We start from the raw sequence: 43,479 nt of genomic DNA, 5'->3' as shown, positions 1-43,479 counted from the left end.
TCCGAAGGAAGTGGTGGATGAATTCGATCAGATGGACGAAGGGGATCTGTTGGATGCTCCTCGCTTCACTTGTGAGAATTGCGGTGGAGAAATGTATCCTGAGTACTATAAAAGTACCCACGGAGTGGAATACAAACTGTCAGATTATCAAAAAAAATAATACAACTACACAAAAAAAGGCATCGGGATGGTTTTTCCCCGATGCTTTTCTTACTGTTCTCCGGCGTGGGGGGGCTTGTCCGGAGTTGAGGACCGCATTCTGATGGTCTTCTCCTGTGGGCAGAAGCCTCCTCGGAGAAGAGACAAAATATTACCGATCTGCTCCGGTGAAAGAAGCCTCGCCGGAGTTGCGAGAAAAATATGTACAGCCATTAAAAACACAGCATGGCTCTAAACGATTTTGTTCAAGTGACAAAGGCGAAAAGGTCCGGTATAATCAAATTGTCGAATATTGCGTAGAATTCCACCAGAAAGGGGAATGACATGAGGAGGAAAATGGTAGTGACATCGATGGTAGTACTGGGTTTATGGGGGTGCGCGGATGAACCGGATACGGTTTCTGAAGTTGTATCTGGGGACGCCTCTTCCGAACAAAACGATGCAGTTTCCGAAAATGAAGAGGAAAAAGTGATTTCCTTCATCGGAGTCGGGGACAACCTGATCCATGATTCCATTTTCCAGGATGCGGAACTGGCGGACGGCACTTATGATTTCAAGTTCATCTACGAGAACGTGGCGGAGGATATTAAAGAAGCCGACATTGCTTTTCTGAACCAAGAAACGATCAGCGCAGGCGATGATTATCCCTATTCCGGCTATCCGGCATTCAATACACCGCCCGAAATCGCCCAGGACATGAACGATCTAGGCTTTGATTTGGTCAACGGCGCAACGAACCATGCACTGGATTATGATTATCCCGGAGCCCTCAATTCTCTGGCAGTCTGGAATGCACAGGAAAACGTTGTCTACGCAGGCATTTATGAGAGCCAAGCGGACCGTGATGAAATCCGGACGATCGAAAGGGAAGGCGTCACGTTCTCTTTCTTGACCTATACTTACGGGACGAACGGTATTCAGCCCGACACCTCCTATCGTGTTGCCTATTTTGATGAAGAGCAGATTCGTCAGGATGTGGCCAATGCCAAAAATGTCAGTGATGTCGTCATCGTTTCGGCTCACTGGGGTGATGAAAATACGCAGGAAGTCAATGAGATGCAGCGCACTTATGCACAATTGTTCGCTGACTTGGAGGTCGATGTAGTCATCGGTACCCATCCGCATATCCTGCAACCGATCGAGTGGTTGACAGGCGCGAATCAAAATCAAACACTTGTGGTCTATTCACTGGGGAATTTCATCGCGCATTCATTGACGGATTACAATACGCTCGGGGGCATGGTGACTTTTGATTTTATCGTGGCCGATGATGATAAAGTGACCGTCGAAAATGTCCAATTCGAGCCTACCGTTTCGCATTATGTGGCGGACCCGGGAAATGTAGAGAACACAAGGCGTGATTTCAAAATTTATAAATTGGAAGATTACTCGGAAGGGTTGGCTTCAGAGCACGGGTTGAATGGCTATGAAGGTTTGGAAATAACCCCGGATAATTATCTTTCCATCGCGAAGAACGTCATCCCTGCAGAAATGTTGGAGTGATCAAAGAATTACAGTAAACGGCACTTACTGATATATGTTGTCTATGTTGTTCAAATAAAATTTCTGGTGGTAATTTTTTTTCCGGGAATCATGTGGATGTTACAGAAGCTCTCGTAGTTCATTTTTTGTGGGGTTAGGAACTTTATTTTTACGAGAAGACGCTCTAGCATAGGGCGTCTTTTTTACTGATGCTATCCTTTGTGAAACGACCTGAATGATGTTAAGATGAGATTGAAAACGATAACAGTTTCTTTGTGATATTAGGGGGATGCACTATGGATAAAGAAGTTCATCAACTGATCGAAATCGCTGAAATTGCGATGCAGGCGAATGACTTTGCTCATGCTGAGAAAAAATACATCGATGCTTTATATTTGTTGGATGATCCTAAATCGGAAGAATATCAAAAAGTCGTAAATAAGCTGGCGAAGTGTTACGCTGCGCAGGAAAATTTTGCTGGAGCGAAAGAGTGCCTCGAGGAGCTTTTATTTTATGCGAAAAAAAACAAAGACCTGGAGAAGGAAGCCGAGTATCTGCATGCCTTGGCGGTGAATACCCGTTCCTTGGAAGAATATGATTTGGCGTCTCTGATGTGTGAGGAAGAAATCACTTTCCGGCTGACACATTTTCCAGACGATTATTGCGGGTTAGCGCGAAGTTATCATGAAGCAGCCGTGTTATCCTTGCTGCAACGGAATCCAATGAAGGGCAAAGTTAATCTGGACAAGGCAAAACAATATGCTGATAAATCCGAAGATGAGGAATGTCAGGCCGGCATCATGCGCGGGCTGGGTGATTATCATTTCACCTTGAATGAATTGGAAAGAGCCCGGGATTCCTATCTAGAAAGCCATGCCTTATACATGAAAAATAAAAATGAAGAAGCGGCAGATGAATTGCTGGCAAGGCTGAAGCGCGTTGAGGACGCAGGGTGAGAACAGTGATAGGCAGCTTTGGACCGCACAAATCCATTCTTATAACGAAAAAAAGCAACCCGTTTCCAGGTTGCCTACATTTTCTAAAGAATAGATAAAATATCTGAAGGTGTCTTGAAGATGTGATCGGCATCGAATCCTTCTGCCGTATGCGATCCCCATTCTGCCAATCCGAATGCAACAGCGGCATTGCGTGCGCATTGGTTGTCGTAAATGGAATCCCCGATGTAGATGGCTTCATTTTCGGCAACGCCTAATCTGCGCAGGCATTCCGTCAAAGGCTGCCCGGAAGGTTTGTGTTCCTCCGTATCGCTGGATGTGATGATGACATCAAAATAATCATCCAAACCGTAGGGTGTGATGTTCAGCTCGTAGCTCTCTTTTGTCTTTGAGGTGACAATGCCCAACAGATGATTGTTTTCCTTTAAATAGCGCAGCGTATCTTCCATTCCGGCAAAAATACTCACGCTGTCCGCATATGTTTTCGACTGCGCACTCCACTTCGGATGCAGATTCGCAGCTTGTTCGGGTGTGAAGCCCAAAGATTGCAAGCCTTCCATACCCGGAATGCCGAAAATCGTACGCATGTCTTCTGGTGTGGCAGGTCGGCCGGCGTGTTCCTGAAGGACATCATCCAGACCTCTGAAGATGGAATCTTCGGTATCCACAATCGTACCGTCGACGTCAAAAATAAATGTATGAATCATTTGAACAGCTCCCTTAAAATAGTTCCTGTCATTATAACACAGCTTTGAATGGTAATAAAACAACACTGAATGATGCAAAGGCATTAAAAAAAGGTTACAATGTGCCGTGTTCGTTTGGCAATAGCGTTCATTGGTTATATACTATACCTTTAGGAGCATGCAATGTTGCTAAAAGAATTAGGTCGGCGTTGCCGAGTTTTTATAGAGTAAGGGGAATTGAAACATGGCTTTAAATGACAAAGAATCAAGAATACTGAGCTACATAAAGGAAAATCCTTTCATTTCGCAGCAAGATTTAGCTACAAAGATTGGCCTGTCACGTCCCGCAGTGGCGAACATCATTTCCGGCTTAGTGAGACGGGGATACCTTTTGGGTAAAGCCTATGTCATCAATGACACACGACCGATTGTATGCATCGGTGCTGCCTGCATTGATCGCCGCTATTTTGTGGAAGGTGGTCTGATTCATGGACAATCGAACAATGTCACCTCTCAGACTTCAATCGGCGGGGTTGCTCTCAGTATCGCTGAGAATTTGGGGAGGCTGCAGGAAGACGTCGTGATGCTGTCTCTGGTCGGCGACGATGCAGAATGGCATACGATCGAAGAATCCATGCGCCCATTGATGAAGACGTCCGAAGTGGAAATGGTCCCTGGCTTTTCGACAGGCACTTTTATGGAAGTCATCGATGAAAGCGGAAAAATGATTATTGGATTAGCAGAGATGGATATTTATGAATACATGCAGCCAAAATGGTTGTTGAAACATCTGGCAACATTGAAGCGGGCGAAGACGATCATCATCGATTCGAATTGCCCGAAAGAAAGCGTGGAGCACTTGCTTGAAATCGGCGCGAAGTACAATATCCCGGTCGCCCTAGTCAGCGCATCCTTGCTGAAGCTGTATAATATCCCGGAAAATCTGAAGGGTTTGAAACTGCTCATCACGAAGCATGACGAAACCGAGAAACACTTCGGGATTGAAATCAAGGATGACGCCTCATTGCGGGAAGCTTTGCAGCTTTGGATGGACCAAGGGGTGCAGCATGTCATCATCACCAGAAACAGTCAGAGCGTCGGATATGCCAGCGAAAAATATGGCATGCACGTCTACGACCTGAAGAACAGCGAAAAAGACAGCGACACCTACATCTGGGGAACGAACGAGGCGCTTTGTGCCGGCATCGTTTATTCCTACTTGAGGACTGATGATATTACGGAAATGATCCAGACTGGTTTGGCGAATGCTGTCATGTCGTCAAAATCCGCCTACAAAGTTCGGCCCAATCTTTCCCAATCAGTGTTGCGTAAGGATGTCAAAGAAATCGGTAAGTTGGAAAGCAGAGAAATTTAAATAGACAAGAGCTTTCAAGTCTAGCGAAATGCAGCTATCCAACAAGGTGATATTTGTTGGAGTAATAAATAACCAAAAAGAGCCTGCCACCCGGGCTCTTTTTGGTTTGTAAATTTATCAACCGAAGTACGGCTAATCTTTTGTTTCTTCCGTAAGTATAGTAAAATAAGAGTAAGGAAAGCGTTTTCTGGTTGATTATTCCAAAGGAGTGAGTTTGAATGGTTCAGTATAAAAACATATTGATCCCAGTGGACGGATCGGAGGCTTCAATCAAGGCGTTCAAACAAGCGGTCCATATCGCTGAAAGGAACGATGCCGCGCTTTATCTTATTGCGATACTGGATAAAAAAGATAATGCTGAAGAAGCCGCACAACTGCAGAAGGATAAGGACTCTTTATTCGATGAATTGGACAGATACGCGCGGGCAAACGGGGTCGCGGTGCACAAGGAAATGCGCTCAGGAAATGCCAAGGAAATGATCGCGAAGACGCTTGTGGAGGAATGGAATTGTGATTTGATTGTAATGGGTGCGACCGGTAAGGGAACCATCGCAAAATTGGTGGTCGGTTCGGTGACGAATCATGTCATCAAACATGCGCCGTGTGATGTATTAATTGTAAGGAAAAATTGATCAGACGCTTTTGAACCAACGAATCAGGAGACGCAAAAAAAGTCCAGTTACGTAAACGTAGCTGGACTTTCCTTTTTTTGAGAAAGTATAAGGTATTTTCGAACCTAAGCGTGTATCAGCAGATTTGTTTTATAAATTGGTAAAATATTCCATGCATCCCAAAACATTTGCTAGCTTCACGGGTTAGCCCCTCGGTAATTAGATAAATCTGACCCATTGCGCTCTTCGATGCTCATTTGCATGGGAGTCTTAGGGATTCATCCCTTAGACTCCCAGTATAAGGTGACCGTAGGGAACGTTGCGAGGCCAGATTTCCTAAATTTCTTTCAGGGCTGATCGAACCCGTTCCGCTTTTCTTAGAGGATAATTTTTGCGGTACTGCCTTCCGCTGTGCGGTCGATTTCGATGTGGACTGGTATCCGCGTCTTTAGTTCCTCGACGTGTGAGATGATGCCGACCAGACGTCCGCTGCTGTTCAAGGAGAACAACGCTTCGATTGCGGAATCCAATGATTCGGGATCCAGAGAACCGAAGCCTTCATCGATGAACAGCGTATCTATCTGGATGCCCCCGCTGCGGCTCTGCATCACGTCGCTGAGTCCAAGGGCGAGCGCAAGGGATGCCTTGAAGCTTTCCCCTCCCGATAACGTTTTGACGCTGCGGGTTTGGCCGGTGTAATGATCGAATACATCGAGATCCAGACCCTTGGCTCCGGCACCTTTTCCTTTGTCTTCCTTGCGCAACAACAGATAGCGGTTGTTCGTCATTTGCTGGAAGCGCAGGTTGGCGGCTTCGATGATTTCTTCATAGTAGATTGCCAGCACATAGCGTTCGAAGGAAATGTAGTCGGTTTCTTTGGTACCGTTGGCGATGTCCGACAAGGTCCTGTATTTCTGGTAATCAGCAATGATCTGCTGCTGCTTTTTGTAGATTGCAGCGATTTCTTGGGCTGCTTTTCTGAGCATTTGGATGTCGCCTGCGAGCTGATCTTTTTGCTCTTCCGACTCGCGAATGGCATTGTCGAGAAGCACTTTTTGATCGGCACAGGCAGCGATTGTCTGATCTGGATCCAGTGCTGCTGCGGCTTTCCTTTGATCGCGCAAACGGGTCGCAGTGACATTCAGGTCGTCTTCATGACTGCGGATTCGTTTCTGGATGTCCAGAAACAGTGACTTATCCAATATCAGCTGGTTGAAAGGTTCTTCCAGACCGGCAGTAGCCAGCACCGTTGCGTATATCGTCTCAGCATCCAACAAAGCAGTTGTGGCTTCCTCTACCTGAGCTGAGTAGGTAGTCCGGTTGGCAAGGCAGACAGCAAGCTGTTTCTCGAGTTCGGTCAGCTCGCTTTTCAGTTTGTTGTAGTCGCCTGTGCAAGTATCAATCTTTTCGTTGAGCTGCAGGATTTCTTTTTGCACGGTTGCGAGGTCCTTGTCGCCCAAAACTTGTTTTTCCTGGTCGATATCGGCCAACAGGTCCCGGGAAAGGGTTTCGTTCAAGAGCAACGTTTGCTGAAGGGCAATACGGTTCTGGTCGATCGCCTGCAGCTTCGCTTCGATGTCGCTTTGCACCTTTACGAGGGCATCTTCTTCATCAAGCACCTTCTGCATATTTTTCATTTCCAAGAGGATTGCATTTTCCGACGCGATCTCCGTATCGCGTTTTTCTTGCTGCTCTTGTTTGTAGATTTCGAAAGTTTCAGCTGGGACGGCGAAATCATCGAAGAGATCAGTCAGCTGTTTTCGGATGCCGGTAAGTTCGGCAGTTGCCTGTTGGTACTCCGCATAGGCCTGATTCCGTTTTTTCTCCAGTAACTCCCGGTCCTGATCCGAAAGGGTGTCCGCCGTTTTTTTCGCGGGTGCGGGATGGTGTGTTGAACCGCAGACAAGGCAAGCCTCTCCGCCCACCAACTGCTCGGCTAAGATGCCGGCGATGTTGCGGTTGTAGAGGAGGGTTTCATCCTTGAACTGTTTATCGATCGCAATATATGCTTTTTCCAGAATCAGGAATCGCTCGCCTTTTTCAAGTTGTTCAGTCAACAATTTTTCGGTTTGGACGATCCTTTTGTGGAGCTGGTCGTATTGCTGCACGTTCATTCTGCACACGTTCAATTGCTCTTGAATGATGGAAAAATCCTTTTGGGCTTGTTGCACTTCCGCAAGCTTCTGCTGGCACTGCTCCTGTTTTCCTTTTTGTACATTCTTGAGTTCCGCATGTTTCTGCAGTTCTTTCGTGGCATCTTCGCACGCTTTCTGGCAACCCGTCAGTTCTTTTTCTTTCTTCGCCAATGCGACAAGCTGTTTTTCCTGTTCCTTCCCGGCGTCGACCTGCTCACGCAAGCCTGGAATCAGGGAAAAGGCAAGTTCAGCCGCTTCGAACGCTGGTTTTTTGTCGCATGAAGCCTGATTCAATTGGTCGAAAAGATCGTCATTTTGTTTGGCTTGATCCTGTTTTGCAGCCCTGTTTGTGGATGTTGCAACGCACAGCAATCTTTTTTCCTCGGCTTTGACGGCTTGTTCATGGCGTTCCAATTGCTGTTTCCATCCGAGGACAGACGATTCCTCTTCCTCAAGAATTTTGAGCCGTGCCTCCAGCTGTGCGATATCTTCCAGCAATTTGATGGTATCGGAAGCGGATTGGCTTTGTGACCGCAAATCTGTGAGCTGCAGTTCTTTGGCGTTGCGTTCTTCTTCGAGGGCCGCCAACAGTTCCGCGATCCGAACGAGGATGCGCTCGGTGTCCTGCAAGATGAGTACCTCCTGCAGGGCGTCATCGCTGATTCCGGAGGCAAACGAGTAGGCGGTCTGCAGCGAATCCTGGGCGGAAGTCGCTTGGCTCTGGAGCGATTTGGCTTTTTCCTTCAGCTCCTCCTGGAAGCTTTTCAAAATTTCGGTCCCGAAGATGTTCCGGAAGATGGTCTCTTTTTCATTGCTGTTCGATTCCAGCAGTTTCTTGAATTCCCCTTGCGGCAGCATGACGATCTGTTTGAACTGCTCGTAGTTCAAGGAAAGCAGTTGCTCTATCTCCGCATTGGCATCGCGCGCTTTCGTCGTCACGGTGTCGTCATGGTAGAAGGCCACATCAGCCAAAAGATTGATGATTTTCCCGCTCTTTCCGGGACCCAGCTGGGCAGGGGAGCGCCTGACTCGGTAAATCTTCCCGTTGTATTCGAACGTCAGATCGACGTAGCAGATTGCCTCTTCCGTGGCGAACTGGGACTTGAACGTGTCCTTTTCCCGACTGCTGCCGCTGGCGACGTCGTAAAGTGCATAGGCAATGGCATCGAAAATCGTGGTTTTGCCGGCACCCGTAGGCCCGCTCACCAGGAACAGCGTCTGGTTCTGGAATTGCGTGAAGTCCAATACGATTTTTTCTTTGTATGGCCCGAAGGCACTCACTTCTAATCTCAAGGGTCTCATCTAATCTTTCCTTCCCAGAGCGGCAAAGACATCCGCAACGATTTTTTGACCGGATTCATCCAATTCTATGGCGCGGTATTGCTCATAAAAATCCTTGAACAGATCCGGGTATGACAACTGTTGGAGATCCTCGCGGTTATGCTGTAGGGCCACCGATTCGGTTTCTCTACGGCTGACGTATTCGAGGCCCATCGCGTGTGGATAGCGACGGCGCAATTGATTCATCGCATCCAGTACATATTCCGTATCCTCCAGTTCAAAAAACAGGTAATCGTCGGATTGGCCGTTCATCAACTCGGAAAACGTGCTTCTGATCGTGCGCATATCGCGCAGTGGCTTGATGCGGAGGGGTTCGATCTCCAATTTACCTTTTTCTATCGTTACGATGCTCGTCTGCTTTTGATGCGGGGCTTCCGATTTTGAATACTTCAGAATCGAGCCGCTGTAGCGGACTTTGTCGTTTTTGACTTTCTGGGCTTTGTGCAGATGGCCCAGAGCGACGTAATCAAAGTCCTCGAACAGCGAAACGTCCACATATTCGGATGTGCCGATGCTGAGCGGACGTTCGGAATCGGATGGCTCGCTTGTGTCGTTTCCGGCTTGGATCACATAGCCGTGTGCGATGAGGATGTTCACTTCATCCGGGTTCATCGTTGCTTTGACGGTCGCCAATTGCGCACGAACGGCATCCTCCATATTTTTGATTGTGTCGTCCTGAAGCGTTTCGCGGACATAGACATGGTCAGCGAAGGGCAGCAGATAGAAATTGGTTTCCTCGAAAGCAACTTTTCGGATGGCCTCCTTCTTCAGGGTTCCTTCTATGTAAAGGCGACTTTCGGCCAGCAGATCGGCGGCATATTCGATCCGCTCGTTGCTGTCGTGGTTGCCGGCGATGACAAACACAGGCACGCCCAATTCCTTCACCATCCGGGTCAGTGTCCGGTTGGCCAGCGCCACCGCTTCTTTCGGGGGCAAAGCGCGGTCGTAAAGGTCTCCGGCCATGATGATCGCATCGATATCTTTTTCTTTGAGTGTTTCAATCAGCTTCATCAAGTAATGGCGCTGATCGTCCAGCATGGAAAAATCATTGACGATTTTGCCGAGATGCCAATCAGCTGTATGCAGTATTCTCATGGGAAAGTCTCCTGTCCATCGGTTAGTATTTTGTAATAAATAAGTTGGGCATACCTTATCGGTAAGGCAAATAAGTTCATCTACCATTATAACAGACTATTCTGGAGGCTAGCAGGGACAAATGCAGTGGAGTGAGTGAAATGCTAGTGATGTGGACGCTTTTGGTCTATAGTAGGGGTATGAGATCAGGATAGCAAAGCAGTTGAAGGAGGAGCCGAAATGGATCTGGGGTTAACGAACAAAGTGGCATTGGTCATCGCTTCGAGCCAAGGGTTGGGCAAAGCGGTGGCGAAGGAACTAGTCAAAGAAGGCGCGCACGTCATGCTCACAAGCAGAAGCGAAGACAAGTTGGCTGAGGTGAAAGAAGAACTGGAAGCCTTGCATGGCGGAAAGGTCGCTTATTTCCCTTGCGACATCACCAAAAATGAGGATATCCAGAAACTGGTGGTAAGAACGCATGAAGTGTTCGGGAAAATCGATATTTTGTTGAATAATGCAGGCGGTCCTCCAAGCGGGAAATTCGATTCCTTTTCCGATGAGGCGTGGCAACAGGCTTTCGAATTGAACCTGTTGAGCTATATCCGGATCATCCGCGCAGTATTGCCCGATTTGCGCAAAGAGGGCGGGCGCATCGTCAATATCGCTTCGATTTCGGTGAAGACGCCGTTGCCGAATCTGGTGCTTTCCAATACGTTCCGGAACGGCATCGTCGGCCTGAGCAAGACGCTTGCCGATGAATTGGCGCCCGACAACATCCTCGTGAACGTCGTTGCGCCAGGGAAAATCGCAACCGATCGCCTGAAATATCTGAATGAAGCGAATGCAAAGGCGAAAGAGCTGCCATTGGCGGAAGTCGACAAGAACGCAATCGCAGGCATTCCTTTGGGCCGCTACGGTACACCGGAAGAATTCGCGAAAGCCGTCGTTTTCCTTCTTTCCGATGCGAATACGTACATCACCGGCAGCACACTATATGTGGATGGTGGGGCAGTCAAAGCGATTTGAAGCCGAACCGCCATCCGAAACAGACAGGAGAATGAACTATGGGACAAGTAATCATCAACGCAGACGATTTTGGTCTCACAAATGGCGTGAACTACGGCATCATCGACAGTTTTTTATACGGCATCACCACCTCGACGACCTTGCTGGCGAACGGAGCCGCATTTGATCATGCAGTGGAATTGGCATCCGAACATCCGGATTTGGAAATCGGCGTCCATCTGAATTTGACGCTCGGGAAGCCTCTATTGCCTGATGCAGACAGCATCAGTGCCAATGGGCGTTTCCACACCAGGGAATACGTGCAGCAGCATGCGGCTTCGTTGGATTTGGATGAAGTCTATGCGGAGTGGCATGCGCAGATCGAAAAGGTGCGCAAGGCTGGCATCAAACCTTCGCATTTGGATTCGCACCACCATGTGCATATGCTGGAGCCGCTCAACAAAGTCATCCTGTCGTTGGCAATCCAGCACGATTTGCCGATTCGGGATCACTTTGAAGGCAGCCATGGGGTGTTGCACACGGATCGCCAATTTGACCTCGGCTTCGCTGCTGAAAAACCGCAGGCCGAATTGGGGATGAGCGTGATGGAAAAATTGGATGACATCATGGCCGTCCTGGAAAAAGCGGACACATCGGTTGAATTGATCGTCCATCCGGGCTATGTCGACGCAAGTCTGGAACGCGTGAGCAGCCTGCAGAAGGACCGGGCCTACATGGCGGAATTTTTGATGAATTCCGATTTTGCGGATCGGATTCGGGAAGATGAAGCAATCCAGTTGATTTCGTATGCTGAATTAAAAGAATAATGATTCTTGTGATAAAAGGCAGTCCCATTCAGGGATTGTCTTTTTATATTTATTACTAAATTATAATAATTATCATTAACAAAAATGCAGCAAACAGTGATAGAATATAGAAATGAAGCATAGCCGACCTGTGCAGCGATTTATTGGTGTTCGCAATGCCTTCGGCTGCAATTTGAATAATAAAGGAGCAATTTAAAAATGGCATTATTGGAAATGGAACATCTGAGTTTTGTGTCGGACGGCAAAGTCATTCTGGACGACATCACTTATTCGCTGGAGGAGGGTGAGTTCCTCTCGATAACCGGCCCATCCGGAAGCGGTAAAAGTACATTGCTGAAAATCATCGCGACAATCCTTTCGCGTACCGAAGGGGAAATACGCTACCAAGGCAAATCGCTTGATGCTTACGAGCCCACTGAATACCGCAAGGAGGTTTCCTACACGTTCCAGACACCCGTTTTGTTCGGAAAAACCGTCCGCGACAATTTGGCTTTCCCATATGAAATCCGCAAAAAAGAATTCGATGAAAAGAAAGCTGTCGCATATCTGGAGTCGCTCGGGCTGCCGAAGGAATATTTGGATAAAGAAATCAATACCTTGTCAGGCGGGGAAAAACAGCGTGTCGCTTTAATCCGCAACGTCCTGTTTCAACCAAAAATCCTCTTGCTCGATGAAGTGACGAGCGCCTTGGATGAAGCGAATCGCCAAATCATCTGGAAATGGCTTCAGGAAATGCGTGAGCATGCCGAGATGACGATCATCATGGTCAGCCATAACGAGGAAGAATCCAGCTTGGCGGATAAGAACATCCATATCGTTGCTGGGAAAATCGTAAAAGGGGAGGGTAACTAAGATGGATTTACAAGTCAGTCCAATCACGCTCATGTTGAGCTTTTCATTGGTAATGGTAGGAGTTTACATCTCTTACAAAGAAAAATTAGGCACGGCCAAAGACATTTTGTACAGCATCGCCAGAGCCGTTGTACAGCTGATTGCGGTAGGGTACGTTTTGACGTATCTGTTCAATGTGAACAATACAATCGTCACCTTGGCGATGGTTGCGGTCATCGTCTTCAATGCGTCATGGAATGCCCACAAACGCAGCAGCAGTATCCCTAATTCCTTGAAGATTTCATTGATCGCGATCTCTGCTTCAGCAATCTTGACATTATCTGTGCTTGTCCTGTCGGGGTCCGTCAAATTTATCCCTTCACAGATCGTTCCAATCACCGGAATGATAGCCGGGAATGCGATGACGACCATCGGCTTGTGTTACCGCAACCTGAATTCCTTGTTCCGCGATCAGCGCCAGCAGATTCTGGAAAAACTGTCCCTCGGAGCGACTCCGAATCAAGCGTCGCGCACCATCTTGAGGGAAACAATCAAATCAGGCATGCAGCCATCCTTGGATTCCGCCAAAACGGTGGGCATCGTCTCCTTGCCGGGCATGATGTCGGGTCTGATGTTTGCCGGTACGGTACCGATGACGGCCATCATGTATCAGATCATGGTGACTTTCATGCTGGTTGCGGCGACAAGCATCTCCTCCTACATCGCCTCTTTCCTGGCATACCGTGAATTCTACAATGACAGACAGCAACTGCGCGTCTGACGCTTCTCAGTTTTTTGGTTGGTCCGTTCTGAAAAGTATGGTATCCTTTCTATTATAAAATTGATTTTGGAGGGAAAACGTTGAGCGGATTAATCTATCGCAGCACCCATCGCGTCAAAGGCTATGAATGTGACATCACCGGTGAAATCACTTTGCCATCGCTCGTCAACCTGATGATGGACTTGTCGGGCCAACAAAGCGATTCACTCGGTAACACGAATGATCAGATGTCCGAAAGAGGACTCAGTTGGATAATCGTTCAGTACGACATGCAGATCGAACGCATGCCGCACCGAGGTGAAGAAATCATCCTGGAAACGGAAGCGATGAGCTACAATCGTTACTTCACCTATCGCCGCTTCCGGGCTTATGATGAAAGCGAACGACTGTGTGTGGAAGTGATGACGAACTTCGTCATGATGGATATCGAGACCCGCAAAATGGTCCAGATCCAAAAAAACTTGCTGACCGTCTATCAAGCCGATGAAATCCGGACGATGGTGCGCATGCAGAAGCCGATCCAACTGGAGCCGGAAAACCGCAAGGAACAGGATTTCCGCGTCAGATACCTGGATATCGACTACAATCGCCATGTCAACAACGCGAAATATTTCGATTGGATCATCAACACAATCGATCCGAAATTCATCATGGATCACCAGATGGCTGCCGTTACGATCAAGTACGAAAAAGAGGTCGAATACGGCAACAGCATCATCAGCGTCATGTCGACGAAAGATGCGGAGAACGGCGAAATCATCACCGCGCACCGCATCATGAACGGCGAAGACTTGGCCTGCGAAGCCCATATGATTTGGAAAAAAATTTAGAAAAGCGGAACGGGTTCGTTCAGCCCTGAAAGAAATTTAGGAAATCGTGCCGACTGAGCATCGTAGAGCGCAATAGGCACGATTTATCTAATTTCCGAAGGGCTTACCCGTGAAGCTAGCCAACGTTCTGGGATGCGTGGAATATTTTGCACCCCTGTAAAACACCAGAGGTGAGGCACTTTTGGAATTGAAATATTCTATTAAACAAAAAGAGGAACAACCCGAACGCTCGGTTTGTTCCTCTTTTTTTGGTACTGGTTTTATGCTTGTTCTTTATAAAGTGCGTTGATTCTTGCTTGAACGTCTTTATCTGCCAAGAAGTCTTCGTAAGTTGTTTCCATTCTGTCCACGACGCCGTTTGGAGTCACTTCGATGATGCGGTTCGCCGTAGTGTTGATGAACTCGTAATCGTGTGAAGTGAACAACAACGCGCCTTTGAAGGCGATCATGCCGTCATTCAAGGCAGTGATGGATTCAAGATCCAAGTGGTTCGTCGGATCATCCAATACCAAGACATTTGCTTTGGTAAGCATCATTTTCGATAGGATGATACGTACTTTTTCTCCCCCGGACAGGACAGAAACTTTCTTCATGACGTCTTCACCTGAGAACAGCATGCGGCCCAAGAAGCTGCGCAAGAAAGTATTGTCGTCCTCTTCTTTGCCTGCGAATTGGCGCAACCATTCCAAAATAGTGATGTCAGCAACCGGGAATTCGTTCGTGTGGTCCTTCGGCAAGTAGCTTTGTGATGTTGTGACGCCCCATTTGAAAGTACCGCCGTCAGCTTCCATTTCACCCATCAAAATTTTGAAGAGGGTGGTAGTAGCGATATCTTTGCGGCTTGTGAAAGCGACTTTATCGTTTTTGTTCAAAGCAAAGCTGATTTTGTCCAAAATTTTGACGCCATCGATTGTCTTGGAAAGGTTCGAAACGATCAGCAAGTCATTACCGATTTCGCGTTCCGGGGTGAAGCCGACGAAAGGATATTTACGGGATGATGGTTGAATATCATCCAATGTGATTTTATCCAAGGTCTTTTTACGTGAAGTCGCTTGTTTGGATTTCGATGCATTTGCACTGAATCGCGCAATGAAGTCCTGCAATTCCTTGATCTGCTCTTCTTTTTTCGAATTGGAATCGGCTGCCAGTTTAGAAGCCAATTGACTGGATTGCATCCAGAAGTCATAGTTACCGACATAAAGTTTGATCTTTCCGAAGTCAACGTCACACATGTGCGTACAAACCGTATTCAGGAAGTGACGGTCATGGGAAACAACGATGACGGTGTTAGGGAAATTGATCAGGAACTCGGATAACCATTCGATTGATTCTTTGTCCAAACCGTTTGTCGGCTCGTCCAACAGCAATACGTCTGGTTTGCCGAATAATGCTTGCGCCAGCAAAACTTTTACTTTTTGCGGCTCCAATAGGTCGCTCATTTGCTTGAAGTGCAAGTCTTCACCGATTCCCAAACCTTGCAAGAGGCTTGCAGCATCGGATTCGGCTTCCCATCCATCCAATTCGGCAAATTCGCCTTCAAGTTCGCCGGCTCTGATGCCGTCTTCCTCAGTGAAATCGGTTTTTGCATAGATGGCATTTTTTTCATCCATGATGGCATAAAGACGTTTGTGACCCATGATGACAGTGTCCAGCACTTGATGGTCTTCGAAACCATAGTGGTTTTGGTTCAGTACAGCTAAACGTTCATTTGGATCCATAATGATATCTCCGGTGGTGGGCTGGATGACGCCTGATAAAATCTTCAAAAAAGTAGATTTTCCAGCTCCGTTAGCACCGATGACGCCATAGCAGTTACCAGGGGTGAACTTTAGATTGACATTGTCAAACAGCTTGCGATCGGAAAATTGTAGGCTGACATTTGATACGGTAATCATTTTTTTACATTCCTCAATTCTTGTTTATAGTCAATTAATTCTAGCATATTCCTGAAAAAATAAAAGGATTTTACATACTGTTTACAAAAATCGAGTAAGATTATTTCTTTTGTGGCAATCGTTTGTGCTGGCTTGTTGTAATATTGCCGTTGTTTTGCGGATGACAACCAATGCTTGGAGGACGGATGCGAAAATGAGAAATTGGTAAGTTTTCTTTGGTTAGCGCTGCCAATTCTAGTAACGGGGGAAATGCCGTGATAGAATGAAAAAAATTGAAACAGAAAGTTGGCTGAGACTTAATGGATAAGAAATTATCGAATAAAGAATACATATACATAGGCTCCATGCTCTTCGGCTTATTTTTCGGTGCCGGCAACCTGATTTTCCCGGTCCATATGGGGCAATTGGCTGGCCAAAACTTGATTCCGGCGATAATCGGGTTTATCGTGACGGCTGTGGGCCTGCCGTTTCTGGGTATCGTGGCGATGGGTCTGTCAGGTAAAGAAAGCCTGCTGGAAATGGCGAGCAAAATCCATCCGAAATACGGCGTGTTCTTCACAGCGGCACTCTATCTGACGATCGGGCCTTTCTTTGCGACACCGCGTACCGCGACCGTCTCGTTCGAGGCAGCCTTTGCGCCATATCTGGATCCTTCAATGACGAAAATGGCGTTGTTCCTGTTCTCGTTGCTTTTCTTCGCGGCTGTGCTGTGGTTCTCACTGAAGCCATCGGAAATTTTGAAATGGGTAGGCAAGGTTCTGAACCCGATTTTCCTGGTTTTTCTTTCGATTCTGATCCTCTTCGGCTTTTTCGCGCCGATGGGTACAGCGGGTGAAATGCCAGTGGATGCGAGCTATCAGACAGGCGCATTCTTCAAAGGCTTTTTGGAAGGGTACAACACGATGGATGCTCTGGCTTCCTTGGCTTTCGGCATCATCGTCGTAACGACGATCCAAGGCCTGGGCGTCACAAAGCCAGCAACGATTGCGAGGGACACGATAAAAGCCGGAACGATCAGCATGTTGTTGATGGCTGTCATTTACGGTTCGCTGGTTTACTTGGGCGCAACGAGCCGTGGTGTTTTTGAAATAAGCGACAATGGCGGTATCGCTTTGGCGCAAATCTCAAACGAGTACTTCGGCATCTTCGGTGCTGTTCTGTTTGCGGTCATCATCACCGTTGCCTGTCTGAAAACGGCAATCGGGTTGATCACGGCGATCAGTGAAACATTTGTGCTTATGTTTCCTGACTCATTGGACTACAAAAAATACGTCTATCTTTTTACAGCCATTTCCTTCGGGTTGGCGAATCTGGGCTTGAGTCAGATCATCGCGTTTTCGATTCCGGTGTTGATGTTCCTTTATCCACTCGCGATCACTTTGATTTTGCTTTCGATCATGAGCAGCCTGTTCAATGACCGGACGATTGTCTACCAGATGACGACCCTGTTCACCTTGCCTTTCGCAACCATTGATTTCCTGAAGGCTTTGCCGCAAGGAATCAAGGACGCTGTCGGCATGGACGGTGTCATCGCCTGGACCGATTCAGCTATTCCTTTATCAGATATCGGAATGGGGTGGCTGATCCCATCCGTGATCGGTTTTGCGATCGGCTTGGCAATTTCGAAAAATAATAAATTAGCCTAATAATGGCAAAAAAAGAAGGTCAGGAGCGCAGCTCTTGACCTTCTTTTTTTCTGCTTTTATTTCTTGAATCTTCGTTGGATTTTTTTTAACCAGGAATCTTTTTCAGAAAGTATTGGGATTTCTTTTTCCTTATTAGCTAGTTCCATGAAATACTTTTGTGCATCCACAGCTGGCTTATCGTTACGGACGTGGCGATATGCCCCGTCAGGGTGCAGTTCGCGCGCTTTCGTGTTGTCGGCAAGGTAGACATCCATCAATGAAAGGATTTCCTTCTTGATGGCTTTGTCCAGGATCGGAAACTCTATTTCGACGCGCTTGATCATGTTGCGGGTCATCATGTCAGCCGAAGACAGGAAAAGATTCTCATCGCCGTTGTGATGGAAATAGTAGATCCGGCTATGTTCCAGGAAGCGGCCGACAATGCTGCGGACATGGATGTTCTCGCTGACACCCGGCACTTGGGGCTTCAGGCAGCAGATGCCGCGGATGATCAGATCAACCCGGACGCCGGCTTGGCTGGCTTCGTACAGTTTCATGATGACGCGTTTGTCGGTCAAGGAGTTCATTTTCGCGATGATATGCCCATTCCCGAATTGTTCATGCGAGGCGATTTCGTCGTCGATGTATTCAATGAAGGAATCACGGATTTCGAATGGGGACACGTGCAGGTGATTGTATTCCGGTTGATCGGAATAGCCGCTCAAGTAGTTGAAGAAGTTTGTGGCATCCTCGCCGATTTCCTTGTTGGCGGTGAAGATGGCCATATCGGTATAAAGTCTGGCTGTCTTGTCGTTATAATTGCCGGTAGCCAGATGGACATAGCGGACGATCCGGTCATGATGTTTCTTTACGACCATCGTGATCTTGCTGTGGGTCTTCAAGTGGGTCATCCCGTAAAGGACATGCGCTCCGGCTTCTTCCAATTCCTTGGCCCATTGCACATTGTTCTCTTCGTCGAAACGGGCTTTCAGTTCGACAAGCACGGTGACCTGTTTGCCGGATTCGGCTGCCGTCTTCAACCCTTCGATGATCGGCGAATCTTTGCTGACGCGGTAAAGGGTCTGCTTGATGGCGATCGTATCCTCATCTTCAGCGGCGCTCTTGATGAAATCAACGACCGGATCAAATGAATCATAAGGATGGTGCAAGAAGACGTCCTGCTTTTCGACCACATCAAAGATGTCTTTTCCTGAAAGATCACTCGGTGTGACCGGTGAGAAGCTAGGGTATACGTCATCCGGCGAAGCAATCGCCAGATGACGGGTCAATTTGCTGAGGAAAGTAAGATCCAACGGGCCATCGATCAGGTAGACATCGCGGTCGTTAAGATCCAGTTCTGTCTGCAGAAAGCGCACATCTCCCTGTAGTGAATCGATTGTATCGCGTGTATCGACTTCAAGGCGGACAGCCATTCCGTTTTTGCGCTTCTTCAGGTAATCCTGGATGACCACAAGCAGATCATCCGCGCCATCCTCATGCAATTCCAAATCCGCATTGCGGGTGATCCGGCAGCTGAAGCTGTTCGTGACGGTGAAGCCTTTGAATAAGGTGTGGATGAAATGGCGCACAACGTCTTCCAACAGGACGATGCCGATGTCGTTTTTGTCCTCATCCAACAAGATGAACCGTTGCAGCGGGGCGGGAACAGGCACGATTGCAACCCGGGTCGTGTCCTCCTTCTCCAAGTTGATGAAAATATGGATCAGTTTGTTGTTCAAGTTAGGGAAGGGGCGGTAGGCATCGATCCCTAGCGGCGTCAAAGCGGGAAAAATTTGCTCGTGGAAAGTTTCTTCTATGACCGCGAATTCACTTTTGGAAAGATCGCTGATTTTTTTGATGCGGACATTTTTTTCAGCCAATTTATTCAAAAGTTCAAAATAGTACTCGTATTGTAAGGCGATGTTATCGTTATTTTTATCGGAAATGGCAGACAACTGTTCAATAGGTCTCATATCGGTTTTGGTGTCGGTCAAATGATAGCCAAGTTTGAACTGATCCTGTAATCCAGCAACCCGAACCATGTAGAATTCATCAAGATTGGAACTTGCTATGGATAAAAAGTTCAGCTGTTCAAGCAAAGGGTTTTGAGGATCTTTCGCTTCCTCTATGACACGTTTGTTGAAGTCCAGCCAACTCAACTCTCGATTGAAATAATAATCTGCATGAGCAAGATTGGGTTTACTATCTGATTCCATCATATTGCACATCCGTTCATTCGATTTATAAGCTTTATTTATAGCATATATTTGTTAAATTTCTGTAAATATAATGTTAAGTTTGCCGCTCAGCAGACGCTCGATATGTTTGCGTTGGCGCTCGGCACGATACTCTTCGGCAAGGATGTCACCTTTGTAATAGAGCACCAGGTCGTGCCCGTTTTTTGTCTTATTGATTTTGATATCCCGGATGACTTCCATATGGGAGTCGTTGATGGCATCGGCGAACTTGATGATGCCGCCCAGTGATTGCAGCTGATCAATCTGGGTCACGGTGTACCACTCCGTATAGCCCACCAGATATTGGTTGACGAGCGACCGGTTTTTGAAGCTGGCCAATAAAGCGATGCTTACCCGTTCCTTGTGGCTGATGCCATCCAAGTCGCTGTTGGAAATGATGTAGAAAGTATGCTGCGAACTGGCGCCGGTCTCGACGAATTGACCCAGATAATAAAGATAGCTTCCGAAATGCAACAGTTTTTCCAAATCCGGATTCTTGTCAAAAATACCCAGTCGGCACAATTCCTCATACAGCATATCGACCAATTTCACTCTTTGTTGCGCGACGTGCGCTAAGGTGTGGTAGCTGGCGGCCAATCTGCTGACCGTTTGAGCCGCTATGTTGAAAGCGCTGAAGGCTTTATTTTCGTATTTGTTGTTGAGGAATTCCATCACGATGCCTTCGCGCAAGCCTTTATTGCTGAACAGGAATACTGGGGCCTTCACTTCATCGAAGAGGGTATTGAATACCACGTTCGCCGGTATGATCAGATCGGTACGATCCCGGCTCAGACCATCCAGATTCTGCAGTTGCGGGATGCTCAATGACTGGAACAAATCCACTGTCCGTTGGAGATCATTTCGGTACATGCGGTAACCGTGCACGCCCGCTAACCGATAATTGACTTGGCGTTGGTGGACATTTGCGATGCTGCGGGCAGAACCGCCCATAGCTACGATCGGCACTTGTTTCTTGCTGAGCCATTTGATCGATTTGAACTGTTCCTTCACAAATTCCTGCATCTTCTTTATCGCTTTCGGGTCATTGTGTTCCTTGCCGTCGAAGAATATCTGCTTCAATGTCACGACCCCAAACGGGAAGCTGTGGTATTGCAGGAGTTCTTTATTCTCATAGTAAGTGACTTCGGTGCTGCCGCCACCGATGTCGATCGTGATGCCGCTGGGGGATTGGGTTGTATGCAGAACGGCATAATTCCCATAAAAGGCTTCTTTTTCTTCCGGCAACAACAGCATTTCGATGCCTGTCTTCTTGCGCACTTGCGCCATGATATCGTCGCGGTTGGTGGACTGGCGGATAGCCGCTGTCGCTACCGGCATCAGCGTGCTGACTTGGTACTGGTCAGCTACCGATTTGAAACTTTTCAGGACTTTGATGAGGACATCGATCCCTGCTTGGGACATCTTTTTCTTTTTGTCCAAATACTGAAACAGTCTTGCGGGGGTCTTGATATTCTGGACTTGGAACATCGTAAAATGTTCATCGATTTCAAAGATGACCAAACGGATGGTGTTGGATCCGATATCGATTAAGCCTATTCTCTCTAATAACATGAGCGTCTCCTTCTGAATCCCGGATCTTCCAAGATTCCTCACTTTCCATTTTACTGGAATTCGGTAAGTTTGTCATAAAATTATCTTTTGATGTTGCCGATTTTGGCAAGAAAACATGGATTTTTGTTACGGTCGGGAATCTTATGTTACAGATAGGTTACAAAACTACCCGTTATAAGGCAAAATAAATATCGGATGAATCATTTGATACGAAACAGTAAAAGGAATGCAACCCTTCGTCAAGGGAAATTCGATATAATAAAGGAGCATTTTCCAACGAGAAAAGAGAGGCGTGAGATTTTGAATCATAGAAAGCGTATAGGGAAACTGATGTTGGCCGGCTTGGCAGCAAGTCTGACCCTTTCCATTACACAAGTTCAAGGTTCCACCTTAGATACCTTAACCCAAGAAGAAAAACAGACGGAAGCCCAAATCGCTTCTGTGGAAGTGACAATCGGCGAAACACTAGCGTCGATCAACCTGAAGCAAATGGGGATCGATGACCTGAAAGCACAGATTGTTGCGACTGAAGAAAGCCAAATCGAAACAAAAGCAGCTATCGAAGCGCAAAAAGAAGTGATCGCTTCGCGGAAGGAACAACTGAAAACACGGCTCGTTGCCTTGCAGACATCTGATGCAACGAAGAACCAAGTATTGATGTTGCTGGATTCCGAAAATTTTGCTGATTTCGTCAATAGGGTATATATAGTGGGTCAATTGCAGGCTGCCGATAATGAGCAGCTCGAAGCTGCCATTTCCGAAGAAGAGAAACTGGCGGCATTGGAAGAACAGTTGGCTCTTGAAATTGAGACAGTCAAAGCTGCAGAAAGCCGCCTGAATTCCGAATCCACTGCGTTGGCTGAAGAATTGACTTCTTTGAAAGGCATCCTATCCGAAAACCAAACTGTGTTGTCCCAAGTGAAAACGGAGTATGCGGATGAAGCTGCCCGTTTGGCTGCCGAAGAGGCCCAAGCAAAAGCTGATGCAGTTGCAGCCAAAGCGGCGGAAGAGCAGCAAATTGCAGAGGCGAGTAGCGCTGCTGCGGTTGCTGCGGTTGCTGCGGTTGCGCAATCTGCATCATCCGTGCAAGCACCGGTTAGCCAAATCACAGACAGTTCCGTTGCTGCAGTTGAGGCCGCGCCAATCGTGACTGTTACTACTCCGACTGTGACGGAAACACCTGCTGCGCAGGGGAAAACATTGGTCGTATCGGCAACAGCCTATTCGCGCCACGAAGCGGGCCTATCCAATTTTACCGCTACGGGCATCGACTTGTCGATCAATCCGACGGTCATTGCGGTCGATCCTTCCGTGATTCCACTGGGAAGCTTAGTCAGCGTACCGGGCTACGGCATCGCGATTGCCGGGGATACCGGTGGAGCGATCATAGGAAACAAAATTGACTTGCATATGGAAGACCTGAACGCCGCGCTTGCTTTCGGCAGACAGACTTTGACGATCACGATACTACAATAAAAATAAAGAATCGGGCTATCTCAAAAAAAATTGAGATAGCCCGATTCTTTTTGATGGGTTTGTTAGCGAGTCTCCAAACTCTCCAAACTCTCCAACTCCGATGAAGCGAAGATTGGCCTGAGTTGAGGGGATGGAATCAATTGCTCCTCCGGCGAGCCTCCCTTCGTCGGAGGTCGCATCACGGTCGCAGTTTCAGCTCCGGCGAAGCCAAGGCTCCCCGGAGCTGCGGTGGTCCGTTCACGAGTTTCACGCACGCCCCTCCGGTCAAGTAATTCTCGCTCTCCATATTCCATAAAAAAAGCAAAGGTTGCCCTTTTTTGGGCAACCTTTGCTTTCTGTGCTATTACAATACTTTGTTCAGGAAATCTTGCGTACGTGGGTGTTGCGGGCTACCGAATACTTCATCAGGCGTGCCTTCTTCGACGATGTATCCGCCATCCATGAAAATGACGCGATGTCCGACTTCTCTTGCGAAGCCCATTTCATGCGTAACCACAACCATGGTCATCCCTTGTTTTGCCAGTTTCTTCATGACTTCAAGAACGTCGCCGACCATTTCAGGATCAAGTGCGGATGTCGGTTCATCGAAAAGCATGATTTCCGGATTCATTGCCAACGCACGCGCGATAGCGACACGTTGTTTTTGACCACCGGATAGCGAGCTTGGAAAAGCGTCAGCTTTTTCGGACAGGCCGACTGTTTCCAACAATTCCACTGCTTTAACTCTTGCGGCTTCTTTATTTTGCCGTTTCAGTTCAACCGGAGCCAATGTGATATTGTCCATTACCGAAAGGTGCGGGAAAAGATTGAAATGTTGGAAAACCATACCGATTTCTTCACGTACTTCATTGATGTCCGTGGTTTTTTCGGTGATGTCTTTTCCGTCGATCAGCACGTGGCCGTCAGTGACTTCTTCCAGTTTGTTCAGACAGCGCAGAAGCGTACTTTTTCCTGAACCGGATGGGCCGATGATGCAGACCACTTCGCCTTCAGCTACTTCGAGGTCGATCCCTTTCAAAACCTCGTTGCTTCCGAAGCTTTTCTTCAGATTCGTGACATTTATTTTTGCGTTAGCCATTCTTTAATCTCCCTTCAAGTTTTTTGGAAATCTTCGTAAGGATCGTGATGACGATGATGTACATCAATCCGATGATCAACCACATATTACCGGAAGCATAGGTTCTTGCGATGATGATTTTACCGGTCTGTGTCAACTCGACAAGTCCGATGATGGATAAAATGGATGTGTCCTTCAAAGTAATGACGAATTGGTTGATGAATGAAGGAATCATGATGCGGATTGCTTGCGGCAAAATGATTTTGTTCATAGTTGTTTGATAAGTCAACCCTAAGCTGCGTCCTGCTTCCATCTGTCCGACGTCAACCGCTTTGATACCGCCGCGGAAGATTTCAGCCAGATAAGCTGCCGCATTCAAACTCAGTGTGATAATCCCTGCAACCGTCGAACTCATCCGGAGACCCATCAATTGCGGAATCGAGAAGTATACGAAGAATGCCAAGACGATCAATGGCACACCACGCATGATGTCAACGTAGATGGTTGCGATCCAGTTCAATGCCTTGTTAGGGGAAACGCTGAACAAGCCGATTACGATACCCAGCGCCAAAGCAATCACGATGGATGCAAAAGTGATCAGGATCGTTCTTCCCAAACCTTGCAATAATGTTTTCCAGTTTTCTTGGATCAGTCCGAAGAAAGAAGTGTTGCTTGCTTCGATTTCGGATCCGAGATATTTGTTGACGATTTGTTCATAGGTACCATTGGACTGCAAATTCGCCAATCCTGTGTTGATCATGTTCAACAGTTCGGGGTTCGTGTCTTTCGCAACTGCGATTCCGTAAGAACCACCGGCTTCTTTTTCGGTAGCCAGTTTCAAGGCGATGCCTTGACCTTCGATGGCATAGGCCATAACCGGGTAATCTTCAAATGCCGCAACGGAATTGCCGGCGATGACATCTTGATACATATTGGCTGAATCATCGAAAGTCGATAAAGTGAAACCAAATTCATCCTTGATCGATTCGGCAAATGTTGCGCCTTCTGTTCCGGTCTTGACGGCCACGGTCATGCCTTCCAAGTCTTCATAGCTGTCGATATCGCTATCGGCAGCAACAGCCATAACCACACCGCTTTCGAAATACGGTTCAGAAAAATCAAATGTCTGTTTGCGTTCGTCGGTGATGCTCATGCCGGCGATGACGGCATCCACTTGCTTAGCTTCCAACGCTTGAAGGGCGGCGTTGAAACCCAGAGGACGGATTTCGATTCCGAAACCTTGGTCTTTAGCGATTTCGCGGATCAGATCCATGTCGATACCCACATAGTTGCCGTTAGCGTCCTGGAATTCGAATGGGGCGAAAGTTGTATCGGTTGCGATGATAAACGTTTTTCCGTTCTGTGCCGGGACATCCAGGCTTGTATCCGCGGAAGCACCGAGGTATTTCTCTTGGATGGCTTGGTAAGTGCCATCCTCTTTCAGATTAGCCAAACCTGCATTGAACATTGCCAGCAATTCAGGATTTGTATCTTTAGCTACTGCAAAACCGTATGAACCGCCTGCTTCTTTGTCGGTAGCCAGTTTCAGTGCCAGACCTTGGTCCTCGATGGCGTAGGCCATAACAGGATAGTCTTCGAATGCCGCTACGGAATTGCCGGCTAGGACGTCCTGATACATATTGGCGGAATCTTCAAAAACAGTGGTAGTGAAGCCATATTCATCCTTGATCGATTCGGCAAAAGTTGCACCTTCCGTCCCGGTTTTGACGGCTACATTCTCGCCTTCCAAATCTTCGTAGCTTGAGATGTCGCTGTCACCGGCAACTGCCATGACTACGCCACTTTCAAAATACGGTTCCGAAAAGTCAAAGGTTTGTTTCCGTTCATCCGTGATGCTCATGCCGGCGATGACGCCGTCAACTTGTTTTGCTTCCAAGGCTTGGAGCGCAGCGTTGAATCCTAAAGGACGAATCTCCACTTCAAATCCTTGATCCTCCGCAATCGCTCGAATAAGGTCCATATCGATGCCGACAAATTCGCCGTTGACATCTTGGAATTCAAATGGTGCAAAAGTGGTGTCTGTCGCGATGACAAACTTTTGTGTTTCTGTTGCCTCAACTACTTCGTGCTGGGCTGACCCAAAAATAAAAAAGCCCAAAGCCATGAAGAGCATCGGCAACTTTAGTCGCAGTTTCTTGCTTAACATATTTTTTCCTCCTTTTAATCAGCATTCCTTCTGAATAACCATGAGATTACGATGAAGCCTCTGCTTGAATATTCATATAATACCACATTGAGATTATATTTTAAATTCACAGAAACCACAATCGTATAAAGACACAAATATGTCAGAAAACCTAACGCGAAAACCGAACTTCATAAAAACGGTAACAAACAAACGTCAACCAATCTGGGATATTTGGGAACGTTCGGAAAAATGCGACAAAAAGCCCTGGCACGATGGCATAAAAGCTGTCATGTCAGGGCTTTTTTTAGGTCTGGTGAGGCAAGGGTGTGATCATTTAAAGGCCCGGCTCAGATCTTCAATCGCGCCGACCAGTGCATCCAGCTTTTTTTCCATCCGGTGCAACAGGTACATCGCGATCACGATCGGAAAGCCGGTATTGCTGATCAATTCCATATACGCCAGCACATCCACGTTCGCATCCATTCATTTTCCCTCCTTTCCTACATCTATAAAGACGTAGGCAGGGAGGGATGTGTAACTGTCAGTGTTTCGCTATCGGGATCACAAATTTTCGTTGATGCAGCGCATGATGGCTTCGGCTACGCCGTTTTCTGAGTTTTTGGAAGTGAGGTACTTCGCGAATTCCTTGACCCCATCCTCGGCATTGGCCACCGCAAAGCTGGCGCCTGCTACTTTCAGCATGGAGACGTCATTGAAGTTATCCCCGATGGCCATGACATTCTCCAAAGGAATCCCTCTTTTTTTGGCGAACTTTGCCAAAGCGATCCCTTTTTGTGCTTCCACATGGTTGATCTCGATATTATTTTTGAAGGAGGAGGTCACGACCACACGGCTGTCTTCGGCCAGTTTTGTCCGGATTGGCTCCAGTTCGCTTTGTCCGACATCGCTGAACACGAGAATCTTGAGGACTTGCTGGGCGTTGTCTTCCAGAACTTCTTTGAAATTTTCAACGTAGTTTACGTGCATCACTTCCAAACGGGCGACCGCCAGCACAAGCGCCATTTTGAAGGTTGTGTCAGGGTTTGTCTCATGCAGCAAGGAAGTCATTGACTCGATCCGGCGCACTTTGTCATCCGAGAATATGCCTTTGGATGTCATGATTTCGCAATAGAGGCCGTATTTTTTCACATCCTCCAAAATATGGCGGGTGGTCGTCTTGTCGATCCCCAGGTTTTCGACCAGTTTTCCGTCTTCGTCAAATACTTGCCCGCCGTTCAGCGTGATCATGGGGCAATCGATGCCGACTTCCTTTAAGGCCGGCACGGCTTCGGTATACCCTCTGCCGGTAGCGACCATAAATTTGATGCCTAATCTATTTGCCTCATTGATGGCGCTCACGTTCGATGCGGAGACTTCCATCTTATCGTTCAATAATGTGCCGTCCATATCCGAGACGATCAGTTCAATCATACATTCATCCTCCTGTTCGGTAATTGCAGTATATTCACCCTTATATTCTACCATGATTTTTCAGTTTCACTGAAAATTTGTTCGGGGCCGACTTAAATGATCGCCCGGAAGGCGGATGGACTGAAAAAGGTACGCACATTATGTTAAGATAGTCGCAACCGGAAATGAAAAATTTGACAGATAGTGGTGTGAAAAATATGAAAGCAATTATCCATAACGAGTGGCAAGAAAAATTGGAACAGGAGTTTGAAGCGCCGTATTATCAACAGCTGCGCGCATTCCTGAAGGAAGAGTATCTGAACGAGACGGTCTATCCCGGAATGCAGCATATCTGGGAAGCCTTCGAATTGACGCCATACAACAAGGTGAAAGTGGTCATCCTGGGGCAAGACCCTTATCACGGCCCCAATCAAGCGCACGGCTTGAGCTTTTCCGTGCAGAAGGGGGTCAAGCTGCCGCCTTCCTTGGTCAACATCTACAAGGAACTGCAGGATGACCTCGGCATTCCGATTGCGAAACACGGCGACTTGACATCTTGGGCGAAGCAAGGCGTTTTCCTGCTGAACACGGTCCTGACTGTCCGCAGCGGGGAAGCCAATTCCCATCGCGGAAAAGGCTGGGAGTTGTTGACCGATGCCGTCATCCGAGCGCTGAATGAGCGGGAAGAACCGGTCGTCTTCATCCTCTGGGGAAACGCGTCGATAGCCAAAAAAGTGTTCATCGACACAACGAAGCATGTCGTGATCACGTCGCCCCATCCAAGCCCGTTATCTTCCTATAGAGGGTTCTTCGGGTCGAAGCCTTTTTCCAAAACGAATGAAGCACTCAAATTGTTCGGTGTCGAACCGATCGACTGGCGGTTGCCGGAATAAGATAAGAAAGGAATGCTGCCTGTGAGAGGGAAATCATTGAAGACCAGAAAAGGAAAACTTTATTATCAGGTAGGCGGTACCGGGGATGCGTTGCTCCTGTTGCACGGGAACGGTGAGAGTTCGGACATTTTCGCGCAGCAGTTTCCCTATTTCACGAAACACTTCAGAGTCTTTGCGCTCGATACGAGAGGCCACGGCCGATCGGATCTGGGAGTGGAGCGGTTGACCTTCAAGCAGATTGCGGAGGACATCCTTGCGTTGCTCGAAAAGGAACGGATTCAACGGGTCCACGTGCTCGGATTCAGCGATGGAGGCAATCTTGGTTTGTATTTAGCTGCCCACTATCCGGATCGAATCGCTTCTTTGATCGCGATGGGGGCGAATTACGAAGCGGACGGCCTGACCGACGCCTGCAATGAGGAGACGTTGGAACGATACGAGGAGCTGCTTGCTTTGCCGGATAACGATCCGGAAAAAATCCAGCGCCTCTGCATCCACAATCTTATGCTGGAGGAATTGGACCTTTCAGCCGAAGCCTTGCGCAGCATCCAAGCGCCAACCCTGCTGCTGGCGGGGGAATTCGATCTGATCCGCGACGACCAAACGGAGGCGATGCATCGCCTGATTCCCGGATCGCAAAAATATATCGTACCCGGGGGAAGCCATGGCTTTTTCGTGGATGATCCGAAAGTGCTGGAACGTCTTGCAAAAAAATTCTACACAAGCTTGTGATTTCCGGAGCGTATCAGGAGGTGCATCCGGAAAATTATGTTAGAATGAAATTCTGAAATGTCGCCGGTGGCAGTCATTCGCTGCCGCGCAACTTCTGGACGGATAAAGTGAAAATGCAAACAAAGACACAATATGTTGCGTGATTTATAAAAACGCATACTACATATTGTGTCTTTCTTGTTGTAATTATATCGTCGCAACCGTATAATGGGTGAATAACAGTTGGGAAAAGGGTGAGGTAATATGAAGGTAGTGTTTATGTCGTTGACCGGCCAAACGAGGAAGTTCGTGAATAAACTGAACCTTGAGACTATCGAATTGACGGCCGATAACGCCTTCCAACCGATTGGAGAGCCGTTCATCATCGTGGCCCCGACCTACGATAAAGAGGTAACCGATATTCTGGTCGATTTCATCGAGACCGACCAGAACCGCGCCTACTTCAAAGGTGTGGCAGGTGGCGGGAACCTGAATTTCGGCAAGCTTTTCGGGTTTACCGCAAAAGACTTGGCACACGATTATGGTGTCCCGCTATTGCACTTGTTTGAGTTTCAAGGAAACGAGAAAGACATTCAGATTTTGAAAGAGAAGGTGACGGAACTTGGATAGTCCAAAATTAGTAACCAAAACAGAAGATGTAACCTATTATAAATTGAACAATGAAATCAATCGTCCGATTGATAATGCCATCCCTTTGCATAAGGATAAGGAAGCCGTCCGGGCGTATTTCCTGGAGCACGTGAATCCAAACACGGTTTTCTTCTATACTTTGGATGAAAAATTGAATTATTTGATCGAACAGGATTACATCGAAAAAGAATTCCTGGAGAAATATCCGCTTGATTTCATCAAAAAGTTGATGCAGGATACGTACAACAAGAAGTTCCGTTTCAAATCGTTCATGGCGGCCTACAAGTTCTATACCCAGTACGCGCTGAAGACGAACGACGGCAAGCGTTATTTGGAGCGTTACGAAGACCGGATCGTCTTCAATGCACTATTTTTGGCTGACGGGGACCAGCAACTGGCTGTCGACTTGGCGGAAGAGATGATCCATCAACGCTATCAACCGGCGACGCCTACCTTTTTGAATGCAGGCAGAAAACGCCGCGGTGAATTGGTTTCATGCTTCCTGATCCAAACGACGGATGACATGAACAGCATCGGCCGCACGATCAACAGTGCGCTGCAGTTGTCCCGCATCGGCGGAGGCGTCGGTGTGAACCTGTCGAACGTCCGGGCAGCTGGGGACCCGATCAAGAAAATCGAGAACGCGTCGAGCGGCGTTGTGCCGATCATGAAGCTTCTCGAAGACAGCTTCAGTTATTCCAATCAGCTGGGCCAACGCAACGGAGCCGGTGCGGTGTATTTGAACGTATTCCATCCGGACATCGTCGCTTTCCTGTCCACGAAAAAAGAGAATGCCGATGAAAAGATCCGCGTGAAAACCTTGTCGCTGGGTCTGGTCATTCCGGATAAATTTTATGAGTTGGCGGCGAAGGACGATCAGATGTACCTGTTCAGCCCTTATGACGTGGAACGGATCTACGGCAAACCGTTCTCCTATGTCGACATCACCACGGAATACGAAAATCTGGTCAACAATCCGGAAATCTCCAAATCGAAGATCCGTGCCCGTGACCTTGAGAACGAAATCAGCAAACTGCAGCAGGAATCCGGCTATCCGTACATCATCAACATCGATACGGCTAACCGCACGAATCCGGTGGACGGAACGATCGTCATGAGCAACCTGTGCTCGGAAATTCTGCAAGTGCAGCAACCTTCCTTGTTGAATGATAAACAGGAATATGAAGTGCTCGGAACGGACATCAGTTGTAACTTGGGTTCCACGAACATTCCGAACCTGATGAAATCGCCTGATTTCGGAAAATCGGTCGAAACGATGGTCCGCGCTTTGACTTACGTAACCGACCATTCGAGCATCGATGCGGTCCCTACAATCAAGAACGGGAACGATCAAGCGCACACGATCGGTTTGGGCGGCATGGGTCTGCACACGATGTTCGCGACCAACCAGATGCATTACGGTTCGCCGGAATCCATCGAATTCACGGACATCTACTTTATGCTTTTGAATTATTACACATTGGCGGCCAGCAACAAAATCGCCAAGGAACGCGGGGAAGCATTCGTCAATTTCGACAAATCCACCTACTATACAGGCGAATATTTTGATGCCTATACCGATTCCGATGTCGTCTTCCAATCCGAAAAAGTGAAACAAATCTTCGAAGGCATCAAAGTGCCTACGAAGGAAGATTGGTCTGATTTGAAGAAGTCCGTCCATGAATTCGGCTTGTATCACCAAAACCGTTTGGCGATTGCGCCGACCGGTTCGATCAGTTATGTAAATGAAACGAGTGCGAGCCTGCACCCGATCACGCGTCTGATCGAAGAGCGCCAAGAGAAGAAAACCGGGAAGACTTATTATCCGGCTCCGCAGCTTTCCAACGAAACGATGCCTTATTATCGTTCGGCCTATGATATCGATATGCGCCGTGTCATCGATATTTATGTCGCTGCCCAAAAGCATATCGACCAAGGCATGAGCCTGACATTGTTCATGCGTTCCGAATTGCCGGAAGGCATGTACGAATGGAAAGAAGGGCGCACCAATAAAATGACGACACGCGACCTGAACATTCTGCGCAATTACGCCTGGAGAAAAGGCGCAAAATCGATTTATTATGTGCGTACATTTACGGAAAACAACGACGAAATCGGAGCGAACGCTTGCGAATCATGCACAATCTGATGATGCAGCGCAGCTGTATTTGATTATTCGTCATGCAATAATCGGAAAGTCTAACGGAGGAATGAAGGATGGCAAACAAGCCTTATATAGCAATCAACTGGAACAGCATCGAAGATATGTTGGACAAGTTGACATGGGAAAAACTGACGGAGCAATTTTGGCTGGATACGCGGATCCCGTTGTCCAATGATTTGGACGACTGGCGCACCCTCAGCAAACCCGAGCAGGATATGTTGGGAAAAGTGTTCGGCGGATTGACGCTTCTGGATACGCTGCAATCGCAGGACGGCATCGCCGCCATGAAGGAAGATATGCGCACGCAACACGAGGAAGCGGTATTGAACAATATCCAGTTCATGGAATCTGTGCACGCGAAAAGCTACTCTTCGATCTTCAGCACGTTGAACACGAAGGCTGAAATCGAGGATATCTTCAACTGGACCAACAGCAACGAATTCATCCAGCGCAAAGCCAGCCTGATCAACGACATCTACAAGACCGGGAATCAGCTGGAAAAGAAAGCCGCCAGCGTCCTGCTGGAATCTTTCCTTTTCTATTCGGGATTCTACGCACCGCTTTGGTATCTCGGCAACAACAAATTGCCGAACGTGGCGGAGATCATCAAACTGATCCTGCGCGACGAATCGGTCCACGGCACGTATATCGGCTATAAATTCCAGATTGCTTACAACCAACTGTCCGAAACGGAACAGGAAGAAATGAAGAATTGGGTCTATATGCTGACGTATGAACTGTACAACAATGAAGTGAAATACACGCAATACATCTACGACGAGCTGGGCTGGACGGAGCGCGTCAAAGTGTTCATCCGCTACAACGCGAACAAAGCGCTGCAGAATCTGGGCTTCGATCCATTGTTCCCGGACACGGCCGATGATGTGAATCCAATCGTCATGAACGGCATCTCGACCGGAACCAGCAACCACGATTTCTTCTCGCAAGTCGGAAACGGCTACCTGTTGGGTGCCGTCGAGGCGATGGAAGACGAAGATTACGTCAAATGGATTGACTAACACAAAAAGCAAGGAGAGCAGCGGATCGATTCGCTGCTCTTCTTGCTTTTTTGGATTTGTGCTTCAACAATTTTAGGGTTGCTTACTGAGGCAGGGGCCAAACCATGGATAACTTTGTGTTATTCATGGTTTAGCTCGTGATTGGGTCTGAAACCATGAATTAATTTGCGTTATTCATGGTTTTGACTCGTGATTGCGTCTGAATGAATAAAAGCCAGTGATCCATTCCTATATTGATATTCATTATTTTCGATCAAAATGCAGTAACCCCATGGTTTCATTGCTGTTTACAAAATATTAACTGCGAATTCAAAGGTTATTTACAACCATCTGTTAGTATTTATTTGTAGTCAAATACGTAATGAAAAACAATGAAACCATTGTTCACAAATAAGGAGAGAATAAAAAATGAGATTGTCCAACAAAAGATTGTTTGCAGGTTTAGCCTTAAGCAGTATGCTAGTTTTGAGTGCGTGCGGAACAGAGGCGGCGACGACTGCTGAGGCGGAAGTCGATCTGAACGCATTGTCTTTGAGTGAAATTGAAACGCAAGCCAAAGAAGAAGGCCATGTGGAATCAGTAGGGATGCCGGATACATGGGCGAACTGGGGCGAGACTTGGGAAGAACTCGAAACGACTTATAGCTTGACGCATGCAGATACGGACATGAGTTCAGCGGAAGAATTGGCTTTATTCAAAGCAGAACAGAACAATCCGACGAAAGATATCGGCGATGTCGGCCAATCATTCGGGCCTGTTGCAGAAGCGGACGGCTTGACTCTAGCTTACAAAACATCTTATTGGGATGATATCCCGGAGTGGGCGAAAGACGATGATGGCGATTGGATCGTCGGTTATTACGGAACATTGGCTTTCATCACCAATTCTGAAAAAGTAACGGATGCACCGACCAGTTTTGCCGATATCCTGGAAGGGGATTATAAAGTCACGATAGGTGACGTAAATGCCGCTACCCAAGCACAAAATGCGGTGTTGGCTGCAGCCATCGCAAATGGCGGGGATGAAACTGACTTGGATCCGGGCATTGCCTTCTTCGCACAGCTGGCTGAACAAGGCAGATTGGACTTGGGCGACACTTCATTGGCCCGTTTGGAATCAGGCGAAATCGAAGTTGGCTTGTTCTGGGACTTTAACGCACTGAATTATGCGAATCAAGTTGCAGAAACGAATCCGAATGCCAGTTTTGAAGTGACTATTCCGTTGGATGGAACGATCCAAAGCGGATACGCAACTGTCATCAACGCGACAGCGCCTAATCCGCATGCGGCAGCATTAGCCCGCGAATATATCCTTTCTGATGAAGGCCAGATCAACTTGGCGAAAGGCTATGCACGTCCTATCCGCGATAATGTTGAATTGCCGCAAGAGGTGCAGGATATTTTGCTTCCGGAAGAGCAATACGCGAAGGCGCAACCGGTCTCCGATTTTGATGCATGGGAAGAGGCTGCAGCCGGTCTGGGTCAAAGATGGCAAGAAGAAGTACTGACAAAAGTAAAATAATTGAGGTTGAATACAGTGGATAAAGTAATTTTTATAGTGTTGGACGGATTGAATGCCAAGACAGCCCATAACCATATGGGCTTCTTGGAGCATCTGGTCGAAAAAGGAATAATGGCGGCTTATACCGTCAAATCGGAGATGCCTGCCCAATCCAGGCCTTTGTATGAGGTCTTGCAGACGGGAGTGCCAGCTGCAGAAAATGGCATCACCTCGAATCGCACAGTCCGTCGTTCCAAGGAACGTAGTGTTTTTGAGATTGCAAAGGAAAATGGTTTCAAGACCGGAGCGGCCAGTTACTACTGGGTGAGCGAGCTTTACAATCATGCGCCATTTCAAGTGATGGAGGACCGAATCCAGTTGGACACGAATTCCCTCATCGAACAGGGCATATTTTATCACGAAGATCATTACCCGGACAGTCACCTGATTGCGGATGGCGATTACTTGATCCGGAAGAAGGCGACGGATTATACGCTGATCCATTCGATGAACATCGATGATGCCGGCCATAAATTCGGCGCCGACAGTAAAGAGTATGTGCAGGCGGCCGTCCGCGTTGATGCTGAACTTTCTCAGTACATCTGGAGATGGATGAGCGAAGGCTATCAGATCGTGGTCACTTCCGATCATGGGATGAATGACTATCATACCCATAATGGCATCTCGAATGAAGATCGCCTTGTTCCGCTTTATTTATTTTCGGACAAAGTGATCATCAAGGACTTCCGCAAAGAAGGAGCCATTGTGCCTCAGCTGGAAATAGCGCCATTTTTGTGCAAGTTGCTGGGCATTCCGGTTGGGGATCGCATGCAGGCGATTCAGGGGATCATTATGAAACGAGGTTCAGGCGATGCTGCAGAATGAAAAACGCAAGTACCTCATATTGCTGTTGCCGTTCGCGCTGCTGATCCTTTTGTTCGAATTGATGCCGTTAGCCAACATCCTCATCAACAGTTTTCTGGAACCCGGAACAGGCGGCATTACGCTTAGTAATTTTACGACCATTTTTACGAGTGATTACTACCTGATGTCGATCAAGAACAGCTTATTCGTTTCCGTGCTGTCCGCATTCATCGGGATTGCGATTGCGCTCCTGGGCGCCTATGCCATCCATGCTGCGGGCGACAGAATGAAAAAGTTCTACATCACGACATTGAATATGACCTCAAACTTCCAAGGCATCGTGTTGGCTTTTGCCTTCATTCTGTTGCTGGGGAATTCAGGGATCCTGACAACATTGGGAGAAAGATGGAACCTGGCTGGTTTGAACAACTACGATTTGTATACTACATCGGGGATCCTGATCACCTTCATCTACTTCCAGATTCCATTGGCTACCTTACTGCTCTATCCTTCATTTGATGGCATCAAGACAGAGTACAAGGAAGCGGCAAGTCTGATGAATGCGACGACTTGGCAATTCTGGTCAAAAATCGGTCTCCCATTGGTGTTGCCCAGCATTTTCGGAACCTTTTCTGTTCTCTTTTCAAATGCGCTGGCAGCCTATGCGACACCGTATGCTCTGCTCGGGAACAATTATGCCTTATTGCCGATCCGGATTTCATCCATGTTCACGGGTGATATTGTCCAACAGGTGGAATTGGGAAGTGCCTTGTCGATCGTGATGCTTGTATTGATGAGCACGATGACAGTCTTAAGCAACAGCCTATTAAAGAAATTCAGAAAGGGTGTGTAAAAAATGAAGAAACGAAGCAATGGCTTTTCTTCATTCATCATCATTATCCTTTCCGTGATTTTGCTGCTGCCGCTGTTTGTGACGCTGCTAAATTCTTTGTTCAGGGATTTGAGCAATATTATCCCGGAAGGGTTCACTTTTGAATTCTATAGCGGTATTTTTGCGGGTTCAGGCGGGATGGCAGGCGCGATAGGCAGATCTTTACTGATTGCAATCATACCGACGCTTGTGCTGTTGATGCTCCTTTTGTTGGCGATGTATGTCGTGCAGATCCATTATCCGAAAGGCGATAAATATTTGGACCTGTTGTCAAAAATCCCCTACGGCATTCAAGGCGTCATACTTGCGGTCTCAATCATTTCGCTGTATGCCTCTTCCGATACCTTTTTGTCGAACCGCATTTTTTTGTTGAGTTGTGCCTACGGAATCGTCATTTTGCCGTACATGTACCAAGGCATCAAAAATGCTTTGACCACACTGGAGGTCATGCCGATTTTGGAGGCTGCTGAAACGTTGGGCGCCAGTAAGCTTTATGCCTTTTTCCGGATCATCGTACCCAGCGCATTGAAAGGTTTGGTTGCGACGATTCTGCTCTCGATAGGCATTCTGTTCAGCGATTTCGTCTTGGTGAATATCATTGCGGGCAGCTATTATGAAACAACCAGTATTTTCCTTGATAAAACCAGAAGTGTGTCGGGGCATGCGGCTAGCGCAATTTCCGTAGTCATCTTCTGCATCATGCTGATTTTGACGAACTTGTCGGGTTATCTGGGGTCGAAAGAGACCAAAAAAGCAAAATGAACGTAAATATCGAGTAAGTGATTCACATTTTTCGTAAAGTAATAGAGGAGACACAATGGCATACATAGAATTCAGAAACATCAGAAAATCATACGACGGTGAAAATTTAGTGTTGAAAGATCTTAATCTGCAGGTGAAGGAAGGCGATTTGGTCACTTTGCTGGGGCCATCCGGTTGCGGGAAATCAACTTTGCTGCGTTCGTTGGCTGGTTTTGAAAGCATTGACGGGGGCAGCATTCACATCAACGGCCAGGATGTGACGGATTTGCCGCCGGGGAAAAGGAACATCGGGATGGTTTTTCAACAATACTCGCTGTTCCCCAATATGAATGTAGCGGAGAACATCGCATTCGGCTTGAAGATGCAGAAAATGAACCAGAGTGTCATCAAGGAAAAAGTCGCCAGGATCATCGAACTCGTTGACCTATCGGGGAAAGAGAACCATTACCCGGCGCAATTGTCCGGCGGGCAAAAACAACGGGTTGCCCTGGCACGCGCCATCGTGACCGAGCCAAAAGTGTTGTTGCTGGATGAACCTCTGTCTGCCATTGATGCCTTGCTGCGGAAAAATCTCCAAAAGCAGATCCGCCGTATCCAGAAGGCTTTGCATATCACGACAATCTTTGTCACGCATGATCAGGATGAAGCGATGCTGATGTCGGATGTGATTCATGTCATGGCTTCCGGAAAAATAGAGCAGTCGGGTACACCAACCGAAATATATACGCATCCTGAAACGCATTTCGTGGCTTCGTTCATCGGCAATTACAATCTGTTGGACAACACGGATTTTGAGAAATTGACCCAGCGAAAAACGCAGGCAAGTCAAGTCGCTATCCGTCCGGAGGCCATCGAGTACTTCAAAGAGCCTCAGCCTGAGACGGAAGAACACCTGTATTTCAAAGGGAAAGTGGTCGATGAAACGATCAGCGGGAATATCTTGTCCTATGTGATTGAAACGAATCAAGGTGTCGCTTTGCGCGCGGATCATCTGTACCGTACCTTTAATCTGCTTGATAAAGGCGAAGAGGTCTTTCTGAAAGTAGAAAAGCGAAATATTCTGGAGTTTTGAAAAGACCCTCCCCACAGCCGGAAAATGGCAGTGGGGAGGGTCTTTTTGTGTGGATGGTGCGCTCAAAACATTGTAACCAGCCACCCGATGAATCCGCCCATGATGATCAAATAGGAGGAGTTCACTTTGAATCTGATGAGGCCGATGAAACTGACTGCGAAGATGAGGACACTGAACCACGAAACGAAGGTCGCTGTCCCCAATTGCCAGGATACCGATGCCATCAATGCCAGCGAAGCGACCGTAATCCCGTCCAAAATACCAGCGAAGATTTTGGATGAACGCAGTTTGTTGAACAACGGGTGCAGCAGCAAAATAAGCAGGAAGGAAGGCAAGAAGATGCCGACAGTCGCCAATAAGGCACCCGGGACGCCTTGGATCAGATAGCCCACGAAAGTTGCCGTCGTGAAGACCGGGCCGGGGGTGAACTGTCCGATTGCAACGGCATCCAGCAACTGGGTGCTTGTCAACGCAGCATAGCGGTCGATGAATTCAGCCTGCAGAAAAGCCAGCAGCACATAACCGCTCCCGTAAAGGACCGATCCGATCTTCAAGAAAGTCAGGAACAACAGCGTCAGCGACATGGGTTCGATCGCTAGATGACGCGACCGCCATTTGGATAATTGCTGCGTCAGCAGCATCGTCAATCCGGTCAGAATCAGGATCATGATTTCGCCGACGCCCATCAGCGACAGCAGATAGGCCGCCAAGAACAAAAGCAACGATTTGCTGTCCTTGATGGTCGTCTGTCCCAGCCGAAAAAGGGCCTGGATGATGACTGCAAGGATGACCGGTTTGATGCCGCTGAAAAGCGCTTCGATGAGCGGCACTTCGCCGTACTGTTTATAGAACATAGCCAGCAGCAACACGATTGTCATGGCCGGAAAGATGAAACAAATGCCCGCCAAAAACAATCCGATTTTCCCGCCGCGCTTGTAGCCCAACGCGATAGCCAGTTCCGTAGAGTTCGGACCGGGAATCAGATTCGTGAATCCGAGCAGATCCATGAATTCCGTCTTTTTAAGCCATTCCCGCTTCGTCACCAATTCGTCCTCCATCATGGCGATGTGTGCGGCTGGACCCCCAAAAGCGAAAAGACCCAGTCGGGCAAAAACAAAGCAAATTTCCTTGTAGATTTCTTTGGTATTGGTCATGAGGTTCCTCCATCAAAGATATAGTTTACAGCCGATTCAGATGGGTTCGGTATAGCCAACTTGATTTTTGAAAAGGGTCAATTCGTGCACACCCAAATCCTTTAACAACGCGATGGCATCGTCGAAGTGATAGCGGTATTTCTGGATGCTGTGCGCATCTGAACCAAGACTGAATCGGGTCCCGCCCATTTCCAGATAGAGGCCGATCATATAGCGGTACAAGTCGGCGTTGTTGTATTCATACATGCTGCGCGTGTTCAATTCCAGTGCCATTTCTTTCGCCATGATTTCATCGAGCAGCCCCTTCAGCAAAGGCTCGAATTCCCGAAGATCGTCTACCGTGACGGGCAAGCGTCGGATTCCGTAATCAAAGTGCGCGAAAACATTTGCGCCATCGACTTGCCGGACAGCTTGCGTACAGAGCTCGAAATATTCCTTCATGACCGCTTTGGGGTCCATCTCATCGATGATTGGCTGCAAGTAATCATAGCGCCCGTTTTGGTGAACACTCAGCAGGATGACATCAAAGGCTTTGCCTTCCAGATAAGATGTAATTTGCGCGTGGGACTCAGGCGTATAGCCGACTTCGATGCCCCGGCGGATGCGCCCCTCATGGATTACGTTCAGTGTGTCTATTTTATCGCTGTAGGCGGCATAATCCAAGACGGTATCCACACCGCCGTTGTAGGCATCATGAAAATCCAGGTGCTCGGTTGTGACGAGCAGACCGTCTGTTTGCTCGAGATAATTTTCAAATGATTCCGCAGAATCAGGCGAAAAATGCGTATGCATATGTTGATCGTAGTATCCCAAAATCATTCCTCCTTGTGCGTAGATGTCACCAGTATAGCAGACAGCGATGGATATCCAGAAAAGATTGCGTTAAGAAAATGTAAACGATCGAAGGCAGAATATCAAACATTATCAAAAAATTTGCACCAATGCTTGTGGAATTTTGCTATAATGATTAAGGTCGTGGAAAAATAAGATAAATTTTTTGGATTGGTGGTTTTTTATTTGGCAGCACGATATGTCATGGGAGTGGATGTCGGTACCACAAGCACAAAAGCCGTACTGTACGAAACGGACGGCTCAGCTTATGAATCAGCGTACGCGCATTATCCATTAATTAAAGAGAATCCCGAAATGGCGGAACAAGACTTGGATGAGATCTTTTCAGCCGTATTAAAAACAATAAAAGCAGTCATACAGAAAGCGGAACTGGGCCCGACGGATATTGCCGGCATCGGCTTTTCGAGCGCTATGCACAGCTTGATCCTCATGGACGCGGAAGGTACGCCGTTGACGAGGAGCATAACCTGGGCCGATAATCGTTCGAAAAAATACGCAAGCATGCTGAAGCATTCCGAAATGGGCCAGCGTTTTTACGAAAAAACAGGCACACCGCTGCACCCGATGTCCCCATTGAGCAAGATTCTCTGGCTGAAGGCGGAAAAGCCCGAAGTGTTCCAAGCAGCGCGCTGGTTCATCGGCATCAAGGAATACATTTTTTGGCGCCTGTTCGGAGAATTCGTCGTGGACTATTCGGTTGCCTCGGCTACCGGTTTGTTCAACATCAGGGAATTCCGCTGGGATGAGGAAATTCTGGAATTCTGCGGTATCACGAGTCAAATGCTGCCGTTGCCGGTAAATCCTGGTCACCAGCTGAGCGGCCTCTCGGAGGAAGTGGCTGAGTTGCTGGGGCTGGCTGCGGATACACCCTTTATAGTTGGAGGGAATGACGGCTGCTTAGCCAACCTGGGGATGGGAGCGATCCGCGCAGGTACGGCAACAATCACGATCGGTACGAGTGGCGCGGTCCGGATGACGAGCGAAAAACCTTATGTAAGCCCGGAAGGCCGTACATTCAGTTATATCCTGGATGAAAACCATTATGTGAACGGCGGCGCCGTCAACAATGGCGGAAACATCTTTGATTGGGCCATTAAACAATTTTTGCCGGCGAACATTGCTGATGAAGATCTCTACGACAAAGCGATGGAGATGATCGCAAACGTTGCGCCGGGAGCGGATGGATTGGTCTTCCATCCTTATCTGAACGGAGAACGGGCGCCTTTGTGGAATGCGGATGCCAGAGGGAATTTCAGCGGCATCAACATGCTGCATACGAAAGAACATTTTTTGCGCTCCGTTTTGGAGGGCATCTGCCTGAATCTGAAGGATGTGCTAGCGACGGTCATCTCGATGAACGGCGAACCAACAAAAATTATGGCCAGCGGGGGCTTTTCGCGCTCGCTGGCTTGGCGCCAAATCTTGACGGATATCATCGGTATGCCGATCGAATTCCCGGAAACATTCGAAAGTTCCTGCACAGGTGCCGCTTTGATCACACTGAAGAGCTTGGGTTTGGTGGAATCCGTGGATGATGCGGAGAAAATGATGGGCGCATCGATCGAACATCAACCGAATGAAGACAGCAAATCTGTCTATGCAGCGATGTTCCCGCGTTACCAAGAAATGAGCAAGTTGTTGCAGGAGTTCTATACGGAAAAATGAAATTGAACCAAAAGAAAAGACATACTCACTGAAAATCAGTGGCTATGTCTTTTTTTAGTCTACTCGTTACTGATTGGTTGCTCCAAGGCGCTTTCGATCAGTTTCGTCATTTTCTTTGGTGTGGTGATCGGCGCAAAACGCTTGATGATTTCGCCATCGCGGCCAATCAGGAATTTCGTGAAATTCCACTTGATGGCGCCACCGGTCTGCTCGACCAGATATTTGTAGAGCGGATCCGCATTGTCTCCATTCACATCGATCTTATCGAAGATTGGGAAAGTGACACCGTAATTGAGTCGGCAGAATTCAGCTGCTTCGGTACCGTCTAATGGTTCTTGGTTATTGAACTGGTTTGATGGAAATCCTAGAACAACGAAATCCTTGTCTTTGTAATTCTCGTAAAGTTCCTCCAGTTCATCCAATTGACCCACTAAACCGCACTTTGAAGCTGTATTGACGATGCAGATGACTTTTCCTTTGTACTGTTCCAATGGTACAGATGACTGATCTGTTTTTCTTACATGATATTCATATATGGACATATCGAAGGACTCCTTTGGTTATGCTACTTATAGGTACTAAAACATAGTATAAACAACAATGTAAAGGATTGCAAAAGAAAAGCCCTCGTAAAAATTGAAGGAGATATGACAGTTTGATGAGAAATGATGAAATTGTAACAGTAATTTCCATAAATGACTGTTTTTTTATTCTCGTTTGCTGTATGATAGTTGAGTATTATAAATCGAATCTGGAGGGATTTTTTTTGGACATGTTTGAAGGCTTAAGCCAAAAAATCGTAGGAAAAAAAATAAAAATCGTTTTCCCGGAAGGCTTAGAACCAAGAATTTTAGGGGCAGTCGTACGTCTTAAAGCGGAAGACTTAGTGGAACCAATCGTTATCGGAAATGTGGATGCAGTCAAAGAAGCTGCAAAAGGCCGCGGATTTAGACTAAATGGTATCCAAATCATCGACCCAGCTGATTATGCTGAACTCGATGAAATGGTTGCATCTTTCGTCGCTCGCCGTAACGGTAAAGTCACTGAAGAACAAGCTAGAAAATTGTTGTTGGATGAGAATTATTTCGGAACAATGATGGTACACATGGGCTTAGCCGATGGTCTCGTGAGCGGTGCTGTTCACTCTACAGGTGATACTGTCCGTCCTGCGCTTCAAATCATCAAAACAAAACCAGGTGTAAGCCGCACAAGTGGTGCTTTCATCATGCTCCGTGGTACTGAAAGATTCCTGTTCGCTGACTGCGCAATCAACATCAATCCAAATGCACAAGAACTTGCTGAAATCGCAGTGGAAAGTGCTAAAACGGCTGAAATGTTCGAAATCCAACCAAACGTTGCTTTGATGAGCTTCTCAACAAAAGGCTCAGCAGCATCACCGGAAGTCGACAAAGTCGTGGAAGCTACAAGAATCGCTAAAGAATTGGCGCCTCAATACAACATCGACGGCGAATTACAATTCGATGCAGCCTTTTCTGAAGTAGTCGCTAAACAAAAAGCTCCTGGCTCAACTGTAGCTGGTCAAGCTAAAGTATTCATTTTCCCTGAAATCCAATCAGGAAACATCGGTTACAAGATTGCACAACGTTTCGGCGGGTTCGAAGCGGTAGGCCCAATCTTGCAAGGCTTGAACAAACCGATTTCCGATTTGTCACGCGGTTGTAACGAAGAAGATGTCTACAAAACAGCCATCATCACAGCAAACCAAACATTACTTGACTAATGAAAAAATGGAAAGCCTGGATCAA

General features: G+C 47.5%; 36 protein-coding genes. 23 read left to right on the top strand and 13 right to left on the bottom strand.

Annotation, left to right across the window (positions count from 1 at the left end; genetic code table 11):
• Positions 1–495: 495 nt before the first annotated feature.
• Both PH235_RS10925 and PH235_RS10920 read left to right on the top strand, forming a co-directional pair.
• Positions 496–1,662 carry a CapA family protein gene (locus tag PH235_RS10925; RefSeq protein ID WP_443080875.1) on the top strand — a complete coding sequence of 389 codons (1,167 nt, stop codon included), beginning with the start codon at positions 496–498 and terminating at the stop codon, positions 1,660–1,662.
• A gap of 275 nt (positions 1,663–1,937) precedes the next feature.
• Positions 1,938–2,597 carry a hypothetical protein gene (locus PH235_RS10920; RefSeq protein WP_272162372.1) on the top strand — a complete coding sequence of 220 codons (660 nt, stop codon included), beginning with the start codon at positions 1,938–1,940 and terminating at the stop codon, positions 2,595–2,597.
• Positions 2,598–2,680: 83 nt separating this feature from the next.
• On the opposite strand, the gene PH235_RS10915 is transcribed toward PH235_RS10920, so the two are convergent.
• Positions 2,681–3,304: an HAD family hydrolase gene (locus tag PH235_RS10915; protein ID WP_272162371.1), complete on the bottom strand. Its 624-nt coding sequence runs from the start codon at positions 3,302–3,304 to the stop codon at positions 2,681–2,683.
• 223 nt (positions 3,305–3,527) lie between these two features.
• Between PH235_RS10915 and PH235_RS10910 the strand changes: the two genes are divergently transcribed.
• Both PH235_RS10910 and PH235_RS10905 read left to right on the top strand, forming a co-directional pair.
• Complete coding sequence (locus tag PH235_RS10910) at positions 3,528–4,658, top strand: PfkB family carbohydrate kinase (RefSeq protein WP_272162370.1); 1,131 nt, start codon at positions 3,528–3,530, stop codon at positions 4,656–4,658.
• A gap of 218 nt (positions 4,659–4,876) precedes the next feature.
• Positions 4,877–5,290 carry a universal stress protein gene (locus tag PH235_RS10905; protein WP_272162369.1) on the top strand — a complete coding sequence of 138 codons (414 nt, stop codon included), beginning with the start codon at positions 4,877–4,879 and terminating at the stop codon, positions 5,288–5,290.
• Between the two features lie 356 nt (positions 5,291–5,646).
• On the opposite strand, the gene PH235_RS10900 is transcribed toward PH235_RS10905, so the two are convergent.
• Positions 5,647–8,706, bottom strand: coding sequence for an AAA family ATPase (locus PH235_RS10900; RefSeq protein ID WP_272162368.1), 3,060 nt, complete (start codon positions 8,704–8,706; stop codon positions 5,647–5,649).
• Positions 8,707–9,840, bottom strand: a complete 1,134-nt coding sequence (locus PH235_RS10895) for an exonuclease SbcCD subunit D (RefSeq protein ID WP_272162367.1) — start codon at positions 9,838–9,840, stop codon at positions 8,707–8,709.
• A 219-nt stretch (positions 9,841–10,059) separates the two neighbouring features.
• Between PH235_RS10895 and PH235_RS10890 the strand changes: the two genes are divergently transcribed.
• From PH235_RS10890 to PH235_RS10870, 5 genes are all read left to right on the top strand, one after another.
• Positions 10,060–10,845 (top strand): SDR family oxidoreductase, encoded by a 786-nt coding sequence (locus PH235_RS10890; RefSeq protein WP_272162366.1) that lies wholly within the window; start codon positions 10,060–10,062, stop codon positions 10,843–10,845.
• A gap of 38 nt (positions 10,846–10,883) precedes the next feature.
• Entirely contained in the window at positions 10,884–11,651 is a 768-nt protein-coding gene (locus tag PH235_RS10885; RefSeq protein WP_272162365.1) for a carbohydrate deacetylase, read from the top strand.
• 198 nt (positions 11,652–11,849) lie between these two features.
• On the top strand, positions 11,850–12,503 hold the full coding sequence (locus tag PH235_RS10880) for an ABC transporter ATP-binding protein (RefSeq protein WP_272162364.1): 654 nt from the start codon (positions 11,850–11,852) through the stop codon (positions 12,501–12,503).
• 1 nt (position 12,504) lies between these two features.
• The gene (locus tag PH235_RS10875) at positions 12,505–13,263 is read left to right on the top strand and encodes an ABC transporter permease (RefSeq protein WP_272162363.1); all 759 of its coding nucleotides are present in this window, start codon (positions 12,505–12,507) and stop codon (positions 13,261–13,263) included.
• An 80-nt stretch (positions 13,264–13,343) separates the two neighbouring features.
• A complete protein-coding gene (locus PH235_RS10870) occupies positions 13,344–14,093 on the top strand; it encodes an acyl-[acyl-carrier-protein] thioesterase (RefSeq protein WP_272162362.1) in 750 nt (249 codons plus the stop codon).
• A 260-nt stretch (positions 14,094–14,353) separates the two neighbouring features.
• Here the strand turns inward: PH235_RS10870 and PH235_RS10865 are convergent, their stop codons facing one another.
• Positions 14,354–15,988 carry an ABC-F family ATP-binding cassette domain-containing protein gene (locus PH235_RS10865; RefSeq protein WP_272162361.1) on the bottom strand — a complete coding sequence of 545 codons (1,635 nt, stop codon included), beginning with the start codon at positions 15,986–15,988 and terminating at the stop codon, positions 14,354–14,356.
• Between the two features lie 299 nt (positions 15,989–16,287).
• Between PH235_RS10865 and brnQ the strand changes: the two genes are divergently transcribed.
• On the top strand, positions 16,288–17,634 hold the full coding sequence (brnQ, locus tag PH235_RS10860; protein ID WP_272162360.1) for a branched-chain amino acid transport system II carrier protein: 1,347 nt from the start codon (positions 16,288–16,290) through the stop codon (positions 17,632–17,634).
• A gap of 56 nt (positions 17,635–17,690) precedes the next feature.
• On the opposite strand, the gene PH235_RS10855 is transcribed toward brnQ, so the two are convergent.
• Both PH235_RS10855 and PH235_RS10850 read right to left on the bottom strand, forming a co-directional pair.
• The gene (locus PH235_RS10855) at positions 17,691–19,832 is read right to left on the bottom strand and encodes an RNA degradosome polyphosphate kinase (RefSeq protein ID WP_272162359.1); all 2,142 of its coding nucleotides are present in this window, start codon (positions 19,830–19,832) and stop codon (positions 17,691–17,693) included.
• Between the two features lie 51 nt (positions 19,833–19,883).
• Positions 19,884–21,422: a Ppx/GppA family phosphatase gene (locus PH235_RS10850; protein WP_272162358.1), complete on the bottom strand. Its 1,539-nt coding sequence runs from the start codon at positions 21,420–21,422 to the stop codon at positions 19,884–19,886.
• A 300-nt stretch (positions 21,423–21,722) separates the two neighbouring features.
• Between PH235_RS10850 and PH235_RS10845 the strand changes: the two genes are divergently transcribed.
• Positions 21,723–22,898 carry a 3D domain-containing protein gene (locus PH235_RS10845; protein ID WP_272162357.1) on the top strand — a complete coding sequence of 392 codons (1,176 nt, stop codon included), beginning with the start codon at positions 21,723–21,725 and terminating at the stop codon, positions 22,896–22,898.
• Positions 22,899–23,241: 343 nt separating this feature from the next.
• On the opposite strand, the gene PH235_RS10840 is transcribed toward PH235_RS10845, so the two are convergent.
• From PH235_RS10840 to PH235_RS10825, 4 genes are all read right to left on the bottom strand, one after another.
• Entirely contained in the window at positions 23,242–23,976 is a 735-nt protein-coding gene (locus PH235_RS10840) for an amino acid ABC transporter ATP-binding protein (RefSeq protein ID WP_272162356.1), read from the bottom strand.
• The gene (locus tag PH235_RS10835) at positions 23,969–26,122 is read right to left on the bottom strand and encodes an amino acid ABC transporter substrate-binding protein/permease (RefSeq protein WP_272162355.1); all 2,154 of its coding nucleotides are present in this window, start codon (positions 26,120–26,122) and stop codon (positions 23,969–23,971) included. The genes PH235_RS10840 and PH235_RS10835 overlap by 8 nt, the downstream gene beginning before the upstream one ends.
• A 312-nt stretch (positions 26,123–26,434) precedes the next feature.
• Entirely contained in the window at positions 26,435–26,587 is a 153-nt protein-coding gene (locus tag PH235_RS10830) for a YvrJ family protein (RefSeq protein ID WP_084253768.1), read from the bottom strand.
• A gap of 78 nt (positions 26,588–26,665) precedes the next feature.
• Positions 26,666–27,535 (bottom strand): Cof-type HAD-IIB family hydrolase, encoded by an 870-nt coding sequence (locus PH235_RS10825; protein ID WP_272162354.1) that lies wholly within the window; start codon positions 27,533–27,535, stop codon positions 26,666–26,668.
• Between the two features lie 197 nt (positions 27,536–27,732).
• On the opposite strand from PH235_RS10825, the gene PH235_RS10820 reads away from it, so the two are divergent.
• The 10 genes from PH235_RS10820 to PH235_RS10775 all read left to right on the top strand — a co-directional run bounded on the left by PH235_RS10820 (position 27,733) and on the right by PH235_RS10775 (position 38,042).
• Positions 27,733–28,407, top strand: coding sequence for a uracil-DNA glycosylase (locus PH235_RS10820; RefSeq protein ID WP_272162353.1), 675 nt, complete (start codon positions 27,733–27,735; stop codon positions 28,405–28,407).
• Positions 28,408–28,443: 36 nt separating this feature from the next.
• Positions 28,444–29,139 (top strand): alpha/beta fold hydrolase, encoded by a 696-nt coding sequence (locus PH235_RS10815; protein WP_272162352.1) that lies wholly within the window; start codon positions 28,444–28,446, stop codon positions 29,137–29,139.
• A 243-nt stretch (positions 29,140–29,382) separates the two neighbouring features.
• The gene (nrdI, locus tag PH235_RS10810) at positions 29,383–29,748 is read left to right on the top strand and encodes a class Ib ribonucleoside-diphosphate reductase assembly flavoprotein NrdI (RefSeq protein WP_272162351.1); all 366 of its coding nucleotides are present in this window, start codon (positions 29,383–29,385) and stop codon (positions 29,746–29,748) included.
• The gene (gene nrdE / locus PH235_RS10805; RefSeq protein ID WP_272162350.1) at positions 29,741–31,918 is read left to right on the top strand and encodes a class 1b ribonucleoside-diphosphate reductase subunit alpha; all 2,178 of its coding nucleotides are present in this window, start codon (positions 29,741–29,743) and stop codon (positions 31,916–31,918) included. The genes nrdI and nrdE overlap by 8 nt, the downstream gene beginning before the upstream one ends.
• 68 nt (positions 31,919–31,986) lie before the next feature.
• Entirely contained in the window at positions 31,987–32,952 is a 966-nt protein-coding gene (gene nrdF, locus PH235_RS10800; RefSeq protein ID WP_272162349.1) for a class 1b ribonucleoside-diphosphate reductase subunit beta, read from the top strand.
• A 408-nt stretch (positions 32,953–33,360) separates the two neighbouring features.
• Positions 33,361–34,473 carry an ABC transporter substrate-binding protein gene (locus tag PH235_RS10795; protein WP_272162348.1) on the top strand — a complete coding sequence of 371 codons (1,113 nt, stop codon included), beginning with the start codon at positions 33,361–33,363 and terminating at the stop codon, positions 34,471–34,473.
• A gap of 15 nt (positions 34,474–34,488) precedes the next feature.
• Positions 34,489–35,337: an alkaline phosphatase family protein gene (locus PH235_RS10790; protein WP_272162347.1), complete on the top strand. Its 849-nt coding sequence runs from the start codon at positions 34,489–34,491 to the stop codon at positions 35,335–35,337.
• On the top strand, positions 35,324–36,169 hold the full coding sequence (locus PH235_RS10785; RefSeq protein WP_272162346.1) for an ABC transporter permease: 846 nt from the start codon (positions 35,324–35,326) through the stop codon (positions 36,167–36,169). Before PH235_RS10790 ends, PH235_RS10785 begins: the two co-directional genes overlap by 14 nt.
• Before the next feature lie 3 nt (positions 36,170–36,172).
• A complete protein-coding gene (locus PH235_RS10780) occupies positions 36,173–36,970 on the top strand; it encodes an ABC transporter permease (RefSeq protein ID WP_272162345.1) in 798 nt (265 codons plus the stop codon).
• Between the two features lie 55 nt (positions 36,971–37,025).
• Entirely contained in the window at positions 37,026–38,042 is a 1,017-nt protein-coding gene (locus tag PH235_RS10775; protein ID WP_272162344.1) for an ABC transporter ATP-binding protein, read from the top strand.
• A 62-nt stretch (positions 38,043–38,104) separates the two neighbouring features.
• On the opposite strand, the gene PH235_RS10770 is transcribed toward PH235_RS10775, so the two are convergent.
• Positions 38,105–39,196 carry a chromate transporter gene (locus tag PH235_RS10770; protein ID WP_272162343.1) on the bottom strand — a complete coding sequence of 364 codons (1,092 nt, stop codon included), beginning with the start codon at positions 39,194–39,196 and terminating at the stop codon, positions 38,105–38,107.
• A gap of 36 nt (positions 39,197–39,232) precedes the next feature.
• The gene (locus PH235_RS10765) at positions 39,233–40,009 is read right to left on the bottom strand and encodes a PHP domain-containing protein (RefSeq protein ID WP_272162342.1); all 777 of its coding nucleotides are present in this window, start codon (positions 40,007–40,009) and stop codon (positions 39,233–39,235) included.
• Positions 40,010–40,213: 204 nt separating this feature from the next.
• On the opposite strand from PH235_RS10765, the gene PH235_RS10760 reads away from it, so the two are divergent.
• Entirely contained in the window at positions 40,214–41,713 is a 1,500-nt protein-coding gene (locus tag PH235_RS10760; protein ID WP_272162341.1) for a gluconokinase, read from the top strand.
• Positions 41,714–41,772: 59 nt separating this feature from the next.
• On the opposite strand, the gene PH235_RS10755 is transcribed toward PH235_RS10760, so the two are convergent.
• Positions 41,773–42,255, bottom strand: coding sequence for a glutathione peroxidase (locus tag PH235_RS10755; protein WP_272162340.1), 483 nt, complete (start codon positions 42,253–42,255; stop codon positions 41,773–41,775).
• 224 nt (positions 42,256–42,479) lie between these two features.
• Here PH235_RS10755 and pta point away from each other — a divergent pair, with 224 nt between their 5' ends.
• Complete coding sequence (pta, locus tag PH235_RS10750; RefSeq protein ID WP_272162339.1) at positions 42,480–43,454, top strand: phosphate acetyltransferase; 975 nt, start codon at positions 42,480–42,482, stop codon at positions 43,452–43,454.
• Positions 43,455–43,479: the final 25 nt, after the last annotated feature.

The organism is Trichococcus sp. K1Tr (genome assembly GCF_028309625.1).
Classification (GTDB): domain Bacteria; phylum Bacillota; class Bacilli; order Lactobacillales; family Aerococcaceae; genus Trichococcus.
This window is presented reverse-complemented; position numbering and strand designations above follow the sequence as displayed.

Bases quoted from the DNA above. Each gene is read 5' to 3' on its own strand.
- PH235_RS10915 (WP_272162371.1), bottom strand. From the start codon at position 3,304: ATGATTCATACATTTATTTTTGACGTCGACGGTACGATTGTGGATACC.
- PH235_RS10770 (WP_272162343.1), bottom strand. From the start codon at position 39,196: ATGACCAATACCAAAGAAATCTACAAGGAAATTTGCTTTGTTTTTGCC.
- PH235_RS10785 (WP_272162346.1), top strand. From the start codon at position 35,324: ATGCTGCAGAATGAAAAACGCAAGTACCTCATATTGCTGTTGCCGTTC.
- PH235_RS10825 (WP_272162354.1), bottom strand. From the start codon at position 27,535: ATGATTGAACTGATCGTCTCGGATATGGACGGCACATTATTGAACGAT.
- PH235_RS10920 (WP_272162372.1), top strand. From the start codon at position 1,938: ATGGATAAAGAAGTTCATCAACTGATCGAAATCGCTGAAATTGCGATG.
- nrdI (WP_272162351.1), top strand. From the start codon at position 29,383: ATGAAGGTAGTGTTTATGTCGTTGACCGGCCAAACGAGGAAGTTCGTG.
- PH235_RS10890 (WP_272162366.1), top strand. From the start codon at position 10,060: ATGGATCTGGGGTTAACGAACAAAGTGGCATTGGTCATCGCTTCGAGC.
- PH235_RS10925 (WP_443080875.1), top strand. From the start codon at position 496: ATGGTAGTGACATCGATGGTAGTACTGGGTTTATGGGGGTGCGCGGAT.
- PH235_RS10835 (WP_272162355.1), bottom strand. From the start codon at position 26,122: ATGTTAAGCAAGAAACTGCGACTAAAGTTGCCGATGCTCTTCATGGCT.
- PH235_RS10820 (WP_272162353.1), top strand. From the start codon at position 27,733: ATGAAAGCAATTATCCATAACGAGTGGCAAGAAAAATTGGAACAGGAG.
- PH235_RS10865 (WP_272162361.1), bottom strand. From the start codon at position 15,988: ATGATTACCGTATCAAATGTCAGCCTACAATTTTCCGATCGCAAGCTG.
- PH235_RS10795 (WP_272162348.1), top strand. From the start codon at position 33,361: ATGAGATTGTCCAACAAAAGATTGTTTGCAGGTTTAGCCTTAAGCAGT.
- PH235_RS10840 (WP_272162356.1), bottom strand. From the start codon at position 23,976: ATGGCTAACGCAAAAATAAATGTCACGAATCTGAAGAAAAGCTTCGGA.
- brnQ (WP_272162360.1), top strand. From the start codon at position 16,288: ATGGATAAGAAATTATCGAATAAAGAATACATATACATAGGCTCCATG.
- nrdF (WP_272162349.1), top strand. From the start codon at position 31,987: ATGGCAAACAAGCCTTATATAGCAATCAACTGGAACAGCATCGAAGAT.
- PH235_RS10895 (WP_272162367.1), bottom strand. From the start codon at position 9,840: ATGAGAATACTGCATACAGCTGATTGGCATCTCGGCAAAATCGTCAAT.
- PH235_RS10875 (WP_272162363.1), top strand. From the start codon at position 12,505: ATGGATTTACAAGTCAGTCCAATCACGCTCATGTTGAGCTTTTCATTG.
- PH235_RS10885 (WP_272162365.1), top strand. From the start codon at position 10,884: ATGGGACAAGTAATCATCAACGCAGACGATTTTGGTCTCACAAATGGC.
- PH235_RS10880 (WP_272162364.1), top strand. From the start codon at position 11,850: ATGGCATTATTGGAAATGGAACATCTGAGTTTTGTGTCGGACGGCAAA.
- PH235_RS10780 (WP_272162345.1), top strand. From the start codon at position 36,173: ATGAAGAAACGAAGCAATGGCTTTTCTTCATTCATCATCATTATCCTT.
- PH235_RS10900 (WP_272162368.1), bottom strand. From the start codon at position 8,706: ATGAGACCCTTGAGATTAGAAGTGAGTGCCTTCGGGCCATACAAAGAA.
- PH235_RS10775 (WP_272162344.1), top strand. From the start codon at position 37,026: ATGGCATACATAGAATTCAGAAACATCAGAAAATCATACGACGGTGAA.
- PH235_RS10755 (WP_272162340.1), bottom strand. From the start codon at position 42,255: ATGTCCATATATGAATATCATGTAAGAAAAACAGATCAGTCATCTGTA.
- PH235_RS10850 (WP_272162358.1), bottom strand. From the start codon at position 21,422: ATGTTATTAGAGAGAATAGGCTTAATCGATATCGGATCCAACACCATC.
- PH235_RS10905 (WP_272162369.1), top strand. From the start codon at position 4,877: ATGGTTCAGTATAAAAACATATTGATCCCAGTGGACGGATCGGAGGCT.
- PH235_RS10910 (WP_272162370.1), top strand. From the start codon at position 3,528: ATGGCTTTAAATGACAAAGAATCAAGAATACTGAGCTACATAAAGGAA.
- PH235_RS10830 (WP_084253768.1), bottom strand. From the start codon at position 26,587: ATGGATGCGAACGTGGATGTGCTGGCGTATATGGAATTGATCAGCAAT.
- PH235_RS10855 (WP_272162359.1), bottom strand. From the start codon at position 19,832: ATGATGGAATCAGATAGTAAACCCAATCTTGCTCATGCAGATTATTAT.